The sequence below is a fragment of the Streptomyces sp. NPDC090741 genome (assembly GCF_044769045.1).
Classification (GTDB): domain Bacteria; phylum Actinomycetota; class Actinomycetes; order Streptomycetales; family Streptomycetaceae; genus Streptomyces.
Genome location: NZ_JBIVXF010000014.1, coordinates 173015 through 230267 on the forward strand (window position 1 = coordinate 173015; position 57253 = coordinate 230267).

Below are 57253 nucleotides of genomic sequence, written 5' to 3' on the forward strand. Positions count from 1 at the left end.
GTCGAGGGTGACGGTGGCCACGCCGTCCTGCCGGGTCACCCGCAGGTGGCGCCACCGTTCGGTCGCTGTTGTGGAACCGATGAAGGGGCTCACACGATCGACGGTATCACTGCATCGTGACTGCCGTCACAGAAACGCGACACATGGGTGAGGGGTGCCGTGCGGGATCGAAACGGCACTCCGTATCGTTGAAAGTGGAAGTTCCCCTTCCGCCGCTTGCCCCACCCCTCGCGCCCCTCGCCCCTCGCCCCCGCTCCCGGAACGGACGGTCCCGCATGCCCGACGTCTCCGCCTGGCGGATCCCGCTGCCCCGCACGACGGCCGCCGTGCCGCTCGCCCGCGCCCTCGTCCGTACGGCGCTCACCGACACCCCCGTCGTGCACGCAGACAGCGATACGGCGGAGCTGCTGACCGCGGAGCTGGTCGCCAATGCCGTGGAGCACACCGCCGGGGAGGCTCCGATCGAGCTGGTCGTGGAGCTGCGGGCGAACGGCTGCCAGGTCGAGGTCCACGACGGTGATCCGCGACCGCCCGGCACTCTCGGCACCCTCGGCGCGGCCGGCGCTCCGGCCGCCCGCCCGGACACCCTGTTCCCCGACCCGTGGCAGGAGCACGGCCGCGGGCTGCCGCTGATCCGCGCCCTCAGCTCGGCCTGCGGCCACCGCCCGACGGCGGACGGGAAGGCCGTCTGGTTCACCCTGGCGGCGCGGCCCGCATGACTATGCGGGACAAGAAACTTCCTAACCGGCGACCGGCCCGGCGAGGGTCGCGACGAGCACGGCCTTGATGGTGTGCAGCCGGTTCTCGGCCTCGTCGAAGACGACGGAGTGCGCGGATTCGAACACCTCCTCCGTCACCTCCAGCGAGTCCAGCCCGTGCCGCTCGTGGATCTCCCGGCCGACCTTGGTGCCCAGGTCGTGGAAGGCCGGCAGGCAGTGCAGGAACTTCACGTCCGGGTTCCCGCTCGCGCGCAGCACGTCCATCGTGACGGCGTACGGGGCCAGGGCGGCGATCCGCTCGTCCCAGACCTCCTTGGGCTCGCCCATGGAGACCCACACGTCGGTGGCGACGAAGTCCGCGTGGGCCACGCCCTCGGCGACCTCCTCCGTCAGCGTGATCCGGGCTCCGCTGGCGGCCGCGAGCTCGCGCGCCTGCGACACCACGGACTCGGCCGGCCAGTAGGCCTTCGGCGCGACGATGCGTACGTCCATGCCGAGCAGCGCGCCGGTGACCAGGTACGAGTTCCCCATGTTGAAGCGCGCGTCCCCGAGGTAGGCGAAGACGATGCGTTCCAGCGGCTTGGTGCAGTGCTCGGTCATGGTGAGTACGTCGGCCAGCATCTGGGTGGGGTGCCAGTCGTCGGTGAGGCCGTTGAACACCGGCACGCCGGAGTGGGCGGCCAGCGCCTCGACGGCCTCCTGGCTGTCGCCCCGGTACTCGATGCCGTCGAACATCCGGCCCAGCACCCGCGCCGTGTCCTTGACCGACTCCTTGTGGCCGATCTGGGAGCTGGCCGGGTCGAGGTAGGTGGTGTGCGCGCCCTGGTCGGCGGCGGCGACCTCGAAGGCACAGCGGGTGCGCGTCGAGGTCTTCTCGAAGATCAGCGCGATGTTCCTGCCCTGGAGGCGGCGCTGCTCGGCCCCGGCCTTCTTGGCCGCCTTGAGGTCGGCCGCGAGCTCGATCAGGCCGCGGAACTCGGCGGCGGAAAAGTCGAGCTCCTTGAGGAAACTGCGGCCGACGAGGTCGGTGGCCATGGGGACACTCCAAGGGTCGCGCTGACAGGGGATGCTGGAAGTCTATACGATCCCCTGTATTGATATACAGAGGGTCTCAGACCGGATCCCGCTCCACCGGGCAGCTCATGCACCGCGGCCCGCCCCGCCCCCGCCCCAGCTCGCTGCCGGGGATCTCGATGACCTCGATGCCCTCCTTGCGCAGGTGGGTGTTGGTCGTCACGTTCCGCTCGTACGCCACCACCACCCCCGGCTCCACGGCCAGCACGTTGCAGCCGTCGTCCCACTGCTCGCGCTCCGCCGCGTGCACGTCCTGCGTCGCGGTCAGCACCCGGATCGAGTCCAGCCCGAGCGCGGCGGCGATCGCCCGGTGCATGTGCTCCGGCGGGTGGTCGGTCACCTTCAGCTCCTGCAGGCCCTCCCCCGGCTCGATCGTGTAGGAGCGCAGCATGCCGAGGCCCGCGTACTGAGTGAACGTATCTCCGTCCACCATCGTCATCACGGTGTCCAGGTGCATGAAGGCCCGCCGCTTCGGCATGTCCAGCGCCACGATGGTGGTCGCCGACCCGGCCGCGAACAGCCCCCGCGCGAGCATCTCCACCGCCTGCGGAGTGGTCCGCTCGCTCATCCCGATCAGCACCGCGCCATTGCCGATGACGAGCACGTCCCCGCCCTCGATGGTCGAGGGGTAGTCCGCCTGTCCCTGCGACCAGTAGTGGAAGGCCCCGGAGGAGGTGAAGAGCGGGTGGTGCTTGTAGATCGCCTCGAAGTGCACCGTCTCCCGCTGCCGGGCCGGCCAGCGCATGGCGTTGATGGACACCCCGTCGTAGATCCAGGCGGAGGTGTCCCGGGTGAACAGGTGGTTGGGCAGCGGCCCCAGCAGGAAGTCGTCCAGCTCCATGGCGTGGAAGCGGACCGACACCGGCTCCGCGTGCCGCTCCAGGTACTCGCGCTTGGTCATCCCGCCGACCAGGGCCTCGGCCAGCCCGGTCACCGGCAGCTGGTCGAAGACCGCGCGCAGGTGGTCGGTGGCGAGCGGCCCGTACTCCTTCTCGTCGAACACCCGGTCCAGTACGAGGTGTCGGGCCTCCGGAATGTCCAGGGCCTCGCACAGCAGGTCGCCGAAGAGGTGCACCTCCACGCCGCGGTCGCGCAGGACGTCCGCGAAACCGTCGTGCTCCTGGCGGGCCCGGCGCACCCACAGCACGTCGTCGAAGAGCAGCGCGTCCTTGTTGCTCGGCGTGAGCCGCTTCAGCTCCAGATCGGGCCGGTGGAGGATGACGCGGCGAAGCCGCCCGGTCTCGGAGTCGACATGGAATCCCATGGCGTACACGTTCGCAGACCGGACGGCTTTTTGACGTGGCGTTCGCTCAGGAGACGCGGCGCAGCAGGCATCCCCCCGCGGTCCCGGCGGCGCCGGCGGCGCCGGCGGGGATCAGCGCAGACCGAGGAGCGCCGACGGGGCCCCGATCAGCTCCGGGGCGGTCAGGCCCAGCTTGGGGGTGGTCAGGTTCGGGATGCCGTAGTTGCTGCCGTCCGGCATCGTCAGCGGGGCGCCGACGACCGCACCGGGGGTGCGGGCGAGCAGATCGGTGGCCGGGGACTCCAGTGAGCCCTCGGCGTCGGTCTTCGGGTCGCCGAGCAGGTTCGGCACCGGCGCCCCGACCAGGGTGCTGCCGAGCTGGGTGGTGATCGGCATCGACGGGAGGATCGGGCTGGGGAGCAGATCACCGGTGTGGTGGCGGGGGGCCTCCGGTGCGCCGACGACGGGCACCGGCACCGCGGTGGCCACGCGCGGGGTGTCCACGCCCAGTGTGGTCTTCACGGCGTCCAGGGGGACACCCACCGGCACCGAGTCGGCCACGGCCGGGGTGGCCGCGCCGGCCGCGGCCATACAGGTCATGAGTGCCGCAATGCTTCCGCGCGCGGTCATCTTCATAGGTGACGTTCCGTCCTTCCAGGGTCGCGGACATTCCGCTGCCCTGGATGAACGATCCCGCCGGTGGTTTTCCCGGCGTTCTCCGGGAAAGTTCCCCCATACGACCTAATTCGGGGCCGTACAGGGGCCTCACCTTTACGGCTCCGCGTACCGTCCTCCACTCACAACCGGGGGTCGACCGGCTCCGATTCGAGGGCGAGCACCGCGAAGACCGCCTCGTGCACCCGCCACAGCGGCTCCTCGCCCGCCAGCCGGTCCAGGGCCTCCAGCCCGAGCGCGTACTCGCGCAGGGCCAGCGAGCGCTTGTGCCCCAGGAACCGCTGGCGCAGCTTCTCCAGCTGCTCCGGACGCGTGTACTCCGGACCGTAGATGATCCGCAGGTACTCGCGCCCGCGCACCTTGACCCCGGGCTGGACCAGCCTGCCCTTGCCGTCCCGAGCGTACGCCTGGAGCGGCTTGACGACCATGCCCTCCCCGCCCGCGGCCGTCAGCTCCAGCCACCAGTCGGTGCCCGCCCGTACGGAGTCCTCGTCGGCGGTGTCGACCAGGATCCGGCCGGTGCGGCGCAGCAGTCCGGTGCCGGCCGCCTCGTCCGCGGCGACCAGCCGGTCCAGCCAGAACAGCTGCTCGTCGTGCGGTACGGCGGCCAGCGAGCGCCCGGCTGCCGCCAGCAGCTGGAACGGCGCGAACCGTACGCCGTCCAGCCCGTCGGTGGTCCAGCAGTAGCGCCGGTAGGCGTCGGTGAACCGCTCGGCGTCGGCGGCCCGGTCCCGCTGGCGGGCGAGCAGGTCGCCGGTGCCGATGCCCCGCCCGGTGGCCGCGGCCAGGGCGGCGAGGGCGTCCGGGAAGACGGCGCGGGAGGCCGCGCCGACGGCGGCGTACTGGTTGCGCAGCAGGCCGGTGGACTTCAGCGACCAGGGCAGCAGCTCCCCGTCCAGCAGCAGCCAGTCGGTGGCCAGTTCCTCCCACAGGCCCGCGTCGGTGATGGCACCGCGGAGCCGGGTGAGGACCTCCTCGGTGACCTCGGGGTCCTGGAAGAAGGGCCGTCCGGTGCGGGTGTAGACGGAACCGGTCGGTCCTCCCTCACCGCCTTCGGCGCGGGAGGTGCCCCCGACGCCGAAGCGCGCGCGGGCCGCCTCGGCGTCCTTGCAGACGAGGACGGTGGCGCGGGAGCCCATGTGCTTCTCCTCGCAGACGACCTGGGCGATGCCGTCCTTGCGGTACTGGGCGAAGGCCTCGGCCGGGTGCTCCAGGTAGCCGCTCTCGTTCGAGGTGGCGGTGGGCGCCATGGTGGGCGGCAGGTACGGGACCAGCCGCGGGTCCACCGCGAAGCGGCTCATGACCTCCAGGGCCGCCGCCGCGTTCTCCTCGCGCACGGTGACGTTGCCCAGGTGCCGGGTCTCGACGATCCGGCGCCCGTGCACGTCGCCCAGGTCGAGCGGGCGCCCGTCGTGTCCGCCCGGCGCCTCGGTGGCGAGCGGCCTGACCGGCTCGTACCAGACCTTCTCGGCCGGTACGTCGACCAGTTCGCGCTCGGGCCAGCGCAGGGCGGTCATCTTCCCGCCGAAGACCGCGCCCGTGTCCAGGCAGATGGTGTTGTTGATCCAGGCCGTGTTCGGGACCGGGGTGTGGCCGTAGACCACGACCGCCTTGCCGCGGTACTCCTCGGCCCACGGATGGCGCACGGGCAGGCCGAACTCGTCGGTCTCGCCGGTGGTCTCCCCGTACAGGGCGTGCGAGCGGACCCGGCCGGAGGTGCGCCCGTGGTACTTCTCGGGCAGGCCGGCGTGGCAGACCACCAGCTGGCCGCCGTCGAGCACGTAGTGGCTGACGAGACCGCGGATGAACTCCCGTACCTCCTGGACGAACTCCTCCGGCTCGCGGCCGAGCTGCTCGATCGTCTCGGCGAGCCCGTGGGTCTGCTGGACCTTGGAGCCCTTGAGGTAACGGCCGAGCTTGTTCTCGTGGTTCCCGGGCACGCACAGGGCGTTGCCGGAGCCGACCATGCCCATCACCCGGCGCAGGACGCCGGGGCTGTCCGGGCCGCGGTCGACGAGGTCGCCGACGAACACGGCGGTGCGGCCCTCGGGGTGGACTCCGTCCTCGTACCCGAGCTTGCCGAGCAGGGTCTCCAGCTCGGAGGAACAGCCGTGGATGTCACCGATGATGTCGAAGGGGCCGGTGAGGTGGGTGAGGTCGTTGAACCTCTTCTCCCGCACCACCTCGGCGGCCTCTGCCTCCGCCGGGGTGCGCAGCACGTGCACCTTGCGGAAGCCCTCGCGCTCCAGTCCGCGCAGCGAGCGGCGCAGGTCGCGGCGGTGCCGCTGGATGACGGCACGGGGCAGCCCGGCCCGGTCGGGGCGGGTGGCGTTGCGTTGGGCGCAGACCTCCTCGGGCATGTCGAGGACGATGGCGATGGGCAGCACGTCGTGCTCGCGGGCGAGCTGGACCAGCCCTCGGCGGGCCTCGGCCTGCACGCTGGTGGCATCGACGACGGTCAGGCGGCCGGCCGCGAGGCGCTTGCCGGCGATGTAGTGGAGGACCTCGAAGGCGTCCCGGCTCGCGCTCTGGTCGTTCTCGTCGTCGGCGACGAGGCCCCGGCAGTAGTCGGAGGAGATGACCTCGGTGGGCTTGAAGTGCCTGCGGGCGAAAGTGGACTTCCCGGATCCGGTGGCCCCGATCAGGACGACGAGGGACAGATCGGTGACGGGAAGTACGCGGTTGCCGGTACTGGTCATGCGGCCTCTCCCTCCTTGGCGGTGTCGGTGTCGGTGTCGGTCTGGATCTGTGTGAAGACGGCCATCTGGGTGGGCGGCCCCACCTCGGGGTCGTCGTCGCCGACGGGTACGAAGGCGACCTCGTACCCGTGGCGGCCGGCCACGGAGGCGGCCCAGCCGCGGAACTCCGCGCGGTTCCACTCGAAGCGGTGGTCGCCGTGCCGAACGTGCCCGGCGGGCAGGGTCTCCCAGCGGACGTTGTATTCGACGTTGGGGGTGGTGACCAGGACCGTACGGGGGCGGGCCGCGCCGAACACCGCGTACTCCAGGGCGGGCAGCCGCGGCAGGTCCAGGTGCTCGATGACCTCGCTGAGCACGGCCGCGTCGTAACCGGCCAGCCGTTTGTCGGTGTACGCGAGCGAGCCCTGGAGCAGCTGGACGCGGCTGCTCTGCCGCTCGCCCATCCGCTCCAGGCGCAGCCGCTTGGCGGCCATGCCGAGGGCCCGCATGGACACGTCGACACCGACGATCTCGGTGAAGGCCGGCTCCTTGAGGAGGGCCTGCACCAGCTGGCCCTGTCCGCAGCCGAGGTCCAGGACCCGGGCCGCACCGGAGGCGCGCAGTGCGGCGAGGATCGCCTCGCGGCGCTGCACGGCGAGCGGCAGCGGCCTTTCGTCGGTCTCCTCCACGGCGTTGTCGAGCTCCTCGACCTCACTGCCGTCGGCCTCGGCCAGACGCAGCAGTTCCAACCGCTCCAGGGCGTCGCGGGTCAGCCGTTTGTGGCGGGCGAGGTAACGCGCGCTGATGAGTCCGTTCTCGGGGTGCGCGGCGAGCCAGCCGTCCCCGGCGCGCAGCAGCTTGTCGACCTCGTCGGGCGCGACCCAGTAGTGCTTGGCGTCGTCGAGCACGGGCAGCAGGACGTAGAGCTGCCGCAGGGCGTCGGCGAGCCGCAGCTCGCCCTCCAGGACGAGCCGTACGTACCGGGAGTCCCCCCATTCGGGGAACTGCTCGTCGAGCGGTACGGGTTCGGCCTGTACGAGGTCCCAGCCGAGCGGATCGAACAGCCGGTGGACGAGCTCCGCCCCGCCGCGCGCGGGCAGCGCCGGTATCTCGATCCGCAGCGGACGCACCTGCTCCGGCAGCTCGGGCCAGGCGGCGCACTTGGCGGCCAGGGCGCTGCGGAAGACGGAGCTGAGCGCGACGGCGAGCAGCGAGGAGGCCGCGTACGGGCGGTCGTTGACGTACTGCGCGAGCGCGGCGTCGGGCGCCCCGCCCCGCCCCTTGCCCTGCCCGCGGCGCACGAGCGCGACGGGATCCACCTCCAGCAACAGCGCAGCCGTACACCGCTCTTGCGCGGCCTCGGGATAGAACACGTGGGCCACGCCGTGGGAGGTGGAGAACGCCTGCACCTTCCCAGGGTGCTTGTGCAGCAAAAAGCCCAGGTCGGTAGCCGGGTGCTCGGCACCGCCAGTGGTGGAGATCGTCAGGAACATGCAGCTCAGCATGGACGCAGCCCGCTACCGGGGGCCACTGGATTTCCCCCCTCCGCCGCCCCTCGCCCATCCCGCGGATCCCGATCCGGGCAAGTGCCCGACACCCGTGCGGCGGGCGCTGTACGGTCCCCGGAACACGTCGTTCCCCGTGCCACAGCAGCCCCGTCGCCCAGGAGGGCTTCCCCTCGTGCACCCGCCGCAGCCTTACCCACCCATGCCCGCGCCCGTCCGCCGCTGGTGGCAGCATCCCGCCCTGATCATCGCTCTGCTGGTCGTGATCCCGCCCGCGGGTGTCGCGCTCGCGTGGACGAGCCGGTGGGGGCAGGCCAAGAAGATCGTCGCAACGGTTCTCGCAGGTCTGTGGTTCCTCACTCCTTTCCTGGGCGACCCGCCGAAGAAGGCCGAGGCCGACTCCAAGCCGGCCGCTCTCGCGTCCGCCCCGCCCGGCGCGAGCCCCGGCCGTGCCGAGCCGCCCGCCCTCGTCGGCCGGAACCTCAAGGAGGCTAGGGCCGCGGCGCTCACCGCGGGATTCGGCGTGCTCTCGCACGACGCCTCCGAGGGGAACGCCGCCCAAGTGGCCGAGGACAACTGGAAGGTGTGCTTCCAGAGCATGGTCGCCGAGAAGGCCGGTGCGATACCCACGCTCGACTTCGGCGTGGTCCGCACCGATGCCCCGTGCCCCGCGAAGGACGGGGATCCGATCCCCTATCCGAAGATGCCCAAGGTCGTCGGCCTGGCCTTCGCCAAGGCGTCCGAGACGCTCAGGCCGATCGGCTTCCAGAAGATCGAGCCGCAGAGCGCGTTCACGGACGTCACCCCGCCGGCCGCCGTGGACGACTGGGTCGTCTGCTTCCAGGAGCCCGAAGAGGGCAAGGAGATCAGCGCGCCCGGTACCACCTCCGCCTCCCTGAAGCTCGCGTCCCCCGGGACCGCCTGCCCGAGTGCGCCGAACACCCGGCTCCACCCCGAGCCGGTGCCGACGCATGAGGACGACGACTCCGGCAGCACGGCATCGGGCGGGTCCTCTTCCGGGGGATCCGCATCCGGGGGTTCGTCCTCGGGAGGGTCCTCCTCCGGGGGGTCTTCCTCCTCCGGTGGGTCCTCTTCCGGTGGGTCGTCCTCCTCCGGCGGCTCCGACAGCGGCGGCGGGGGCGCGGCCACCGTGACGCCCGGAGCGTTCTGCTCGCCGGCCGGGGCAACCGGCGTCAGCAAGAAGGGCGTCTCCTACACCTGCAAGGGTCCCGGTCAGCCCCGCTGGCGCCAATGACCGGTCCCGTCCCCCTCAATCCCCGCGGCCAGTTCGGCGATGTCGGGCGGGCCGATGCGGCAGCAGCCGCCGATCAGGCGGGCGCCCGCGGTGCGCCAGGCCTCGACGGGCCAGGGGGCGGGGTGGGCCGGAGCCTGCCAGGTGGCGGTGGGCGCGTCCCAGACGGAGCCGTCGTTGGGGTAGGCCAGGAGCGGTGCGGCGGTGACGGAGGCGGCCGCCTCCAGGGCGGGGAGCACGTCCGCCGGATCGCAGCAGTTGACGCCGACCGCGATGATCTCCGGTGCCTGGGCCGCGAGGGCGAAGGCCTCGGGGAGGGGCTGGCCGGCGCGGGTGCGGGCGCCGGCCACGGTGTAGCTCAGCCAGGCGGCCGCCCCCGTTCCGGCGAGGACGCCGAGGACGGCTTCGGCCTCCTCGGCGTCCGGGATGGTCTCCAGCGCCAGGACGTCGGCGCCCGCCGCGAGCAGCGCCTCGATACGGGGGCGGTGGAAGGCGGCGAGCTCGCGCACGCTCAGCCCGTACCGCCCGCGGTACTCGGAGCCGTCCGCGAGCACCGCTCCGTACGGGCCGACCGAGGCGGCGACCCAGACCTCGTGGTCGGCGGCCTCGGCCGCACGGGCGGCCAGCGCGACGCTGCGGTGCAGCAGGCCGGTGGTCTCGGCCCGGTCGTGGCCGTGCGCGGCGAAGGCCTGGTACCCGACCTGGTAGCTGGCGGTGATCAGCACCTCGGCCCCGGCCCGCGCGTAGGCCGCGTGGGCGGCCTCCACCTGGTCCGGCCGCTCGGCGAGCACCCGGCCCGACCAGAGCCCGCCGGACAGGTCGCAGCCCTGGTCGGCGAGCTGGTTGCTCAGCCCGCCGTCCAGGAGCACGACCCTGCGGGCCAGGGCTTCGGCGAGCGGGCCGGACGCACGGGGCACGGTTCCTGCGCCTCCCTCAGCCGAGCTGGGACAGCACCTGGGCCGAGATCAGCTCCAGGTGGTCCAGGTCGTCGAGGTCGAGCAGCTGGAGGTAGACGCGGGAGCTGCCGACGGCCGCGTAGGCGCCGATCTTCTCCACCACCTCCGCCGGGGAGCCGGCCAGGCCGTTGGCCTTGAGCTCGTCCACGTCCCGCCCGATGGCGGCGGCCCGGCGGGCGACCTCGGCGTCGTCCCTGCCGACGCACACCACCAGGGCGTTGGAGTAGACGAGGTCGTCGGCCCTGCGCCCGGCCTCCTCGGCGGCCCGGCGCACCCGGCCGAACTGCCGCTCGCTGTCCGCGATCGACGCGAACGGCATGTTGAACTCGTCCGCGTACCGGGCGGCGAGGCGCGGGGTGCGCTTCGCGCCGTGGCCTCCGATGAGCACGGGCACCTTGGCCTGGGCCGGCTTGGGCAGGGCCGGGGACTTCTCCACCTGGTAGTGGGTGCCGGCGTAGTCGAACGTGGCGCCGGGCTCGGTCGCCCACAGGCCGGTGACGATGGCCAGCTGTTCCTCCAGCCGGGCCATCCGCTCAGCCGGGAACGGGATGCCGTACGCCTTGTGCTCCTCCTCGAACCAGCCCGCGCCCAGGCCCAGTTCGACCCGTCCGCCGGACATCTGGTCGACCTGCGCCACCTGGATGGCAAGCACGCCGGGCAGCCGGAAGGTCCCGGCCGTCATCAGCGTGCCGAGCCGGATCCGCCGCGTCTCCCGGGCCAGGCCCGCGAGGGTGATCCAGGCGTCGGTGGGCCCCGGCAGGCCGTCCGCCGAACCCATCTTCAGATAGTGGTCCGACCGGAAGAACGCGTCGAAGCCCAGGTCCTCGGTGGCCTTGGCAACGGTCAGGAGGGTGTCGTAGCTCGCGCCCTGCTGGGGCTCGGTGAAAATGCGGAGATCCATGACTCCCATCCTGCCTCGCCCACCCCGGCAGGGTGAATCTGCGTCAACCGGACGGTCCACCCCCGGCCCGGCCAGTGACCAGCCCGGATGGGGATCGTTGGCTCGGACGGAGCCGGACCGCCCGGCCCGCGCGCCGGCGGCCTTTCGCCGACGCGTCCACCGCCCCCTTCCACCTTGGAAGGGCCAGGGCCGAGGAGGCCGCCATGTCCCACGAGTCCGTGCCCGAGCACACCGGACAGACCGGACAGGCTGCATACGACCATGCACGTCAGGAGCCCGCGGCGGCCGCCCAGGGCGGCGCGCCGAAGGGCCTGCTCCAGCAGATGGAAGAGCTGATGGCGGCGCTGAACGCCGACCTGTCGCAGCTCGACGCCGACCTCCAGTCCTCCACGGACCGCGCCCCCGGCACGCCGCTGACCCCGGGCAGCCGCACCCCCGAGAGCGAGCGCCCGCCCTACCGGTCGTACTGACCGTGCCGGTCGGATGAACGTGCGGGTCCCGTCGCGCGCGGCGGGACCCCCGATTCCGCTCGCACCGCTCTCCCGTCAGGCCACGCCGGAGGCGGACCCCCGTTCGCGGACCGTCAGCCTGCGCAGGACGGCCCGGACCCGGTCGCTCGATTCGTCGGCCGCGTCTATGGACTCTATGCACTGCCAGTACAGGCCTTCGTCGTCCGTCGCGCAGGCCACCCCGACCAGGGCTATCCCCACTTCGCCGAGCAGCGCCTGCAGTCCGAGCAGAGCCTGGCGGACATCCGCCACCCCGGTCAGCTGCGCGGCTCTCGGCGGATAGTCGGGCGCACTGCCCTCTCCGTGCAGGGCAGCTCTGTCGAGCACCCCGCAGCCTCTGCCCCCCGCTTCACCCAGTCCCCGTGCCTCCGATCTCAGCTCCGGCGGCCCCGTGACCGCCAGCCAGCTCCCGATCCCCTGTGCGAGCGCCTGGGCCTGCCAGGCCTCGCCCACGATGTCCATCGCCGCCCCGCTCTGTGCCAGCGCGTGCCGGCCGGCCGCGATGAGCCTTACCGCATCCATATGCCGTCCCCCGTCCGCACGACATCCGCCGTCCTCACCACTACCCAGAGTGAGGGCAATGGGCCAGTAAAGCCAGGGGTATTCGGAAATCTGTGGACACAAACATGGTTGTGGACGACGCCATCACTCCGAAGAGTGACAATTCGATGTCGGAGGCCCTGTCACCGGGAAGCGGAGCTCGTTCCTCTCGATCTTCGCGGCGAGCGCATCCAGCACATCCACCCCGAGAACCTCACAGAATTGCAGCAGGTACGCCAGTACGTCGGCCACCTCATCGGCCACGCGGTGCGCGGTTTCCGGCTTCTCCATGACCTTCGCCGACTGTTCGGGGGTCATCCACTGGAAGATTTCGACCAGTTCGGACGCTTCCACGCTCAGCGCCACGGCCAGGTTCTTGGGCGTGTGGTACGGCTCCCAGCCGCGCGCGGCGGCGAACTCGGCCAGCCGCCGCTGAAGTTGGTGCAGCCGCTCGTGCGGCTGCGGCTCGTCCCCGTGCTGTACGTCCTGCTCATCGCTCATGGCGTCAGGTCTACCACCGTCACCCCCGGGGTCACGCGGGCGGCCGCGGCCGCCCCCTCCCCCACCGCCGCGAGCAGCCGGACATGGCCGCGACCGCAGGACAGCAGGGCAAGCCGCAGCAGTTCGGCGCTCTGCCGCCGGTCCAGATCGCGGTCGAAGCCGTCGGCGATGACGGTCAGCGCCTGCCGGGCGGAGAGCAGCTCGGCGGCCGGGTCCATGGCGAGCACCCCCGGGCCGGTCAGCAGGACCAGCGCCAGCGCGAGGAAGCGGAGCTCGCCCGCGCCGAGCCGGCCCAGTTCCGTGGCGGGTCCGGCGCGGCCGCGGTCCAGCACCGCGGTGACCGGGCCGTGCGCGGGAGCCCGTACGTCCAGCCCCTCCACCGGGCCCGCGCAGCCGGTCCGCGCAGCCGCGGCGAGCAGCGCGTGGCGGGTGCCGCATTCGTGGCGGGTCCGGCGCAGCACATCGGCCAGGTTGGCGCAGTCGCCGAGCAGCCGGCCCTCCCCCGGCGGGACGGGTGCGCGCATCCGGTCGGGGCGCGGGTCGCAGGGGAACACCGAGCGCAGCGCCACCACCACCTGCTCGGCCGCCGCGAGCACCTGGCGCTGCCCGGCCGTGGAACCGGCGACGCGCAGCGGGAGGAGGGCCGTGCCGAGCCGGTCGTCGGGCAGTGGGGCCCGGGTGACGCCGACGGCTCCGCCGGTCAGCCAGGAGGCCTGCACGGAGCGCCGGCCGGGGTCGCGCAGGGCGGTGCCGAGCAGGATCTGCCCGTCCACCGCGAGCCGTTCGCCGACGATCCGGAGCGTGGGCTCGGCCTGTACGGCGAGGTCGAGGCGGACCGGCCCGGCGGGTCCGTCGACGGTGCAGCCGATGCGGAAGCCGCGCCGCCCCTGGCCGTCGGGCAGGGCCCCGTCGGGGATCCGGGCCCGCGGATCGGGGAACACCTCCTCCAGGGTGGCCCCGGCCCCGAGCCCGGCCAGGGCCTCGTAGGCGGCCAGGACCTGGGACTTGCCGCTGCCGCTGGGCCCGGCGAGGAAGGTCACGGGCTCCAGCGCGAAGACGGCGCCGCGGTGCCTCCCGAACGCGGAGAGCCGCAACTCGGTGACGACGGGCCGGTGGTGCACGACGGCGGGCGGGAGCGCACGGTCCACCGGCACGGCGGCGGGCGGGAGCGCATCGTCGGCAGGCGCAGCGGATAACGCGACGCGGGCGGGGGCCGTGGCCCCCGCCGCGTCCGGGTCCGGGTCCAAGGCTGGGGCGTTCATGGTGGCGTCCATGCGCCGGACGGTACGGGCCGCCGGGCCCCCGGTGGGCACGGCGAACCGTTCCGCCCTGGCGACCTTCCTACGATCGGGGGACGGCGGCGGCCGCGATCCCCTCGACCTCGGTACCGACGGGCGCCAGCAGGAAGACGTTCCGGTCGACCCGGTGCATCCCGCTGCCCAGCCCGAAGACAACACCACTGCTGAAGTCGAGGATCCGCTTGGCCACTTCACTGTCCGCGCCGGTGAGGTCGAGCAGCACCGGGATCTGTGCGATCAGGTACTCGGCCACCTCCCGCGCGTCGGCGAAGACCTGGACCCGGATCACGACGAAGCGCCGCTGCTCCGCCGCGGACGCCGCCGGCGCCGTGGGGATCGTGCGGTGGTCCACCCGGGAGGGCCACTCGTTGCGACTGCGCAGGGGGACCACCTGCGCGAGCCCCTCCCACTGTTCGTCCGTGACGTCGTACCTGCTCACCGGGCCGCCTCGGCCGTGCGCTTCATGTGCATCCCCCCATCCTCTCGCGTTTCACCCGTTCAGCCCAACAACGACACGAGCGACACCGGGGTACTCCCGTAGAGGCGAATGGGTTAGGTTAGGCATACCTAAGTCACTTGCCCAGGACGATGGAGAGATCCCGCATGCGCATGTCCGGTGCCGCCCCCGCCACCCCGGCCGCCGGCCGGCCCTCCGATGCCGAGCAGGTCCGGTCGATCCTGGCCGCCGCCCACTCCATGACCGTGGTCACCGACGGGCTGAGCAGCGAGATCCGCCACCTCGACGGGTCGGACCCGATGGGCCGGCTGCACCTGCACCCCGCCGAGCCCGGCGGCGAATGCGAGTACCGGCCCCCGATCCGGCTGGAGTTCACCGACATCGCCCCCACCCCCGTACGGGACCGGGTGCGCGCCCGCGTCACGATCACCGGCCGCCTGCTCACGCCTTACACGGACGAAGGCGCCGACTCCACCTGCATGGAATTCGGCCGGGCCGTCCTGGAGACCGCCGAGGGCCGCACGTACGTCGGCCTCGAAGAGCTCGACGCGGCCTGCCCCGACCCCCTCGCCGCGTTCGAGGCCGGCATGCTCACGCACCTCCTCGACGACCACGCCGAGCTCGTCACGCTCCTCCTGCGCCTGGTCCGGCCGCTGCCCGCCGCCGCGATCGTCCGCGTGCTGCCGCTCGCCATGGACCGGTACGGGATCACCCTTCGCCTCGAACTGCGGCGCGGCCACCACGACGTACGGCTGCCGTTCCCCTCTCCGCTGGACGACGTCGAGCAGTCCGGGGTGCAGATCCAGGCCCTGTTCAGCGCGGCCCGGCGGCGCTCGCACCGCAACAGCCTCCCCGCGTGAGGAACCCGTACGGGAATAGCTCCACCCGGGGTCCCGTTGGGGACGATCATGAAGGCAATCACGTACAACGCATACGGAACTACCCAGAACCTCAAGCTCGTTGACGTACCGCAGCCCAAGGTCGGCCCCGGCGAGGTGCTGGTCCGGGTCAAGGCCGCCGGCGTCAACCCGGTCGACTGGAAGCTCGCCGCCGGATACCTCGACCCGATCCTCGAAGTCCGGTACCCCGTCATACCCGGCTGGGACGTGGCCGGCGTCGTCGAGGCCGTCGGCCCCGACACCTTCGACTACGCCGTCGGCGACGAGGTGTACGGATACGTCCGCAAGGAATGGGTCGAGCTCGGCACCTACGCCGAACTCGTCGCGGCCCCCGTCCGGACGCTGGCCCGCAAGCCGCGCGAGCTGACCTTCGAGCAGGCCGCGGGCCTCCCGCTGGCCGGCCTCACCGCGTACCAGTCCCTCACCCGCGTGGGCCTCAAGGCCGGCGAGACCGTCGTCATCCACTCCGCGGCGGGCGGCACCGGCTCCTTCGGCGTGCAGATCGCCGTCGCGCTCGGCCTGCGCGTCATCGGCACGGCCGGCGCGCACAACCACGACTACCTGCGCTCGCTCGGCGCCGAACCGGTCCTGTACGGGGAGGGCCTGGCGGACCGGATCCGCGCGCTCGCCCCCGAAGGCATCGACGCCGGGCTGGACTTCTTCGGGGACGGCGCGGTCGACATCCTCCAGTCGCTCGTCAAGGAGCGCGGCCGGGTGGTCTCCATCGCCGATTACGAGGCCGCCGCCAAGGGCGCGCACCAGCTGTGGGTGCGCCCGGACACGACCGACCTGACGTTCCTGGCGGAACTCGCCGACGCGGGCAGGCTCACGGTCAACGTGGAGCACGCGCTGCCGCTCGCCGAGGCCGCGAAGGCCTGGGAGCTCAGCGCGGCGGGACGCACCCGCGGCAAGATCGTCCTCACCGTCTGACGACACGCGACGGCCGCCGGAGTACGAGGCTCCGGCGGCCCGCGGACTCAGCCGGCGGCAGCGGCGGTGGCGGCCTCCGCGTACCGGTTCGCCGGGCGCGCGAGCCCGTAGTTCTCGCGCAGGGTCGTGCCGGTGTATTCGGTGCGGAACAGGCCGCGCCGCTGGAGGATCGGCACGACGTGGTCGACGAAGTCGGTGAGGCCGGTCGGCAGCACGGGCGCCATGACGTTGAACCCGTCGGCGGCGCCCTGGGTGAACCACTCCTCCAGCTGGTCGGCGATCTGCTCGGGCGTACCGGCGAAGACGCGGTGGCCGCGGCCGGCGCCGAGGCGGGCGATCAGGTCGCGCAGACTGAGGCCGTCGCGGCGGGCCAGCTCGGCGACGAGGGTGAAGCGGCTCTTGTTTCCGTTGATGTCCCGCTCCTCGGGGAGCTCGGGCAGCGGGCCGTCGAGGGGCAGGCCGGTCAGGTCGGTGCCGAGCATGCCGGAGATCTGTGCGAGCCCGTACTCCGGCACCTGGAGGTCGGTGAGCTGCTGCTCCAGGGCCTTGGCCTCGGCCTCGGTGGAGCCGATGACGGGGGCGATGCCGGGCAGGACGAGCAGGTCGGACTCGGCCCGGCCGTACTTCGCGAGGCGCGACTTGAGGTCCTTGTAGAAGGTCTGCCCGTCGGCGAGGGTCTGCTGGGCGGTGAAGACGGCCTCGGCGTACTGCGCGGCGAACTCCTTGCCGTCCTCGGAGGAGCCGGCCTGCACGAGCAGCGGGTGGCCCTGCGGGGAGCGGGGCACGTTGAGCGGGCCGGCGACGCCGAAGTACGTACCGCGGTGGGCGGCGGGGTGGAGCTTGTCGGTGTCGGCGTAGATGCCGCGCTCCTTGTCGAGGACGATCGCGTCGTCCTCCCAGCTGTCCCAGAGCTTGGTGGCCACGTCGAGGAACTCGCGGGCGCGGTCGTAGCGGAGGCCGTGTTCGAGGTGCTCGTCCTGGCCGAAGTTGCGGGCCTCGTCGACGGTGCCGGAGGTGACGATGTTCCAGCCGGCACGGCCGTTGCTGATGTGGTCGAGGGAGGCGAACTTGCGGGCGAGGTGGAACGGCTCGTTGAAGGTGGTGGAGACGGTGGCGATGAGCCCGATGTGCTCGGTGACGGCGGCGATGGCGGAGAGCAGGGTGAGCGGCTCGAACCCGCCGAGGGCGTTGTAGCGGGCCTTGCCCCAGAGGGCGAGTCCGTCGGCGAAGAAGATCGAGTCGAGCCTCCCCCGCTCGGCGGTCCGCGCCAGGTCCTGGAAGTACCGCAGGTCGGTGACCCGCTCGGGACTGCTGTCGGGATGCCGCCAGGCGGCGTCGTGGTGCCCGGCGTTCATGAGGAACGCGTTGAGGTGGAGGGTCCGGCGTGCGGTCATGGTGGTGTTCCTCGGGGTGGGAGAGACGAGTGTCAGGCGGGGACGCGCCAGAGGCTGAGGCGGCGCTCGACGGTGATGAGGAGCTGGTTGAAGGCGACGCCGATGGCCGAGATGGTGACGATGCCCGCGTACATCTCCGGGATCGCGAAGTTGAACTGCGAGGCGTTGATCAGGTAGCCGAGACCCGCCTTGGCGCCGATCATCTCGGCGGCCACGAGGACCAGGATCGAGACGGCGCCGGCCAGCCGGATACCGGTGAAGACGGCCGGTACCGAGGCCGGCAGGATCACCTTCTGGAACAGCCTCGGCGTGGACAGGTCCATGGACCGGGCGAGTCTGACCAGGGTCGGATCGGCGTTGCCGACGGCGCTGATGGTGTTCAGCAGGATCGGCCAGACGCAGGCGTAGACGACGATGGAGACCTTCGAGGTCTCGCCGATGCCGAGCAGCAGGACGAACACCGGCAGCAGCGCGAGGGCCGCGGTGTTGCGGAACACCTCCAGCAGCGGGCCCAGCAGCACCGCGACGGGGCGGTACCAGCCGATCAGCAGGCCGAGCGGGACCGCGACGACGACGGCGATGGCGAAGCCGCCGAAGGAGCGGACCAGACTCGCCTGCGTGTGCTCGGCGAGCTGGCCGTTGCCGGCCAGTTCCCACCAGGCCGTGGCGACCTCGCTGACCGGCGGGAGGAAGGTGGAGTCCACCAGTCCGAGCCGGGGCGCCGCCTCCCAGACCGCGAGCAGGGCGAGGATCGCCGCCGAGCGGAGGGCCGCCGCGCGCAGCCACCGGGCGACGGCGCGCAGGGCGGCCGGAGCGGCCGGAGCCGGGGCGGGGGCCGCCGGCGCGGGCGGGGCCGGCGCGGGTTCGCGTACCGCCTCCGGTTCGCGTACCGGCGCGGGTTCGCGTACGAGCGCGGGCTCGTCCGTGCGCACCCCGCTCTCGGGACCCGCCTCGGCCGCGGTGCTCTTCGTATCGGTTCCGGTGCTCATACGGTGGCCTCCTCCTTCTCCAGTTGCTGGGCGCGGGCCACCTCGTCGTGGAGCAGGGTCCAGATCTCGTGGCGGTAGCGGGCGAATTCCGGGCTGGAGCGCAGTTCCTCCCCGCCGGCGCCGGTGGCCCGGTCGCCGAAGGAGACGGGGACGGCCTCCTTGATCCGGCCGGGGCGGGAGGTCATCACGGCCACCCGCTGCCCGAGGTACACGGCCTCCTCGATCCCGTGCGTGATGAACACGACGGTCTTGCCGGTCCGCTGCCAGATGCGGCGCAGCTCGTCCTGGAGGGATTCACGGGTCTGCGCGTCGAGCGCGGCGAACGGCTCGTCCATCAGCAGGACGTCCGGGTCGTAGGCGAGGGACCGGGCGATGGCCACGCGCTGGCGCATCCCTCCGGACAGCTCGTGCGGGTGGCGGTCCTCGAAGCCGGTGAGGCCGACGAGGTCCAGGAACTCCCGGGCCCGCGCCGCGCGTTCACGGCGGGGGACGCCGGTCGCCTCCAGCCCGAACTCGATGTTGCCGAGCGCGGTGCGCCAGGGCAGCAGGGCGTACTGCTGGAAGACGATGCCCCGGTCCAGGCCGGGTCCGGTGACCGGCTCGCCGTCGAGCAGGATCCGGCCGGAGGTGGGCCGGGTCAGGCCTCCCAGCAGGTCGAGGAGGGTGGACTTGCCGCAGCCGCTGGGGCCGACGACCACCACGAACTCCCCGGCCCCGATCTCCAGGTCCACGCCGTCGAGAGCGGTGAAGCTGCCGCCCTCGCCGAGGGCCCCGGCCCTCCTGCCCCCGGTCCGCCTGCCCTTGCTCTGCTTCCTCGGGAACGTCTTCGTCACGGACTCGAACACGATCTTCGCCATGGTGCTCAGCCCTTCCCCTGGTCGTTGAACTCGTTCGTGTACAGGTCGGCGGGGGTCAGCTGGCCCTTCTTGACCTCGCCGCGCTCACCGAGCCAGTCGATCCACAGCCGGAACTCCTTGTCGGCGATCCGGCCGCCGGTCTCGGCCACCCCGAACGAGCGCCAGTACTGGAGGGTGGAGGTGTCCTCGTTGCGGCCGCGCTTCTTGACGATCTCGGTCATCCGGGCGATGACCTCCTCGCGCGGGGTGGTCCGGGACCACTCGATGGCCTTGGCCACACCGGTCGTGAAGGTCCGTACGGTGTCGGGGTTCTCCTTGATGAACCGCCGGGTCATCACGTACGACCCGGCGCTGAAGGCGCCCAGCAGCTCGAAGTCCTTGAACAGCGGGCGGATGCCACCGGTGGCGAGGGCCTTGTCCCGAAGGACGCCGCTGAGCACCCCGACCTCGATCTGCTTCTGGCGCAGCGCCTGTTCGGTGTTGACGGGCGGGACCACGAGGGACTCGACCTTCGCGGCCTCGGCCTTGGAGACGCCGTTGCGCTCCAGGTAGATGTCCAGCAGGGCCTGGGCATGGGCGCCCAGGGTGTTCATGCCGACCTTCTTGCCGATCAGGTCGCGGGGCGAGCGGATCGGGCTGTCCTCCAGGACGTAGTAGCCGAGGTAGGTGTCCTTGTCGGAGCCGTAGTAGGAGATGACCGACTGGATCTGGGCCTTGCTCGCGGCGAGTTTGACGATCGCGCCGTTGAAGGCTCCGCCGAAGTGGGTCTGGCCGGTGGCAGCGGACTGGATGTCCTGGGGGCCGCTGATGGTGTTGCCGACCCAGTCGAGGGTCAGTCCGCCCAGGTAGCCGAGGTCCGCGGCCAGCTCGGGGAGCAGGACGGCGCCGACGGCGCCCTGGTACTTGAGGGACGTGACCTGCTTGGCGGATCCGCCGGTGGCGGTGGCCGTACCGCAGCTCACCGCGGCCGCCGAGATGCCGAGCAGGGTGAGGAACTGGCGTCGGGTGGTGGAGGTGGGAGCGAGGGCTGCGGGCATGGAGGGGGTCCTTGTTCGGGAATCGGTGGTTTCGGGGCAGCTACGGGGCGGTCGTCGCGAAGGGGGCGGCGGAGGCTCGGGCGTTCAGCGCCCCGGCGAACTCGTCGACGGCCTGGAAGAGGTCCAGCTCCGCCTCGGGCCGCAGCCGGCCGGGGCCGGCCCCGCGCTCCACGGAGGAGTCCAGGACGAACCGGCCGGCGGTGACGTGCCGGGCTCCGAGCGCGGCGAGCACCGGGCGCAGGGCGTAGTCGAGGGTCAGTACGTGGGCGAGGCTGCCGCCGGTGGCGATCGGCAGGACCGTCTTCCCGGCCAGCCCGTCCTGTGGGAGCAGATCGAGGAAGGCCTTGAGCAGGCCGGTGTACGAGGCCTTGTAGACCGGGGTCGCGACGATGATCCCGTCGGCCTCCGCGACGGCTTCGAGGGCCCGGCGGATCTCGGGCTCCCCGCGGCGGGCGGAGAGGAGGTCGGCGGCGGGCAGCTCCCGTACGGCGAGGTGGGCGGTGTCGAACCCGGCGTGGGCGAGCCGGCGCAGCACGTGGTCGGCGACGACGGCGGTACGGGAGTGCGGGGAGGGGCTGCCGGTGAGGGCGAGCAGGGTGGGCACGGTGCCTCCTGGGGCGTCGTACGGGCGGGTCGGGCGGGGCCGGTCGGGCCGGGCCGGTCGGGTCAGGCGGTGGCGGACGCGCCCGACGGGATGCCGAAGGACGGGTCGGGGACGGTCTCCGGGCTGATCAGGCGGGACGGGACCCCGTCCGGCCCGACGGGTACGTCGCCGTCGACCGTCACCCGGCGCAGGGTGCGCTCGTGGTCGTCGGAGTCGTCGACGCCGTAGTGCTGGGTGGCCCGGTTGTCCCAGATCGCGACGTCGCCGGCCCGCCACTGCCAGCGGACGGTGTTCTCGGGGCGCTCGATGTGCGACTGGAAGAGGTCGACCAGCGCACGGGAGTCCTGACCGGTCAGGCCGTCGATCCGCTGGACGAAGTTGCCGAGGAGCAGCGTGCGTTCGCCGGTCTCGGGGTGGACGCGGACGACGGGGTGCTCGGTGCGGAACTTCGTGGACGTGAACACCTCGCGGTACTGGGCGAGGGCCTCGGGGAGCGCGTCGGGCTTGAGGGCGGCGTAGTCGTATTCGTTGGTGTGAACGGCGCGCAGGCTGTCGGCGAGGACGCGGAGCGGCTCGGGGAGGTGGGCGTACGCGGCGGCGGTGTTGGCCCAGAGGGTGTTGCCGCCGTACGGGGGGAGGGTGACGGCGCGGAGGATGGAGAAGGCGGGGTAGGCGGGGACGAAGGTGACGTCGGTGTGCCACTGGTTGGCGCGGGCGCCGTGGTGGGAGTCGATGCCGAGCGCGTAACGGCCGTCGGCGGAGGGCACGGTGGGGTGGGCGACGGGCGTGCCGAGCAGTTGGGCGAAGGCTTCGTGGCCGGCCTCGTCGAGGTGGTCCTGGTCGCGGAAGAAGACGACCTTGTGGGCGAGGAGGGCGGCCCGGACCTCGGCGACGACCTCGTCCGGAAGCCCACCCCCGAGTCGCACACCCCCGATCTCGGCGCCGATCCGGCCACCGATCCGGGTGACGGTGGGCAGGGTGCGGGTGGCGGTGGTCATGGGAACTCCCTCGGGTTGGTTTCGACAGGGGACGGCCGCAAGGCCGCGACCGGACGCGGAACGGGTACGGGTACGGGGCCGGCCGGAGGCGGGGGCCGGACGGGGACGGATCCGGCCTGCGGGCAGGGCCGGTCGGCGGCCCACAGGACAGGGGGGTGCCGGGCATTCGACGGGAGAGGGCCGCCGTGGGCCGCCGATCGGGTCGACCTGGGGCCGGGTCAGCCTCGGGTCAGGCGGCCGGAGGCTGGTTGGCCGGAGGCCGAGCGGGGTTCGGGCCGGTTGGCCAGGCCGAACCGGCTGAAGGCCGGAAGGCGAACGGCAGGGGCCTGACCGGCCGACGGCGGACGAGCCGGCCGGGAGCCGGGCCATCCCGGGTCGGGATGGGACCGAAGGCCGGTTCGGCGGAAGGCCGAGCGGTCAGCGGGCAGGAGCCGGGGCGGCGCTCAGGCGCGGCACAGGGCCTGACAGCGGCCCGGACACGCACCCGGCGCGGTACAGGAGCCGGGGGTGTGGAACCGCGGGGCGGGAAGCTCGAACGCGGACATGGCTCGGAGCCTGGCAGCGACTCCGGGACGGGTCAAGCCCCGCCCGGCACGCCGAAACAAACCCTGCGCGGATCCCCCGCCCACCTCGGCACACCACCTCTGACCTGGCACTTCGACCATGCCGTCAGAGGCCACCCATCGCTCTAGAACGGCCGAAAACAGTGGCCGGATTTCACGCCCCCGCAACGCGACCGCCACGCACCCGCCGAGCCGGATGCCCTCGGGGCCGAAGCCGCCCGCCGGACTCCCCCTCCTGCGCGCCGCGCCGCCGCTCGGGACGCTCTTTCGTGACCCGTCCCCTCTCACATGAGAGGGGGAGATCACATCCGGTGGTTATAGTCGTTCACAAGGCCACCCCCCTAGCATTCGAGCCATGACGGTCCTGCCTGATGACGGGCTCTCCTTGGCCGCCGAGTTCCCTGACGCGACGCATGAGCAGTGGCAGCGCCTTGTAGAGGGCGTTCTACGCAAGTCCGGCAAGGACGTATCCGGCGAAGCCGCAGAAGACGCGTTGTCCACGAAGCTCGAAGACGGGCTCATCACCCGCCCGCTGTACACCGCGCCCGAAACGGCCGACGAGACCGGGTTTCCCGGGTTCGCTCCGTTCATACGGGGCGGCAGCCCCGCCGGCGGTGCCGCCGCTGGCTGGGACGTACGTCAGCGGTACGTCGGAAATGACCCCGTACGGGTGAACGAGGCCGTTCTCACCGACCTCGAGAACGGGGTCACCTCACTCTGGCTGTCCCTGGACGGCGGCCTCGGCGGGCTCCCCGTCGACGCGCTCCCCCGCGCCCTCGACGGCGTCTACCTCGACCTGGCCCCCGTCTCCCTCGACGCCGGAGCCGAATACGCCGACGCCGGCCGCGCCTTGCTGCGCCTGTACGCCGAGCGGCAGGTGGCCCCCGGGGCCGCCCGCGCGAACCTCGGCGCCGACCCGCTCGGCCATGAGGCCCGTACGGGTGAAGTCCTGGACCTCGCCGGCGCCGTCGGCCTCGCCCGGGAGGCTGCCGCGCACTGGCCCGGCGTCCGCTCCCTCCTCGTCGACGCGCTGCCGTACCACGAGGCCGGCGGCTCGGCCGCCGAGGAGCTCGGCCTGTCGCTGGCCACCGGCGTCGCGTACCTGCGCGCCCTCACGGAGGGTGCTCCCGCCGCCGAAGGCCTCGGCGCCGACGCCGCCCTCGGCCAGCTCGAGTTCCGCTACGCCGCGACCGCCGACCAGTTCCTCACCATCGCGAAGTTCCGTGCCGCGCGCCGTCTGTGGGCCCGGATCGCCGAGGCCTGCGGGGCCCCCGACGCGGGTGCCCAGCGCCAGCACGCCGTCACCTCGCCCGTGATGATGACCCGCCGCGACCCGTGGGTGAACATGCTGCGCACCACCGTCGCCTGCATGGCGGCGGGCGTCGGCGGGGCCGACTCGGTCACCGTGCTCCCCTTCGACCACGAGCTGGGCCTGCCGGACGCCTTCGCGCGCCGCATCGCCCGCAACACCTCCACCATCCTGCTGGAGGAGTCGCACCTGGCCCGCGTCATCGACCCGGCCGGCGGCTCGTACTACGTGGAGCAGCTCACCGACGAACTCGCGCACGCCGCCTGGGAGTTCTTCCAGACGATCGAGAAGGCCGGCGGCCTGGCCGCCGCCCTGCGCTCCGGACTGGTCGCCGACCGGCTGGCCGCCACCTGGGCCGAGCGCTCCAAGAGGCTCGCCAAGCGCCGTGAACCCATCACGGGCGTCAGCGAGTTCCCGCTGCTCTCGGAGAAGCCCGTCGAGCGCGAGCCCGCCCCGGCGGGCCCCACGGGCGGGCTGCCGCGCGTACGGCGCGACGAGGCGTACGAGGCGCTGCGCGCCCGCAGCGACGCGCACCTGGCCGCGACGGGGAACCGTCCGCGCATCTTCCTCGCCGCGCTCGGCCCGGCGGCGGCGCACACCGCGCGCGCCACCTTCGCCGCGAACCTGTTCCAGGCGGGCGGCGTCGAACCGGTCCACGACCCGGTGTCGGTGGACCCGGCGACGGCCGCCGAGGCCTACGCCGCGAGCGGCGCGGACGGCATGGCCGTGCTGTGCTCCAGCGACCCGCTGTACGAGGAGCAGGCCGAGGCGGTGGCCGCCGCCCTGCGCGCGGCCGGCGCGACGACCGTGTTCCTCGCGGGCAAGCCCGGCACCTCGGCCGGCGCCGTGGACGAGTACGTCTTCGCGGGCTGCGACGCGGTCGCCGTACTGTCCTCCGTACTCGACCGGATGGGAGTCTCCCTGTGAGCATCCCCGATTTCTCCGAACTCGCGCTGAACGGCGCGGGCACCGCGGCCGGGTCCGAGGACCAGTGGCGCGCCGCGGTGAAGGAGTCCACCGGGACCGCCGCCGGCGACCTGCTGTGGGAGACCCCCGAGGGCATCGGCGTGAAGCCGCTGTACACGGGCCGGGACCTGGAGGGGCTGGACTTCCTCCGGACCTACCCGGGCGTGGCCCCGTACCTGCGCGGCCCGTACCCGACCATGTACGTCAACCAGCCCTGGACGATCCGGCAGTACGCGGGCTTCTCCACGGCCGAGGAGTCGAACGCCTTCTACCGCCGCAACCTCGCGGCCGGCCAGAAGGGCCTGTCGATCGCCTTCGACCTGCCCACGCACCGCGGCTACGACAGCGACCACCCGCGCGTCACGGGTGACGTCGGCATGGCGGGCGTGGCGATCGACTCGATCTACGACATGCGGCAGCTGTTCGACGGCATTCCGCTGGACAAGATGACGGTGTCGATGACGATGAACGGCGCGGTGCTGCCGGTCCTCGCCCTCTACATCGTGGCGGCGGAGGAGCAGGGCGTCTCCCCCGACAAGCTCGGCGGGACCATCCAGAACGACATCCTCAAAGAGTTCATGGTCCGCAACACCTACATCTATCCGCCCAAGCCCTCGATGCGGATCATCTCCGACATCTTCTCGTTCACCTCGCAGAAGATGCCGCGGTACAACTCCATCTCGATCTCCGGCTACCACATCCAGGAGGCCGGGGCCACGGCCGACCTGGAGCTCGCGTACACGCTCGCCGACGGCGTGGAGTACCTGCGCGCCGGTCAGGGCGCCGGGCTGGACGTGGACGCGTTCGCGCCGCGCCTGTCGTTCTTCTGGGCGATCGGCATGAACTTCTTCATGGAGGTCGCGAAGCTGCGCGCCGCCCGGCTGCTGTGGGCTCGGCTCGTCAAGCAGTTCGACCCGAAGAACGCGAAGTCGCTCTCGCTGCGCACGCATTCGCAGACATCGGGCTGGTCGCTGACGGCGCAGGACGTGTTCAACAACGTCACGCGTACGTGCATCGAGGCGATGGCCGCGACCCAGGGGCACACCCAGTCGCTGCACACCAACGCCCTCGACGAGGCTCTCGCGCTGCCGACGGACTTCTCGGCGCGCATCGCCCGCAACACCCAGCTGCTGCTCCAGCAGGAGTCGGGGACCTGCCGGTCGATCGACCCGTGGGGCGGCAGCGCGTACGTCGAGAAGCTGACGTACGACCTGGCGCGCCGGGCCTGGAAGCACATCCAGGAGGTCGAGGCGGCCGGCGGCATGGCGCAGGCCATCGACGCGGGCATCCCGAAGCTGCGCGTGGAGGAGGCCGCGGCCCGTACGCAGGCGCGGATCGACTCGGGGCGCCAGCCGGTGATCGGCGTGAACAAGTACCGGGTGGAGAACGACGAGCAGATCGACGTGCTCAAGGTCGACAACTCCTCGGTGCGCACGCAGCAGATCGAGAAGCTGCGGCGGCTGCGCGAGGAGCGCAACGAGGCGATCACGCAGGACGCGCTGCGGGCACTGACGAACGCCGCTGACCGTGCGGACGGGAACCTGCTCGCGCTGGCGGTGGACGCGGCGCGCGCCAAGGCCACGGTGGGTGAGATCTCGGACGCACTGGAGAAGGTGTACGGGCGGCACGCGAGCCAGATCCGTACGATCTCGGGTGTGTACCGCACCGAGGCAGGCGAGTCCCCGAACGTGGAGCGCACGCGTGCGCTGGTCGACCGGTTCGAGGAGGCGGAGGGACGCCGTCCGCGTGTCCTGGTCGCCAAGATGGGCCAGGACGGGCACGACCGCGGCCAGAAGGTGATCGCGACCGCCTTCGCCGACCTGGGCTTCGACGTGGACGTCGGCCCGCTGTTCCAGACCCCGGCGGAGGTGGCCCGCCAGGCCGTCGAGGCGGACGTCCACGTGGTGGGCGTGTCGTCGCTGGCGGCCGGTCACCTGACCCTCGTACCGGCGCTGCGCGAGCAGTTGGCGGAGGAGGGGCGCGAGGACATCATGATCGTGGTGGGCGGGGTGATCCCGCCGGCCGACGTGCCGACGCTGCTGGAGATGGGCGCGGCGGCGGTGTTCCCGCCCGGCACGGTGATCACGGACGCGGCCCACGACCTGGTGACGCGGCTGGCCGCGGATCTGGGCCACGAGCTGTAGGGCGCGGCCGATGCCTCCGAAGATCGAGATCGAGGCCTACGCGAAGGGAGTCCTCGACGGGAAGCGCGCGTTCATCGCGCGCGCCATCACCCTCGTCGAGTCCACCCTGCCCGCTCACCGTGCCCTGGCGCAGCAGCTGTTGACGGAACTGCTCCCCCACACGGGGCGGGCGCGCCGGATCGGGATCAGTGGGGTGCCGGGGGTCGGCAAGTCCACGTTCATCGACGCGTTCGGCACGATGCTGACGGGGCTGGGCCACCGCGTGGCGGTGCTGGCGGTGGATCCTTCCTCCACCCGCACGGGCGGCTCGATCCTGGGCGACAAGACGAGGATGGAACGGCTGGCGGTGGACCCGGCGGCGTTCGTCCGCCCGTCGCCCTCGGCGGGGACGCTGGGCGGGGTCGCGAAGGCCACCCGGGAATCCATGATCGTCATGGAGGCGGCGGGCTACGACGTGGTCTTGGTGGAGACGGTGGGCGTGGGCCAGTCGGAGACGACGGTCGCCGGAATGGTGGACTCCTTCCTCCTGCTCTCCCTGGCCCGCACGGGGGATCAGCTGCAGGGCATCAAGAAGGGCGTCCTGGAGCTGGCGGACGTCCTCGCGGTGAACAAGGCGGACGGCCCGCACGAGCGCGACGCGAAGGCGGCGGCGCGGGAGCTGTCGGGCGCCCTGCGCCTGATGCACCCGGCCGACGCGGCCTGGACCCCGCCCGTACTCACGTGCAGCGCGCGGGAGTCGGCGGGCCTGGACGAGGTGTGGAACCGCCTGGAGCAGCACCGCCGACTGCTGGACGCGGGCGGCCGGCTGGCGGCCAAGCGGGCCGATCAGCAGGTGGAGTGGACCTGGGCGATGGTCCGCGAGGAGCTCCTGGAACGCCTGCGCGGAAACCCGGCGGTCCGCGACGTGGCCCCTGGGCTGGAAGCAGCGGTCCGGGCGGGCACGGTCACCCCCACCTCGGCGGCGGACCGCATCCTGTCGGCGTTCGCCAACTGACCTCACGCGTCCGGGGTCGGCCGGAGCGGGTCAGGCTTCGATCAGGGCCGTGTCCTGGGTGCCCAGCGCGCGGGCCAGGAGGCGGGTCTGCTCCGCCGGGTCCGTGGTGGCCAGCAGGGCCGAGAGGACCGCGATGCGGGCCTGGCCGGCGCGGAGGGTGCCCGTCGGGACGGCGCCCGCGGCGACCAGGTCCACGGCGCCGCCGTGCGTGTAGATCTCGGTGACCGGGCCGGCCGGGACCCGCGTGGTCAGCGCCACCACCACGCCCCGTGCGATGGCAACCTTCACCGCGTCCACGATCTCCGGCGTCGCGTTCCCCGCGCCGGTGCCGATCAGGACGATTCCCCGGGCCCCCGCCGCGAGCGCGGCGTTCAGCAGCACCGGGTCCCCGTCCGCGTGGTGCATCACGACGTCCACCCGCGGCGGCACCTCCGGCATGGCCGGCAGCGGCAGCGGCTCCGGGCGCTGCGGGGTCCGCAGCACCGTGACCTTGCCGAAGCCGATCTTCCCGAGCAGTTCCTTCGAGGGGTCGGCGAAGGCGTCCAGCGCCACGGCCTGGGTCTTCACCGTGCCGCGGGCCGCGTGCACCCGCCCGCCGAAGGCGATCAGCACGCCGAGCCCCCGGGTGTTCGCCGCGGTGAGCAGGGCGTCGTAGAGGTTGCCCGGGCCGTCCCCGTCGGCCGTGCCCATCGGGCGCTGCGCCCCGGTGAACACCACGGTGCGCGGGTCGTGGTGGTGCAGGTCGACGAGGAACGCCGACTCCTCCAGGGTGTCGGTGCCGTGCGTGACGACAATGCCGTCCACGCCCGGATCGGCGAGCACCTCGTGCACGGTGCGCAGCAGGGTGAGCTGGTGGGCGGTGGTCAGCCGGGGGCTGTTCACGCTGAACAGGTCCACCACCTCGACGGTGATGTCCTCGGGCAGCGGCGCGGTGGCCATGACCTCGCGCCCGTCGGCGTCGGCCGCGAAACCGGAACCCTGCCAGCGGCTGGCTATCGTGCCGCCGGTGCTGATGACGACGATCCGTCCCATGGCCACCCTTCCTCGCGTACGGGTGATACCTCGTACAGATGTGCTGAGCTGGCAATGATAGTGAGATTTACGCGCAACGCGATTGCCAGTTTCACCCCACCCGCGCACATCCACTGGGTGATGATTGCTCCATGGATGCTATTGACCGTGAAATCTTGCGCGAGCTCCAGGCCGACGGCCGCCTCAGCAACCAGGAGCTGGCCCAGCGTGTCGGCTTGACCCCCTCCCCCTGCATGCGTCGCGTACGCCAGCTCGAACAGGACGGGGTGATCCAGGGCTACCGTGCGGTGATCGCCCCCGAGGCGGTCGACCGCGGCTTCGAGGTGCTGGTCTCCGTCGAGGTACGCCGGGACCGCGCCGCCGTCGAGGCCTTCGAGGCCGCCCTCCAGGACATCCCCGACGTCATCGAGGCGTACCGCCTCTTCGGCAGCCCCGGCTGCCTGCTGCGCATCGCCGTGGCGGACCTGCGCGCGTACGAACGCCTCTGGATCGAGAAGCTGACCGCCCTCTCCGGCGTCACCGAGGTCAACTCCCAGATCATCATGAAGCGCATCAAGGAACCGACGGGCCTGCCGGTATAGCGGCCCCTCCGACCCGAACACGAGAGGAAGCCTCAAGGCGGGCCTTCTCCTCGTCGGAGGCCACCACGATGTCCCACTCCAGCAGGACCGGCTCACCGTCCTCCCGCAAGATGCGGTCGTCCGCATCTTCACCGGCGGGGCGAGGCCGGGACAACGCAACGGAGCTCCCGGCGGGGCAGAAGGCCTGGCAAGATCCGACTGCCCGCGAGGGAACTCCGTTGGGTGCCCAGTGCGCCATCGCCGGCCTGCCGTCCGCCACCACCGGGGGTGGCCATGTACCGCGAGACGGGCTGGTGGCGCCACAAGGGCGGCGCCGTCAGGCGAGGGTGAAGAAGACCATCGGATTGTGCCGGCTGTCGCGGACCGGCACGTCGAGCCCCAGTCCGCTCTTCACCTGCCGGAGCTGCTCGATGACCTCCGGAGCATGTGCAGCCGACGGGGTGAAGTACGGGATTCGCCGCTCGGTGAGCCACTTCATGAGGACCGATCCCTCGCTCAGCGGCTTCGGGCGGCGCCCGTGGAAGACGTCGTGCACGCTGGTCGGAATCCCCTTGGGAACCTTCGGGAATACGTTGTCGATATACCAGTGGGCAAACCGGGCACCGTGGTCGGCGTCAATGAACAGGTAATCGGTCCGGGCGGGAATCTCTCCGAGCTGCTCACGGACGTCTCCCTTGGTGAACGTCCAGCGGTCCGCCGAAAGCTCTGCCGGCACATTGCTCACCACGTGGTCGACCATGTCGAACGAATACAGGTGGCCCACGCCGTTGTCCCGCAGCGCGCTCAGGATCCACATCGTGGACCAGCCGTAGAACGTTCCTATCTCGACCACGGTCTCGGGGCGGTGTTCGCGAAGCAGCAGATAGGTGATCTCGGCCTCGTAGTCGTCGAGCTGCGCCTTCATCGACTTCCCGCGCTGCTGCAGGAAATTGCGCTGCTGGTCCCTGACGGCGCGCAGATCGTCCTGGTACTTCGTGTAGAGCGCTCCCACGGATTCCACGGAGAGACTCCGCAGCGCATTTTCGGCACCCTTCGAGGTCGAATTCCCGGCGCCGTTCGGCACCGAATTCTCAACACCCTTTGAAACAGTCACGAAACTTCTCCTTTGTTTTCTCGAGTCCGAGGGAAGGGTAAATAGCGGACACCGTACACCGGTGCGATATCGGTCTGAAATCGTCCGGATATGTTCTTTTATCGGCGAGGCCGCCGGGAGGCCCACTCCAGATCGCGGAACGCCACCCAGCAGACGGCGAGTACACCCGCGAACACGGGAAGCCAGGCGAGGCGGCACCACACCCAGAGCGGGTTGTCCGGCGCGGTGTGGAGGGCGAAGAAGTGCTGTCCGAAGCCGGCTGAGACGACGGTGGTGGCGAGCAAGGCCGTCTGATGCCAGAGGAAGACCGTCATGGCCGAGAGGTTCAGCAGCGCCGCGGCCGCCCAGCAGAACTGTCCGGCAGTGGCTCGGGCCGACGCCCCGGGCCGGCTGTGTGGCAGAACCGGAATCGGCTCCGTCGGCTGCCCGGCGAGCCGGCGGATCGGACCGCACAGCAGCAGTCCCAGTCCGCACTGGGCCACGCCGAAGCAGACGGCCGCCAGACTCGGCGGGCTGAGATTGGACAGAGCGGCCCCGGGAACGCCGACCATGCTCGCCGGGTAGTCGCACCACAGCACCAGGACCGCCACCGCGGCCGTGCCGCCGACCAGCATGCCGACGGCATACCTGCGACGAGTGAGACCGTCCGCCGCCCAGAGCACACCCAGCGCGTACGGCACCAGCCAGCCTGCGGGGACGTTCAGCGACCGGGTCATGCCGACCCATCCCGTGTCACCCGCCAGTCCGCGGACCAGATCCAGGGCCGCGACCACCATGAAGGCCGCAACCGCCAGCCGGCCCGCGTACCGTCGAATCAGCGGGGTGGCCGCTGTGATCACCGCGTACACGCAGAGGAACCAGAGCGGGGACACGGCGAGCTGGACAAGGGTGCGGATCGTCTCGTACGCGACACCCGCAGCGGCCAGCCCGAGCAATACCAGCGACCACACAGCCAACAGGGCCGCCACCGGCCGGAACAACTGCCGCAACCGCTGGGCCAGCCAGGCGCGGTAGCCGATGTGACGCACCATCGCGGAGGCGTAGCTCTGGGATCCGACGCGGCCGCCGACGAAGAAGAAGACCGCAAGTGGCTGGAGCAGCCAGGTCACCGGAGCGAGGCCCGGCATGTGGCGCAACGGGCTGTCACCCCCCAAGTGGCCACCCGCTCTCAGCACGACAGCGCTCACGAGCCAGTGGCCGAGCACCACCCCGAGGATGGAAAGGGCACGAAGGGTGTCAACCGCGCGGTCCCGGGAGTATGGGGTCGCCGCGTCGATGCGCAACACCGCCTGGTGCAGCCGGTCCAATGCGGTCCGCTCTGCAGGCTGTTCGCGGGAGGGGCCGACCCCGGATGAAGAGGTTGCCGGCGTGCTTTCCGGCCGGGCTCGCAGATCAGACACGGGCCACCTCCGAGCCCCGCCCCAGGCTGATCAGGGCGATGTTCCGCAGGGAGAGGCCACCGGGACTCAGATAGTCGCCGTGCCGGCTGTCGCCGGTGGGGAGCGTCCGGGCGCCGAAGTCCGTGGAGGCCGGGTCGGCACCGAAGCCCACGCTCTCGCTGAACAGGGAGACCTGGGTGTGCGGCACGTTCGCAATCCAGTCCCTGCTGCCCCGGCCCGCCCAGAACGGGACGCGGATCCCCAGTTCGGAGGCCGACTCGGCGCCCATGCCCGGGCTGCCGAAGACGGCGACCCCGGTCAGTTCGGACTGCACCTCCTGGTCCGTCCCGCGCAGCGCTTCAGCGCACACCACGCTGCCGTACGAATGGCACAACAGGGCTGTGGAGGCGTAGGGGTTGAGCTCCCGCAGCTGACGGAGCTGGTCGCGGAGCCGGCTGCCGCCCAGGACCGCGCGGGAGTGGGTCAAGGTGTCACGGCTCTTCGTACGGGGCGCCTGGTAGCCGTACCAGGCGATGACGGCGACCCGTGAACCGGGGGCGAGCGAGCGCATCTCGTCGTACAGCGCACGGGCGCCGCCGCCCACGGAGCTGTGGGCGGAGCCGAGGTGGTCGAAGGTGTCGACGGTGGTGTCCGCGCCCGGCACCAGCAGCGCGATCCGCTGCGCGTGCGCCAGGTCTCCGAGCACCTCCACGGCCTGGCCGTCACCCTCGGCGCTGACGTCCAGGAAGGTCCTGTCGGCGGCGGCGAGTTGGCCGAGTACCTGGGCGCGACCGCTGTCACCCATCGTCTGCGCCGCCTGCGCTGCCTCAGAGATGTACCGCCGGTTCGCCGCGTAGCGGCCGGACAGGTTCTCCGCGGTGGCCGGGGCATGTCGAGGGGTTTCCGGCAGGCCGGGCACAGCCGACGCTGCGGCGGCCGTGACGGACGCAACGATGCATCCGGCAGCCGCGGCTATCAGTAATCCGTGTCTGATCCGCGCAGCGCGCATGGAGAGCTTTCCTTCCACTGGTGGGGGGAGAATTCAAGGGATGTCCGGGCCGTGAGGATCACGGCATACGCATCCGCGACAACTTCCGCAGGCGGAGACGGCCGGGCCCTGCCGGGCCGTGTTCCGTCAGATCTGGACGGGCAGTTCGATCACGGCGGTGGTCGATCCTGATGCCGGGCTGTCGAGGCTGAGGGTGCCGTCGACCGCGGCCAGCCGTTCACGGAGGCCCAGCAGACCGCTTCCCGCCCCGAGCCGGGCACCACCCACGCCGTTGTCGTGGATCCGGATCCGCAGCAGGTCCCCGACGAGATTCGCGTCCACCGACGCCTGCGTCGCCCCGCTGTGCTTGGCGACGTTCGTCAGCAGTTCGGCGACGCAGAAGTACGCCACTCTCTCGATCACCGCGTCGGGTCGCTCGTCCACGTTCACCTTCAGCGTGACCGGCACGCCGGCCTGCGCCGTCAATTTCGGCAGCGCGTCGACGAGTCCCAGGTCGAGCGCGGCGGGGCTGATCCCGTCGATGAGGCGCCGCAGCTCCGCGATGGCCGCGTCGGTCTGGGTACGGGCCCGTGCGACGAGCATGCGGGTCCGGTCGGCGGGCGGGGCGTCGCCGTCCAGGGCGTCCGCCGTCAACGACAGCGTGATGGCGATCGCGACGAGCTGTGCCTGCGTCCCGTCGTGCAGGTCCCGCTCGACCTGGCGCAGGCTGCGCGCGCCCTCGGCGAGGGCCGAGCTGCGAGCCCATTCGAGAGTGCGGACCCGCTGCTGCGCGACGCTGGGGCCGAGCAGGGTCCGGGCGAGCAGCCGATGCAGATTCATCATCGCGCGGACCGCCGCCGGGACGACCGCCAGTGCGGCCAGGCCGCCCACCACCGCGACGGCACCCGGCAACAGTCCCGGCCGGCTGATCAGCGCCCACACGGCGGACCACACACCGAGCGCCGGCAGGCCGATCGTCGCCACGAAGGAGACGACGTCGACCGGGAGCCGAAGCGTCAGGTACAGCATGCTGCGCCAGGCGGTCGCGTCGGACAGGCTGCTCCGAATCCAGCGCATCATCCCGGGGGCCGCCGGCGGGGGCGCGGGGGCGTCGACCGGCTCGTCGAGCAGCGCCCGGATCATCCGGGCGTGCACCCGCCCGAGGGACCGGGCACCCCTCAGGCCGGCAGCGAGCACCGGCAGTCCGAGCAGGGTCAGCGACAGCAGACCACCGATGTAGAGGACGGCCATGACGTAGACGATGCCGATCAGCGAGAGCGGCAGCCCGGCGAAGGCATAGCCGATCGCCGCCGGCTGTACCCTCAGTCCCCTCTGTCGGGGCCCGTCCTCGACGGCCGTGGTCGCCGTCATGCCGTGGCCGCAGCCGAGACGGCCGGCTCCGACGTCGCCTTCACACCGGTGACGAGGATCGTCGTGACGGTGAGCACCACCACGCCCAACACCAGGGAGCCGTACGTCTCCAGCGGGAGCGAGGGAAGCAGGCCGTCCGTGGCGGCCACCGCGAACGACACGCTCACGGGCGCCGCGACCAGGATCCCGAGCAGTACTCCCGCCATGGCGGTCAGCGCCGCCTCGGCGCCCAGCATCCGGAACATCTGGCGCCGGGTCGCACCGGTCAGGGTGAGCAGCGCGTACTCCCGCCGCCTGGCCGCCGTCAGCGACACGAGCGTGTTCACCGTGGCCACCGCGCCGAAGCCGGCCAGCATCGCGAGTTCCACCCCGCGCAGCCAGACGTCGCTCTCGGCGTACGTGCCGGGCGGGGCGACCTTCTGGAGCGTCCCCGTGACCGCGGCGAACGTCGTCGAGAGCCCGACCAGCAGCGCGATCGGCACCACCGCGGAAGCCAGCCGGTGGGCGTGCCCCCTCAGGTTGTCGGCGGCGAGCCAGCCACCGGCGTCCCCCAAGTGCCGGCTGCCCGCCAGACGGAACGGCAGACCGAGCAGCACCATCGCCAGACGCGCCAGCAAGGGTCCGAGCAATCCCACCACGATCACGAGGAGCAGCGACCCGAGGAGGGCCGCCTGAGCGGCCTTGTCCGCCGGCTGCCGCGCCGTGAATGCGCACAGGAAGCCGGCGCCCGCGAGGACGAGCACCCCTGCGATGCCTCGCACCCAGCCCAGCCGGCCGTGCTCGGCCGCCGTCTCCGCCATCGCCGCGGACGGCCTGCCGCGGACCGTGCGACGCGCGGCGAGCTTCGTTGCGCCGACGCCGACGAGTGAAGTCGCCGCCGTTGAGATCAGCATGGGCCACGGCGACCACGGCACGCCGGCTGCGGCCGGGGCCAGGCCGCGCGCGACGAGCTCGGTCAGGAAAACCCGCGCACCCCAGGAGCCGAGCACCCATGCCGGCGGTGAGACGAGCAGGATCACCAGCAGTACCTGGCATCTGATGAGCCGCTTGACCTGGACCGGCGTCGCCCCGCTCGTCCGCAGCAGAGCCATGTCGCGGGCTTGCTGACGCACGGAGAAGCCGAGCGTGTTCGAGACCACGAACAGAGCCATCAGCATCGCGATCTCGCCGAACGCTCCACCGATCATCGCGAGCCGAGAGTCGCCGCCGCCGGCGATCGCCGTTGCGATGAGAGAGCCGAACAGCGTGATCACGGCAACGGCCAGCAAGAGCGCCGTGGCAAGCCCTGCGAAGGCCGCGGGCCGGGCCCGCAGGGCCCCCAGCGCGAGCCTCAGCATGCCAGCCCACTCAGCTTCTCGGCGATCTGCGCCGCCGACGGGCGTACGAGGTCGTCGACCAGAAAGCCGTCGGCGAGGACGACGACCCGGTCCGCAAAACTCGCCGCGACCGGATCGTGCGTCACCATCACGCAGGTACTGCCCCCGATCTCCACCCGCTCGCGCAGCAGCCAGAGGACTTCCCTGCTGGTGGAGCGGTCGAGCGCGCCGGTCGGTTCGTCGGCGAAGAGGACCCGCGGCCGGCTGAACAACGCACGGGCCACGGCCACCCTTTGCTGCTGACCACCGGAGAGGCGTCCGGGCCGTTCCTTCCTCCGGTCCGCCAGGCCTACCTGCGCGAGGGACTCGGTCACCGCGTCCCAGTCCACCCGGGTGCCCGCCAGCCGCGCCGGAAGGGCGACGTTCTGTTCGACCGTCATGGCCGGCATCAGGTTGTACGACTGGAAGATGAACCCCGCCTCGGCACGCCTCAGCTGCGCCAGGCGCCGCTCAGGCAGAGCGGTGATGTCCGTCCGACCCCAGTGGACCGTGCCGGACGTCTGCAGGTCCATTCCGGCGACACACTGCAGCAACGTCGACTTTCCCGACCCGGACGGGCCCATCACCGCGGTGAACGTGCCGGCCGCGAAGGTGACGTCCACGCCACGCAGGGCATTGACCGCGTCGCGGCCACGGCCGTATGTGCGCTGCAGGTTCTCGGCGCGGATTTCCAGACCCGCTCCCACGATGGGTCGGACAGTGGCTTCGGTGCTCAGTGACATGTCTTCATTCTCGGCAGCACGGCCTGTGCGGAACACCGTGCTACCTCCCGTCTTCGGGGTTCGGATATCCGCCCCCCCGGGTGACCTGCACGCGTCGTACTAGGGCCTGACTTCCTGCAGGTACGCGACGACGGCCTTGACGCGTCGGTTGTCGGCGTTGGTCGAGGGCAGGTCGAACTTTGCGAACACGGACGCCGCGTGCTTCTCCACCGCCCGCTCGGAGATGACGAGCTGTGCGGCGATGGAGCGGTTCGAGTGGCCCTGGGCCATCAGGTCCAGGACGTCTCGTTCCCTGGCGGTCAGCCGGTCGAGGCGGCGCGCGCCGCTGTTCAGCATGCGGCTGACGATCTCCGGATCGAGGGCTACGCCACCGGCCGCAACCCGGCGCAGGGCTTCGATGAAGTCGGCCGTGGCGGAGACCCGTTCCTTGAGCAGGTAACCGATGCCGGACGCCTCGTCGGCCAGCAGGCGGGCCGCCCAGGACGGCTCGGCGTGCTGGGAGAAGACCAGGATGCCCACGTCCGGGTGGTCGGCGCGGAGTTGGACGGCGGCACGGATGCCCTCATCGGTGTGGGTCGGCGGCATCCGGATGTCGACCACGGCGACGTCGGGGGCGTGCTCGGCCACCGCGGCGAGCAGTTCGTCCGCGTCGCCCGCGGTGGCGAGGACCTCACAGCCGCGGGCGGTCAGCAGCTCGACCATGCCTTCACGAAGAATCACCGAGTCCTCGGCGATGACCACTCGCACAGCACGCTCCCCTGGTAGCCGTCAACTGGCACTTCATTCAACCAGAACGTAGCCGTCGTCCGGACGCCAGCCCCGGGAGCGGCGCAGGGCGGTGAGCGCGAAGGTGCGCTGCAGCCAGCGGTCCCTGCCGTCGTAGCGCGGGGTGAACGCGGTGCGGCCGTGCACGGTGACGTGGTTGTCGACGATGACCAGGTCACCCGGCAGCAGTTGGGACGTCGCCGAAACCTGCTCGAACAGCGCGCCCAGCTCGGCGAGGGCGGCAGCGCCACCCGTCGTGGTCGCCCTGGTCGCAGAGAAGTCCACCCGCAAGTCGGGGTCCTCCCACGGGCCGCCCAGCACCGGATGCCGGGGAGCGTCGGCGCAGCCGGGACCGAACGAGGGCGGCGCCTCGGTGACGAACTCAGGACGGGCCAGCGCCTCGCGGGAGGCCGGGCTGACCAGGTCCAGGACCTCGCGGACACAGGCGGTACGGGTGCCCGCGACACCTTCGTGGTCGGCACGCAGGCAGAGCAGCATGACGTAGTCCGGGCGGTACTCGTGGAACGCGTTCTCGTTGTGGAAGGAGAGGAGCACGGAGCCGGCATTGCCCTGGAATTCCTCGCGGCCCGGTACCGGTACGACGTCCTGCACCAGGGCGCCGGACTTCTCCCGCCGGAACGCGGCGGGATCGCCCAGTCCGCAGGCCACCATGAGGAGGACCGCAGCGGCGACGGAGGCGTCCCGCTGGACCGAGTCGGCGACCGACGGGGTGTCCCGTGAGACGTCGCCCAGCGGGAGTCCCCGTATCAGCAGCCGTCCACGGGGTCCGGAGTGCCGGCGGAACCGGCGGATCGCCTGCCGTAGCGGGGCGGGCAGGTTCTCCCAGGCATCACGGGCCGCCGCCACGAACTCGGGCGAGTCCACCCGGCCGTCGGCGACGTCGAGTATCCCGTGCGCGACGGCTTCCACCAGGGCGGCTTCACCGCCGAGCGCGAAGACCGTCTCTTCGGCAGCGTGCGTCTGCAGCAACTCGGTCATCGCGCAACACCTGTACTGGACATCATCGGTACTTCCTCAGCTTTCTCGGGTTCATCGGCGAGGGCTGAGCTGCCGTATATCTCCTCGACCCAGCCGCGGTGGTAGACCGAGTCCAAGTAGCGGTCGCCCATGTCGGGCGCGATCGCCACAGCGGTGAGGTCTTCGCCCGGAGCGTGCTCGTCGAGCCAGCGCATGGCTCCGCTGATCACGGTCCCGGTGGAGCCGCCGAGCAGAAAACCGCGCCCAGCCAGCCGGTGGCAGGCACGAACGGTCTCCACCTCGCTGACGTGGACCACGTCGTCCACGTAGGACCGGTCCAGCAGCGGCGGTCGCACTCCGGTGCCGAGGCCGGGGATCATCCGCGGCAGGGACGGGCCGCCGAACGTGACCGAGCCGACGGCATCGACGGCGACGACGGTGACCTCGGGCCGGTTCTCCTTGAAGTAGCGGGCGCAGCCCATGAGCGTGCCGGTCGTACCGGCACCGACGAAGGCCACCTTCAGATCGGGGAATCGCCTGGCGATCGCGGGGGCCGTCGACCTGTAGTGCGCCAGCGCGTTGTTCGGGTTCGCGTACTGGTTGAGCCAGACGTAGCGGTCGTCCGACTCGCACAGTTCCTGCACCAGGCGCAGCCGCGCGCCGAGGAAGCCGCCCTCGGTCGCGGGTTCCGTAACGGTGTAGACCGTGCCGCCCATGGACTCGATGAGTTGCTTCGTGGCCAGGTTGCACCTGTTGTCGGTGACGCAGACGAAGTCGTAGCCCTTGCTGGCGGCAAGGATGCTCAGCGCGACGCCGAGGTTGCCCGACGACGACTCCACCAGGATGGAGCCGGGCCGCAGCACCCCGCCGGACTCCGCGGCCTCGACCATCGCCCGTGCGGCCTTGAGCTTGATCGAACCGGCGAAATTGAATCCTTCGCACTTCAGGTAGAGCCTGCGCCCGAAGGTCCGACGGAGGTCGACGTACAAGTCCTCCTCGTGGTACTCCTGCGCCTCTGAGATGATCGGCACAGCTACCTCCCGTTCTGGGGCAGTTGCCCCTAGCCGCCGTACCGGTTCATCTCGTGGAAGAAGTCCTCGACCACGTGCAGGTCGCCGCTGCGCGACACCTGGTCGTAGACATGGGCGCTGACGGCCAGGTCGAGCACACCGAGGCCGAACGGGGAGAACACCACCGTGCGGTCGGACGGCACCGTGGTGCGTCCCGTCATGACGTCGTACAGGGTTCCGTCGATGAAGTCCCGGTTGCCGGTGACCTGTTCGGCCAGGTGCGGCGAGGTGTTGGCCTTGAGGCAGTGCTCGACGTCGTCGACGTAGTTGACGGAATCGAGGATGATCTCCGGCGCCAGGTCACGCAGCGAGACGTGGAGCACCAGCGGGTGGTGGGCGAACAGCTCCGGGTCGGTGACGTGTGGAGCGCCCGCCACGGTGGCGAAGACCACCAGGTCACTGCTGCGGATCAGGTCGTCCACGGAGTCGTGCACGGTCACCCGGCCGCTCTCACCGGAGCGGTCCAGGTAGTCGGCGAAGCCGGCCGCGTGCTCGCCGGACAGGTCGTGCACTGCGACCTCGTCGAAGGACCAGCCCGTGCCCGCCAGGTAGGTGTGCAGGTAGCGGGCGATCAGACCGGTGCCGACGAAGCCCACCCTGGCGGGGCGGACTCGTCCGCGGGTGAGCCGGTCGGCGGCGAGCGCGGCGGACGCGGCCGTCCTGCTCGCGCTGATGATCGAGCTCTCCAGGCAGGCGTACGGGTAGCCGGTGCGCGGATCGTTGAGGATCAGGACCGCGGACGCACGCGGCAGCCCGGAACTCACGTTCTCCGGGAAGCTGGAGATCCACTTGAGTCCGTCGACGCCGTTGTCCCCGCCGAGCGACGCGGGCAGGGCGATGATGCGGGCGGTGGGCCGGTCGGGGAACTGGAGGAAGTACGACGGCGGGTTGACCGTCTTCCCCGTGCCGTGCGCGATGTAGGCCGCCTCGACGATCTCCGTGACCAGCTTCTCCTGCCCGCTCAGGGCACGCTGCACCTGCTGGCCGGAGATCACTGCGAAAGTTGGGCTGTGCTTCGTCATCTGGCTTCTCGAACCTCTAGACCGATCGGGTGGTGGGGTTCGCCATCGCGACGAGCACCTCGCGGGCCCCGTCGTACGGCAACCGGCTGTGAGCCGTGCGCAGGTTGTCGACAAGCATCAGGTCGCCCGGGCGCCACGGCTCGGCGACAGTGACGGAGTCGTACACCTTGTTGATCAGCGTGACGATGTCCTCGGTGATCTCACCGCCGTCGCCGAAGCTCGTGTTGAACGGCAGGCCCTGCGGGCCGTAGAAGTCGACCAGGTACTCGCGGACCTCGGGCGCCATCGTCCACTCGTTGAGGAAGGCGATCTGGTTGAACCAGAGCCGCTCGCCGTCGGCGGGGTGGCGCAGCACCGCCGGGCGGCGCTGGCTGGTGCGCAGCCCGTCGCCGGTCCATTCGAAGGTGACGTCGTTGGCCGTGCAGTACCGCTCGACCTCGGCACGGTCCGTGGTGCCGAACGCCTCCGTCCACGGGACGCCGATGTCCTCGGTGTAGCTGCGGGTGAGCAGCCATCCCTCGCGCTCGAAGCGCTCGACGAGATCGGCGGGAAGACCCTGCAGGACGCGGCCGGCGTCGGCCAGGGCGGTGGCCCCGCCGCTGGTGGGCGCGCTCAGGCAGGCGAAGGCCATGGTCGCCGGGAACTCCAGCGCGTAGCTCAGCTCGTGGTGCATGCACATCGGCTGGTTCGGCGGCCACTTGGAGGACGAGTAGATGCGGTCCTCGTAGGTCCAGCGGGTCGCGAACGCCTCGCGCTCGGACATCAGGTCGTGCCCGAGGATCTTGAGGACCGCGGCCGCTCCGGCGGCCTCGTGCAGCCCCAGACCGCGTACCAGTACGGCGCCCTGCGAGGCGACGATCCGGTACAGCGCCTCGCGGTGCTCGGTGGCCCAGGCCGCCGGGTCCGACGCGTCGGCAACGGTGACGATGGCCGGACGGCCCTCGTCGCGCCGCCCGTCGAGTCCGGCAAAGGGGTCCATGTCATTCGGCGGCATTTTCACACTCGCTCTCTTTCGTGCATGTCGTGGACAGCCAGCACCACGGCGGCGGTCTGCGCCGGCCTGGTGCGGAAGAAGTGGTGACCACCGTCGGGCAGCTCGCGGACCTGGACGGACCGGGCGATGCGGCGCCAGGCTTCGATGCCGCCCTCGTGGCCCTGGGTGGCGGGGTCGTCGGCGGCGACCACGAGGGTCAGCGGAGCCGCGACGAGGGTGGCCGGCGCATGTTCCACCGCGTCCGCGAAGAACGTGTTCGCTTCCAGGACGTCGTGCCGGTACGCCGCACCGACCAGCGCCGCTCGGCTCGTGTCCGTCCCGGAGAGCTCGGTGTAGCCACTGTCCCCGCTGAGCCGCGCGGCGATCTCCAGGGGGGCCATGGTCTTGATCTCGGCGCTGAACCTGCGCCGGTCCTCGGGGGTGCCGACCAGCTGGCCGCCGATCAGGACGGCCCTCAGTTCGTGACCCCGCTCTTCGAGCAGGCGCGCGGTCAGCACCGCCAGGGCGGCCCCGGAGGAATGCCCCAGGAGAAGGACCGGTCCGACGGCGCGCCGGCCGATCTCACTCGCCACGGCCTTGGCGACCTGTTCCAGGGAGGCGAACGGCTCGCTCTCGACCGTGAGGTCGTGGCCGGGCAGCTCCACTCCGTGGACGGCCAGCCCACTGTCCGCCAACTCGGCAGCGAGGGGCTGGAAGTTGACGGCGTTGCCGCCCGCGTACGGGAAGCAGACGAGGGTGGCGGCCGGGGAGGGGGGCGTGAGGAGGGGGTTCAGGAGGCCCGTTCCGGTGTCCGCCCCTTCAAGGTCGCCGGTTCCGTCGACGAACGCGGCCAGGTCGCTCAGCCGCGGGTGCCGGGTGAGGTCCTTCAGCGATACGGCCCGGTCGAGCTTCACGACGAGGCGTACGGCGGACAGGGAGGTGCCGCCCGAGTCGAAGAAGTGGCTCCTGCGGCCGACCCGTTCGGGCGCCACACCGAGCACGGCTGCCCAGGCGGCGGCGATCCGCTGTTCCGTCGGGGTGACCGGCGGCTGCGGGCCGTCGTCGTCCGCCTCCGCGAACCCCGCCAGCTGTTTCTTGTCGATCTTGCTGTTGGCGGTGAGCGGCAGGGCGTCGAGGCGATGGAAGCGGCTCGGCACCATGTACTCCGGCAGCGCGGCTGCCAGCCACGACCGCAGCGCGTCGACGGGTACGTCGGTGGCGGCGGCGTAGAACGCCACCAAGGTCTCGCCCACGACGACCACGGCGGTGTCACGGATCCCGGTGACGCCGAGCAGCCGGTTCTCGATCTCGCCGAGCTCGATGCGGAAGCCGCGCAGCTTCACCTGTGCGTCGCGGCGGCCCAGGAACTCCAGCTTGCCGTCGGGGCACCAGCGGCCGAAGTCGCCGGAGCGGTAGAGCCGTTCGCCCGGCCGGTGCGGGTCGGTGCCGTATGCGGCGGCCGTGCGCTCCGGGTCGTTGATGTAGCCGCGGCCGACGCAGATCCCGGCGAACACGATCTCGCCGGGCGAGCCGAGCGGCACCGGTTCGAGGCCGGGGTCGACGACGTAGACCCGCACGTTGGCGACGGCCGGTCCGAGGGGGACCCGGTCACCGCGCGGCGGCTCGGTCATCACCTCGTGGTTCGTGTCGTCGGAGGTTTCGGTGAGCCCGTACGCGTTGACGAGCGCGGTCCCGGGGAAGGCCGCGAACCAGCGTTCGACGAGCTCTTTCTTGAGCGCTTCGCCGGTGGCCGAGAGGCAGCGGACCCGGCCGAGGCCGCCGCCGTGCTCCTCCAGGTGCGACAGCACCACTTCGAGGTAGGAGGGGACCAGTTGGGCCACGTCCGCGCCGCGGACGACCTCCACGAACCTCTCCACGTCAAGGATCGCCTCCTGCGGCACGATGAGCGTCGTGCCGCCGACCAGCAGGGCCGCGACGAGCTGCCAGAGGGAGATGTCGAAGCACTGCGGAGCGACCTGCGCGACGACGTCGTCCTCGCCCACCCGCAGGTCGTCGGTCTTCGCGTAGAGGTGGTTGAGCATGCCCGCGTGCTCGCACATCACCCCCTTGGGCGTACCGGTGGAGCCGGAGGTGAAGTAGATGTAGGCCAGCCGGTCGGGTCCGATGTCGAGCCCGAGGTCCGCCGGGTCGGCCCCGTCGCTCTCGTCGATGCGCAGTACGGTGACGGACGGGCGCTCGCGCAGGGCCTCGTCGAGGGTGGCCGTGCTCCCCGGCTCCGTGAGGACGAGGGTGCATCCGGCGCGGTCGAGGGTGGTGCCGATGCGGTCCGCCGGGAAGTGCGGCTCGATCGGCACGTACACGCCGCCGGCCTTCAACACGGCGAGGACGGAGGCCATCCAGTCCAGGTTGCGCTCGGTCACCACGGCGACGGAGTCCTCGGCGGTCAGGCCGCGGTCGAGGAGGGTCCGGCCGATCCGGTTCGCGTGGGCGTTCAGCTCGGCGTACGTGATCCGGCGCTCGCCCATGATCGCGGCGGTCTTCTCGGGGTGCAGGCGCACCCGGTCCTCGAAGAGCTCGTGGAAGCGGCGCTCCGGCAGCTCCCGTGCCGGACCGGCCATGCCGACGAGCTGGTGGTGCCGTTCCTCGGCCGAGAGCAGGCTGCGGCCCTCGTGCGGAGCGTCCGGGTCGGTGGCGATGCGGTCGAGAGCCGTGCGGTGATAGCCGGCGACCCGGGTCGCGTGGTCGGCGTCGAAGTCCTCGGTCCGGTACGTCAGCGCCAGCGCGCCGTCGGTGACGCACACCCCGAACACGACGCCGTCGGGCAGTGCGCCCGGCGTCCCGCCGGCCACGGTCTCGAAGCCGTGACCGGGTGCGGCGGCCGCGTCGCGGACGCGGTCCACCAGACCGGCCCAGGTGGTGCCGGCCACCGACACGAGGTGGGGCGCGGGGCCGAAGGCCACCTCGTCCTCACCGCTGAGGATCGCGACGACCTTGGCATGGGCGGCGGACAGCTCTGTCGGCGTCGGTTCGAATTCCAGCGGAATACGAACGGTCGCCGTGCCCGGTGCCGTACCGATTGTCGTCTGCCACCGCGGAACGGCGGTATGACCGGACCTCATGAGAGGGCTCCTCCACTCGGGGAGTTGGAATGAGGAAAACGTATTCGGGAGGGTTTCCCTCCCGTTATCGATCACATTTCAGCGACGTCGATAGCGGGATATCGCCAGCGGAACCGCGAAGCACATGAGGCCCACGCTCCACAGCACGGTGCCGAGGACGGGACCGGCGACCGGCCCCCCTGCGAGCAGGTTGCGGCACGCGTCCGTCACCAGGGTCGTGGGGTTGGCCTCGGCGAAGGTCTGCAGCCAGCCGGGCATCGTGCTGGTCGGCACCAGGATGGAACTGCCGAACTGGAGCGGGATCATCCACAGGAAGCCCACCGACTGCACGGTGTTGGGACTGCGGATCGTCAGGCCGATGAAGGCCGACACCCAGGCCAGAGCGGTGCCGTAGAGCAGCGTGAGCAGCACGGCGGCCACCGCGAACAGCAGGTTGGTCTCCACCCGGAAGCCGATGACGACCGCGAACAGCAGCATCACGACCTGGCCCAGCAGGAGCCGGCTCATGTCCGCCACGATCCGGCCGGTCAGGACCGCCGAGCGGGCGATGGGCAGCGACCGGAACCGGTCCATCACACCGTTGTCGAAGTCGACAGCGAGCAGGTAACCGGTCGAACGCGACGCGAACATCAGCGTCTGCACCATGATTCCCGGCAGGAGGTACTGCCGGTAGTCGCCGGGGCGGTCTCCCCAGATGGCACCGCCGAAGACGTACAGGAAGATCAGGGTGAAGACCATGGGCATGACCACGGCGTCGAGGAGCTGTCCGGGGTCGCCGCGCAGCTGGAGCATGTTGCGCCGGGCGATGGCGAGCGACTGCCTGACGGTGTCCCGTGGCCCGTTGCGGGCGGAACCGGCGAGAGCGGGTACCCGGACGGTCGGCGCGATGTCGGTGGTCGGGGTCACGCGGTGCTCCTGGTCAGTTCGATGAAGGCCTCGTCGAGGCTGGCGACCCGGGTGTCCACGGCCAGTACGTCCACCGCCGAGGCGGTGACAGCCCGCACCGCACGGGTCAGTTCGTCCGGTTCCACGAGCGGCAGCCGGACCAGGCAGGCCTCCTCGTCGATCCGGCCGTCGAGCCCTTCCAGAGCCAGGCTGCCCACGAGGACCGGCAGGTCCCGGAGGTGCGCGGGCCGTATCTCCAGGGTCCGGCCGCCCACCCGGGCCCGGAGCTCCGAGGCCGTGCCGGCGGCGACCACCCTTCCCTTGTCCACGACGACCACCGAGTCGGCGAGCGCCTCTGCCTCCTCCATGTACTGGGTGGTGAGCAGTACGGTCGAGCCGGCGAGGGCGCGTTCCTTCACGGTGGCCCACAGCTCGTTGCGGCTGTGCGGGTCCAGACCGGTGGTCGGCTCGTCGAGGTAGATGAGCCTCGGCTCGCCCATGAGCGACGCGGCGAGGTCGAGACGCCGGCGCATGCCGCCGGAGTACTCGCGGGCGAGCTTGCCCGCCACCTCGTCGAGCCGGAACCGCTCCAGCATCCCGTTCGCCTGCGCCCGAGCCCGCCGGGCGGGCACGCCCAGGAGGCGGGCGATGAGGTACAGGTTCTCCCTGCCGGAGATGTCTCCGTCGACCGAGGCGAACTGACCGGTCAGCGCGATGCAGCGGCGGACCTCATGGGGCTCCTTCACCACGTCGTACCCGAAGATCCGGGCCCGCCCGGCGTCGGGCCGCAGCAGGGTCGCCAGGACGCGCACGGTCGTGGTCTTCCCCGCCCCGTTCGGGCCGAGCAGTCCCAGGACCTGCCCGGCGGGCACCGCGAGGTCGACTCCGTCGAGGGCCCGGTGGGCGCCGTAGCGCTTCACCAGTCCCTCGACTTCGATGGCCAGGGTCATGGCGTTATTGCGCGTCCATCGCGGTGGCCAGACTGCGCGGGCGCATGTCGGTCCAGTTGGCTTCGATGTAGGCGAGGCAGGCGTCGCGCGTGTCGGCAGGGTGGGCGGTCAGCCAGCCGGCGGGCACGTCGACGAACGTCGGCCAGAGGGAGTGCTGTCCCTCGTCGTTGACGAGCACCATGTAGGTGCCGTCCGCGTCCTCGAACGGATTGGTCATTCTCGTTCTCCTTACAATTGCGGGGAAAGCACTGCGGCGAGTGAGCCGACAGTGGGGTGTTCGTAAAGCTGGTGCACCGACAGCCGCACGGTCAGCGCGCTGTTGATGCGGTTCACGAGCTGCGCGGCGCGCAGCGAACTGCCGCCGAGGTCGAAGAAGCGGTCGTCGCGGCCGACCCCGGTACCGAGCACGTCGCTCCAGAGGGCGGCCAGGGCCTGCTCCAGCTCGGTGCCCGGTGCGACGAACGGCCGTCCGCCTCGTTCCAGCGCCGCGACCGCAAGGGCGAGCAGCTGGTCCCGGTCGGCCGGCAGCCGCTCCAGGCGCAGACAGCGCAGGGGGTGGTCGAGTTCCCTCGCCACCGGCGCGACGGCCGCCCGGACGTCGGCCTCGGAGGCCGGCCCGGTGTAGACGACGATCGCCTCCGCGGTGTGCAGACTGTCCGGGGCGAGGGCGCGCGCGATGTGCTCGTTGCGGCCGTCGAGTCCGACCAGCACGGTGGTCCGGTCGCCGCGCAGCACGGCGAGCAGCGACGCGAGGCCCTCGTCGGGGTCCAGGGTGCGGAAGCCGCGGGCCGCGGCGGCGCCCTCGGGCGCGCCCCGGTTCATGCCCAGACCGCTCCAGGTGCTCCAGGCCACGCAGTGCACGGGCCGGCCGCGCTCGCGGCCCCAGTGGTCGGCAAATCCGTGCAGGAAGCTGTTGGCCGACGAGTACGCCGCGAAGGAGCTGCCGCCGAACTCGCCGTTGACCGACGAGAAGAGCACGAGGGGCGTGTCGGGCCGGTCCTCCAGCAGCTCGGCGAGCGCGAGGGTGCCGCTCACCTTGGCGCGGTAGGCGTCGTGAAAGGCCCGGGGGGACTCGCGGACGACCTGGTGGAGTTCCAGTTGCGCCCACTGGTGGGAGACGTCGGCTCCGGCCAGGTGCAGCACGCCGTCGAGCGGCGCGCCCCAGCGCGCCTCCGCCTCGCCGACCGCGGCCCCGAGCGCGACCGGATCGGCCACGTCGAGGGCGCGGTAGGCCACGTCACCCAGGACGCCCAGGTCGTCGAGGCGCTCGGCGCGCTCGCCCCCGTCGGCCGGGCTCCGTCCGACCAGCAGCAGTTTCGCGCCGTGGGCGGCCAGCAGGTATTCGGCGATCGGATGGGCGACGCCGCCGAGGCCACCGGTGACGAGGTAGCGGCCGCCGGTGACGAACGCGTCGCTCCCCCGGTCGTCGAGGACGACCGGCCGCAGCCGGGGCACCATGCGTCGCGCGCCGCGGTGGGCCACGAGGTCGGCCCCGTCGTGGCAGGCGAGTTCCGTGACGATCGCGGCGGCCCGGTCGGCGGGGTCCGACACGTCGAGCTGCCGGACGGCCGGCAGTACCCGCTCCGCCGCGGCCGTCCGTACGAGACCGGGCAGGCTTGCGGTGGCGAGGTCGAGGGTGTCCCCCGCGGCCGTCCACAGACCACCGCCGGTGACCACCAGAAGCGGGGGCGCGGGATCGTACGCGGCCAGGTCCTGTACCAGTCGCAGCAGGTCGAGGGCCACGCTCTGGGCGTCAGGTCCCTGGGCCAGGTGGACGACGGCGCCGAGGTGTCCGGCCGGGGAGGCGCCGCCGGCCGGGGCGACGACGAGCTCGGGGACGCCGGGTACGGCGGAGAGCTCTTCCCGGAGCGCCCCGGAGACCAGCCACGGGCCGGACGGCAGCTCGCCGCGCTCGGCGGGACCGTCGGTCCAGGTGCGCTCGAAGTACCACGAGTCGTCCGCCTCGTCGCACCATTCGGCGTACGTGCCCGCGTCGAGGTCGGCGAGGAGCTGGGCGCGCTGGATCTTGCCGCTGCCCGTCTTGGGGAAGTCGTCCCGGTCGACCGGGATCACCAGGTCGGGCTGCAGACCGAGGGCCTCGGCCACCCGCGCCTTGATCGCGGCGATGGTGTCGTGGACCGCGGTCCGGTCGTCGGAGGCCGGTACGAAGAAGATCACCAGCTTGTCGGTGCTGTCGCCCGCGCCGGACCAGCCGCAGGCGGCGACGTAGGTGACCTCGGTGCCCTCGACCTGCTCCGCGATGGACTCCACGTCGTAGCTCAGGATGTTGGCACCCTGGACGATGATGAGGTCCTTCTCCCGGCCGGTGATGGTGAGCCGGCCCTCGTGCAGGAAGGCGAGGTCGCCCGTGCTGAACCAGCCGTCGGCGGTGAACGCCTCCGCGTTCGCCTCCTCGTTGCGGAAGTAGCCCTCCATGATCGTCGGCCCCGTGATCTGGAGCCGCCCCACATGGTCCTCGGGCAGCACGGCGTCGTTCGCGTCGACGATGCGCAGCCGCACGCCCGGGATCGGCGGGCCGACCTCCGTGAACGTGACGGCGTCGGCGGCGGTGGACCAGCGCAGGGCCCCGCCGAGCGAGCCCTTGTCCACCCGCAGCCGGCCCTCGTCCGGCTTCCCGGCGCGCAGCGTCGAGTACGTCACCCCGGAGCTGGTCTCCGACATGCCCCAGCACGGGCGCATCGCGTCGGCCGGCATCCCGTGCGCCGTGAGCAGCTCGATGAACCGGTCCGCGGTGCGGCTGACGACGGCCTCTCCCGCGTTGCACAGGTGCCGCAGCGTCGACAGGTCCCAGGACCGATCGGTCATGGCGGCGGCGCGCTCGTTGACGAGCGAGAAGGCGAAGTTGGGGGCCCAGGTGTTGGTGACGCCGTACCGGTCGATCCAGTCGAGCCAGCGCAGCGGGTCGGCGAGGAAGGCGTCGATGGTGGCGTTGACGTGCCGGCAGCGCAGCACGACGTCCCGCACGTTGTACATGACGATGCCGCCGACGTGGTCGAGCGGCATCCAGTTCAGCGCGACCTCGGCGGAGTCGAATCCGTTCGCCGCCGCGGTGGCCCGGGTGCGGGCCAGGACGCTGCGGCTGGCATGCCGGACCACCTTCGGCACACCGGTGCTGCCGGAGGTGAGCAGGTGCACGACCGGGCTGTCCGGGGTCGCCGGGAACCAGTCCGTGCTCTGCGGGCCGTCGTTCAGTTCCTCGAAGACGGCCACGCGCAGGTCGTCGACGCCCCACAGGCCGGAAAGCTTGGCCACGGCCGGCGCGAGGGAGGCGTCGGTGAGGACGAGCGGCCGGTCCAGCAGCTCCCAGGCGTTGCGGAGCTTGGTCGTGACGGCGTTCTCCCGGTCGTAGCCGGGTGCGGCACCGACCGGGGTGGGCAGGTACCCGCCCAGGACGCACGCCCAGAACGCCGTGACGAAGGCGCGGTTGTCGCCGAACTGGAACAGCACGGCCTCGCCGGGGGCGATGCCGGTGGCGCGCAGTCCGGTGAGCAGTCGCTGTGCGTCGGCGAGCAGCTGGGAGTAGCTCTGGAAGTGCTCGTCGCCGCCCGTCAGGTAGACGGTGCCCCGGTCCGGGGCGAGTTCGGCGGCGAGCCTGAGGGCTTCCTGCAGGGTGGTCGGGAAGCCGGGGTCGGGCGGCAGCTCGCCGCCGTACGCGAGAGCCGGGGTTCCCGCCGCCGCGGGCGGCGCGTCCGCGGCGCGGGGTGCGACCGGGCGCACCCGGTCCCGCCGGGCTTCCCGGCGGAGCAGAGGCACGGCCTCCTGAACCCCTGTGACGGATTCGGCGGCCGCCCGCAGCAGCGCCACGGCATCGTGTCCGGGCATGGTCATCGGTTCCGCTCCCCCTGGCCCGCGTACACGGGCTCACGGCCCAGCAGCGTGCTGCCGAGGACCGAAGTGAGCTCCGCCTCGGAGTCGTTGAGATAGAAGTGGCCGCCGGGGAAGACCTCGACGGAGAACGCCCCGCTGGTCTGCTCCTCCCAGGCCCGGAGGCCGCTGACGGGTGCGCGCGGGTCGGTGTCCCCGCCGAGCGCGGTGATCGGTACGGCGAGCGGCTCGCCAGGGCGGTGGCGGTGGTTCTCCCAGAGGGTGAAGTCGGCACGCAGCGTGGGCAGCAGCAGCTTCATCAGCTCGGGGTCGGTGAACACCCCGTCGGAGGTGCCGTCCAGGTCCCGCAGTGCGGCGCTGAAGTCCTCGTCGGACAGCCCGTGCAGCTCCGGCCCGGCCATGTCCGTACCCGGGGCCGGCTGCCCGGACAGGAACAGGTGGCCGGGCTGGGTGCCGCGCTTGCGCAGCGCCCTGGCCAGTTCGAACGCGAGCAGCGCACCGCCGCTGTGGCCGAAGAACGCGTACGGCCCCTGGAGGTAGGGCCGCAGCGCCACGGCGACCATGCGGACGGCGACGTCGACGGACGCGGGATGCGGTTCGCCGACGCGGTCCTCGCGGCCGGGCAGTTGCACGGCCACGATTTCCACCTCCGGCGGGAAGAGGGCCGGCCACGCGGCGAACGCACTCGCCCCCGCTCCCGCATGCGGAAAGCAGAAGAGACGGATCCTCCGGTTCGTCCGCCGGGCACGACGGACGAATGGAGTTTCTGCTATGAGCCTGTCAGGCATGACCGAGCCGCCTCAAAATCTGCAGGACAACAGGAATACACCGCACGGTATTGAGGAGCCTTATCGGTCCTCTATTACGACCCTTTCCGGACCGCATTCGAAGATCCCCGCGACCCCTGTGGCCACGTCGCGCAGCAGGGCCGGCTCCAGCAGGTCGTCGTGCGAGCAGTCGACCGGGGTGACCTTCAGCTCCCCGTCCACGTAGGGGGCCCAGGCGGAGGCCAGCTTCGCCGCCCCCTGCTCCCCGCCCGAAGTGATCAGGGAGACTTCGCCCTTGTACGCGGCGGGCCGGTGCGCGGTGACCACCATGATCGTGTTGATCATGACGTCGAAGAGCCGCTCGTCGGCCTCGCCGCCGAGGACGTCTTCCACCAGGCCGAGTCCCCGCTCCCGCTGCTGCGCCTCGTCACCGCGGTCGTCCGGGTCGCCGCCCGCGTCGTCGCTCACCCGGGCAAGCACGTCAGCGGCGGTGAGCAGCCGGTGTCCCTCCACCGGGCCTTCCTGGGCGGGGTCGCCCGGCCTCGCGTCCATGATGGCCAGCAGGGCCACCTGCTCACCCTGCTCCTGCAGGGTGGTGGCGATGGCGTGCGCGACGTTACCGCCGGTCGAGTACCCCAGCAGGTGGTACGGGCCCTGCGGCTGCACGGCGCGGATCTGCTCGACGGCGTCGAGCGCCCAGTCGGCCAGCGACTGCGGGAGCGGTCCCAGGCCGTCGAGTCCCCGCGCCTGCAGGCCGTACAGGCCCACGTCCTCGGGCAGCCCGCGCAGGAGTCCGGCGTAGCACCAGCTCAGTCCGAGCGACGGAGGGGCGCAGAACAGCGAGGGGCGGTCGCCGCCGCGGCGCAGCACCACCATGGGCCCGGTGTCGTCGGGGGTGTCGAGCCGCGTGGCGAGCAGGGCCGGGGTGGGTGCCTCGAAGAGGGTCCGCACATCCGTCACGACGTCGAGCGCGGTGCTGATCCGGGTGGCGAGCCGCATCGCGAGCAGCGAGTGGCCGCCAAGCTCGAAGAAGTTCGCGTCGACGCCGACCCGGGGCAGTTCGAGGGCTTCCGCGAAGAGGCCGCAGAGCAGTTCCTCACGCAGGCTGCGCGGATCGCGCCCGGCCGTCGCCCCGGTCACCTCGGGTACGGGCAGGGCCTTGCGGTCGAGCTTGTTGCTGGGACTCAGCGGCAGGCCTTCCAGCACCACGATCACGCCGGGCACCATGTGCGCCGGCAGCGCCGCGGCGAGCCGGGTGCGCAGTTCCCGGGGATCCAGCTGCGCCCCGGTGGCCGGGACCGCGTAGCCGACGAGCCGGTCGCCGTGGACGGCCGCGGCGGCGTGGGTGACGCCAGGCTGCTCGGCGATCGCGGACTCGATCTCGCCGAGCTCGATGCGCAGGCCGCGGAGCTTGACCTGCGTGTCGGCCCGGCCGACGAACACCAGCAGACCTTCGCGGTCCCACCGGACGAGGTCTCCGGTGCGGTACATCCGGCCGCCGGGGACGAACGGGTTCGCGACGAACCGTTCGGCGGTCAGGCCGGGACGGTCGAGGTAGCCGCGGGCCAGTCCGGGGCCGGCCGTGTACAGCTCTCCCGCCACACCGGGCGGGACCGGCCGCAGGTACGGGTCGAGCACGTACGCGGCCGCGTTGGCGATGGGCCGGCCGATCGGGATGGGTTGCCGGCCGGGGGCGTCGTGGACCCAGGACGCGACGTCCACGGTGGCCTCGGTCGGGCCGTACGCGTTGACGAGCCTGCGGCCTTCGGACCAGTGCGCGATCAAGTCCGCCGGGGGGACGTCGCCGCCGGTGACGATCATCCGCAGGGCGGGCAGTTCGATCCGCGGCAGGCCCGACATCACGGCCGGGGTGAGGTGCGCGTGCGTGATGCGCCGGTCGGCGAGGAAGGCGGCGAGTTCCTCGCCGGCCAGGACGCCCGGGGGGATCACGAGGCAGGAGCCGGTGAGCAGGGCGAGGCACAGTTCGGAGACGCTCGCGTCGAAGCTCGGGGAGATGAGCTGTGCGACGCGGTGGCCCGTACCGGCCTCGTAGCGCTCGGCCTGGTTGACGACCAGGCTCGCGATGCCGCGGTGCGACACGACGACGCCCTTGGGCCGGCCCGTCGAACCGGAGGTGTAGATGACGTACGCGGCGTCGTCGAGGCGCCGCGGAACGACCGGCTCCGTACCGGGGAGCCCGTCCGGGACCGGGAAGGAGGCGGGCGAGAGCTCGCACACCGGGCGGGCGTCGTCGAGCATGAACGCGATCCGCTCGGCCGGGTAGTCGGGGTCGACCGGCAGGTACGCGGCCCCCGCCTTCAGCGTCGCCAGCACGGCGACCACCAGATCGGCCGACCGGGGCAGCCGCAGTGCGACGATCTCCCCCGGTCCCGCGCCCCGCTCGCGCAGCAGATGTGCGAGCCGGTTGGCGCGCAGGTCCAGCTCCGCGTAGCTGAGCGTCTCGGCGCCCTCCTGCACGGCGGGGTGGTCCGGGGTCCGGGCCACCTGTCGGGCGAAGAGCTCCGGCCAGGTGAGCGGGGGCATCTCGCGAGCCGTGTCGTTCCACCCGTCGAGGACCAGCCGGCCCAGCTCGGGACCGAGGACGTCGAGCCGGTCGAGGGGCTCGTCGGGGGCGGCCACGGCGGCGGCGAGCAGTCGGACCAGTGCGTCGGCCAGGCTGCGGGCGGTTTCGTGGTCGAACAGATCGGTGGCGTACCGCACGATCCCGTTCAGCCCCGAGGTCTCGTCCTCCTCCAGGACGAACGCCAGATCCACCTTGGCGGACTCCGTGTCGACCTGCTCACCGCGGACCACCAGGCCCGCGAGTTCCGGCTCCGAGACGTCGAGGTTCTGCAGCGTGAGCATCACCTGAAAGAGGGGGTGGTGGGCCAGCGAGCGGGCGGGGTTGAGCACCTCCACGAGCCGCTCGAACGGCACGTCCTGGTGGGCGAAGGCGGCCAGGTCGGTCTCCCGTACCCGGTCGACGAGCTCGTGCAGCGAGGGGCTGCCGGAGACGTCGGTGCGCAGCACGACCGTGTTGACGAAGAAGCCGACCAGGTCGCGGGCCGCCTCCTCGTCGCGTCCGGCGACCGCGCAGCCGAGCGGGATGTCCGTACCGCTGCCGTACCGGGTGAGCAGGGCGGCGAGCGCGGCCTGCAGCACCATGAACACGCTCGCGTGCCGGCGGCGGGCCAGGTCCGTGACGGCGCGGTACAGATCGGGACCGACCGTCAGCGGCGCCGAGCCACCGCGGTGGCTGAGGGCGGCCGGCCGGGGCCGGTCGACGGGCAGGTCCAGCAGCTCGGGCGCGCCCGCGAGGGTGTCGCGCCAGAATGCGGTCTGGCGGGCCAGCACGCTGTCCGGGTCGCTCTCCTCGCCGAGGACCTCCTGCTGCCAGATGGCGTGGTCGGCGTACTGCACCGGAAGCGGCGTCCACTGCGGGGCGCGTCCGGCGCGGCGGGCCTCGTACGCAGTGCCCAGGTCGCGCAGGAGCGGTCCCATCGACCAGCCGTCGCTGACGATGTGGTGCACGAGCACGAGCAGGACGTGCTCATCGCCGTCCTGGGTGAAGAGCCAGGATCGGATGGGGAGTTCGCGGTCGAGTTCGAACGCGTACCCGGCCGCGGCAACGACGTCGCCGCCGGTGACCTCCTCGAGAACCGGTTCCTCGGTCACGACCCGCTGATGGGGCACGCCCCCCTCGTCACCGAAGACGGTGCGCAGGCTCTCGTGCCGTCCCACCACGTCGGCGAGGGCGGCCCGCAGCGCGGTCCGGTCGACCCGGCCGGTGAGCCGCAGCGCCAGCGGGACGTTGTACGTGGGCGACGGACCCTCGAAGCGGTACATGAACCACAGACGGCGCTGGGCTGCCGACAGGGGCACCCGCTCGGGCCGCGGGCGCGGGGCGAGTGCGGGGCGGGTCGGCCCCGCGGCCGGTTGCAGCTCGGCGATCCGCGCGGCGAGCCCGGCGACGGTGGGGGCCTCGAAGAGGTTCCGGATACCGACCTCGACGCCGAGCTCGTCGCGGACCCGGGCGACGACCCGGGCGGCCAGCAGCGAGTGCCCGCCGAGGTCGAAGAAGACGTCGTCGACGCCGACCTCGGGCACGCCCAGGCTCTCGGCGAAGATCGCGCACAGGACTTCCTCGCGGGCGTCCCTGGGAGCCCGGGCGGAGGTGACCACCGCTTCGGGTGCGGGCAGCGCGTCCCGGTCCAGCTTTCCGTTGCCGGTGAAGGGCAGCCGGTCCATCGCCACGTACGCGGACGGCGCCATGTACTCGGGCAGCTGCCCGGCGGCGTACGCCCGCACGGCCTCCAGGTCGAGCCCGGCGGGTGTCACGTACGCCACCAGGCGCTTGTCCCCCGGCCGGTCCTCGCGCAGCACGGCGGCGGCGTGCGCCACGTCCGGGTGCTTGGCGACGGCCGACTCGACCTCGCCCAGCTCGATCCGGAAGCCCCGCAGCTTCACCTGGTGGTCGACGCGGGCAACGAACTCCAGTTCGCCGTTGCGGTTCCACCGGCCCAGGTCGCCGGAGCGGTACATCCGCGATCCCGCGGGGCCGTACGGGTCCGCGACGAACTTGGTCGCGGTCAGGCCGAGCCGGTTGAGGTAGCCGCGGGTGACCAGGTCGCCCGCGATGTAGAGCTCACCGGTCACTCCGACGGGCAGCGGCCGCAGCTTCGCGTCGAGCACGTACATCCGGGTGTTCCAGACCGGCCGGCCGATGGTGATGACACCGCTGGGGACGGCCTCGCCGGGGGCGATGCGGAATTCGGTGCAGCCCACGGTCGTCTCCGTGGGGCCGTACTCGTTGACCACGGTCACGCCGGGGTGGCGGCGGCGCCACTCGTCGAGCAGTTCGCCCATCAGCGACTCGCCGCCGAGGACGAGCTGCTCGGTCGGGGAGAACGCGTCCGGCAGGTTCAGCAGCAGCGAGAGGTGGCTCGGCGTGGCCTTGACGAAGGCGGGCCGGGTGACGGGGGCGTCGCCCTTCAGGTCGACGAGGTCCACGGCGCCGCCGGCCGTCAGGGGCGCGAAGATGCCGGTCACGGTGAGGTCGAAGGAGATCGGCGAGTGCACGAGCGCACCGCGCTCGACGGAGTCGTAGGCGTTCCGGGCCCATGCCAGGTACGAGTTGAGCGAGCGGTGCTCGACCACGACGCCCTTCGGCCTGCCGGTGGAACCGGAGGTGAAGATCACGTACGCGGCGGCGCTGTCCGGTACGAACTCCGGCAGCCGTGCCGTCCGCGCCGCGTCCGTGCCGGTGTCCGCGTCCGCGTCCGCGTCGGGCGAGAGGTCCGCGTCCAGGTGGAGGCGCGGCCGCGTTCCGGGGAGTTCGGTCGTCGTGGTGGTCAGCACCAGCACCGGACCGACGTCGTCGAGGACGAAGCCGAGCCGGTCGGCCGGGTGCTCGGGATCCAGCGGCAGGTAGGCCGCCCCGGCCCGGAACACGGCGAGCACCGCCACCACCAGGTCGACGGACTTCGGCAGGGCGATCGCCACGAACGTCTCGGGGCGGGCCCCCCGCGCGACCAGGACCCGCGCCAGCCGTTCGACCCGGTCGGCCAGTTCGGCGTAGGTGATGCGGTCGTCCCCGCACACCACGGCGACGGCTCCGGGGGTCCTGGCCGCCTGCGCGGCGAACAGCTCCGGCACGGTCGTCCGGGGCACGTCGTGCCCCGGGTCGTTCCAGCCGACCAGGACGCCGTGGCGTTCCTCCTCGGACAGGATCGGAAGATCGCCGACCGGGAGGTCCGGGTCGGCCGCGGCCGCGGTGAGCAGCCGGACCAGACGGTCGGCCATCGCCTGCACGGTCTCGGCCTCGAACAGGTCGGTGGCGTACTGGATCGCGCCGTGCAGCCCGTCCGGACGGCCGTCCTCGGTGTGCTCCTCGGCGAGGAAGAACGACAGGTCGAGCTTGGCGCTGTCCGCGCCGAGCTGCTCCCGGACGACCTCCAGGCCGGCCATGCCGAAGTCGCCGTCCGCGGTGTTCGCGAACGTCAGCATCACCTGGAAGAGCGGGTGGTGGGCCAGCGACCTGGCCGGATTGAGCACCTCCACCAGCCGCTCGAACGGCACGTCCTGGTGGGAGTAGGCGGCCAGGTCGGCCGTGCGGACGCGGCGCAGCAGCTCGGCGAAGGACGGATCGCCCGAGACGTCGGTACGCAGCACCAGCGTGTTGACGAAGAATCCGACGAGGTCGTCGAGCGCCTCGTCCGTACGGCCGGCGATCGCCGTGCCCAGGGGGATGTCGGCGCCCGCGCCCATCCGGGTCAGCAGGGCCGCGATACCGGCCTGGACCACCATGAACACGCTCGCCTGCTGGGCCCTGGCCAGCGCCACGAGCGCACCGTGGGCAGCGGCGGGCACGGCCAGCTCCACGA

General features: G+C 71.9%; 46 protein-coding genes (2 of these 46 cut by a window edge). 9 read left to right on the forward strand and 37 right to left on the reverse strand.

The window, feature by feature from the left end; genetic code table 11:
* Positions 1–93, reverse strand: partial view of an enoyl-CoA hydratase family protein gene (locus ACIQU4_RS31725; RefSeq protein WP_385582162.1) — the start only. The gene continues 735 nt to the left of window position 1, outside the view; the window shows 93 of its 828 coding nt (coding positions 1–93); its start codon is at positions 91–93; its stop codon lies beyond the left edge, outside the window.
* A gap of 182 nt (positions 94–275) precedes the next feature.
* On the opposite strand from ACIQU4_RS31725, the gene ACIQU4_RS31730 reads away from it, so the two are divergent.
* Positions 276–719, forward strand: a complete 444-nt coding sequence (locus ACIQU4_RS31730) for an ATP-binding protein (protein ID WP_403737988.1) — start codon at positions 276–278, stop codon at positions 717–719.
* 21 nt (positions 720–740) lie between these two features.
* Here ACIQU4_RS31730 and argF read toward each other — a convergent pair whose 3' ends face one another.
* From argF to ACIQU4_RS31755, 5 genes are all read right to left on the reverse strand, one after another.
* Positions 741–1754, reverse strand: coding sequence for an ornithine carbamoyltransferase (gene argF / locus ACIQU4_RS31735; protein ID WP_403737990.1), 1014 nt, complete (start codon positions 1752–1754; stop codon positions 741–743).
* Between the two features lie 76 nt (positions 1755–1830).
* Positions 1831–3057, reverse strand: a complete 1227-nt coding sequence (locus ACIQU4_RS31740) for an arginine deiminase (RefSeq protein ID WP_403737992.1) — start codon at positions 3055–3057, stop codon at positions 1831–1833.
* Positions 3058–3168: 111 nt separating this feature from the next.
* The gene (locus tag ACIQU4_RS31745) at positions 3169–3636 is read right to left on the reverse strand and encodes a hypothetical protein (protein ID WP_403737994.1); all 468 of its coding nucleotides are present in this window, start codon (positions 3634–3636) and stop codon (positions 3169–3171) included.
* Positions 3637–3833: 197 nt separating this feature from the next.
* On the reverse strand, positions 3834–6410 hold the full coding sequence (locus ACIQU4_RS31750) for a polynucleotide kinase-phosphatase (protein ID WP_403737996.1): 2577 nt from the start codon (positions 6408–6410) through the stop codon (positions 3834–3836).
* On the reverse strand, positions 6407–7882 hold the full coding sequence (locus ACIQU4_RS31755) for a 3' terminal RNA ribose 2'-O-methyltransferase Hen1 (RefSeq protein ID WP_403737999.1): 1476 nt from the start codon (positions 7880–7882) through the stop codon (positions 6407–6409). The genes ACIQU4_RS31750 and ACIQU4_RS31755 overlap by 4 nt, the downstream gene beginning before the upstream one ends.
* Positions 7883–8096: 214 nt before the next feature.
* On the opposite strand from ACIQU4_RS31755, the gene ACIQU4_RS31760 reads away from it, so the two are divergent.
* A complete protein-coding gene (locus ACIQU4_RS31760) occupies positions 8097–9149 on the forward strand; it encodes a hypothetical protein (protein WP_403738002.1) in 1053 nt (350 codons plus the stop codon).
* On the opposite strand, the gene mmuM is transcribed toward ACIQU4_RS31760, so the two are convergent.
* Both mmuM and ACIQU4_RS31770 read right to left on the reverse strand, forming a co-directional pair.
* A complete protein-coding gene (gene mmuM, locus ACIQU4_RS31765) occupies positions 9128–10063 on the reverse strand; it encodes a homocysteine S-methyltransferase (protein WP_403738004.1) in 936 nt (311 codons plus the stop codon). The genes ACIQU4_RS31760 and mmuM overlap by 22 nt on opposite strands.
* Positions 10064–10079: 16 nt before the next feature.
* Entirely contained in the window at positions 10080–11003 is a 924-nt protein-coding gene (locus tag ACIQU4_RS31770) for an LLM class F420-dependent oxidoreductase (RefSeq protein ID WP_403738007.1), read from the reverse strand.
* A 203-nt stretch (positions 11004–11206) separates the two neighbouring features.
* Here ACIQU4_RS31770 and ACIQU4_RS31775 point away from each other — a divergent pair, with 203 nt between their 5' ends.
* A complete protein-coding gene (locus ACIQU4_RS31775; RefSeq protein ID WP_403738010.1) occupies positions 11207–11473 on the forward strand; it encodes a hypothetical protein in 267 nt (88 codons plus the stop codon).
* A gap of 75 nt (positions 11474–11548) precedes the next feature.
* On the opposite strand, the gene ACIQU4_RS31780 is transcribed toward ACIQU4_RS31775, so the two are convergent.
* The 4 genes from ACIQU4_RS31780 to ACIQU4_RS31795 all read right to left on the reverse strand — a co-directional run bounded on the left by ACIQU4_RS31780 (position 11549) and on the right by ACIQU4_RS31795 (position 14290).
* A complete protein-coding gene (locus ACIQU4_RS31780; protein ID WP_403738012.1) occupies positions 11549–12034 on the reverse strand; it encodes a DUF6099 family protein in 486 nt (161 codons plus the stop codon).
* 123 nt (positions 12035–12157) lie between these two features.
* On the reverse strand, positions 12158–12553 hold the full coding sequence (locus tag ACIQU4_RS31785) for a nucleotide pyrophosphohydrolase (RefSeq protein WP_403738015.1): 396 nt from the start codon (positions 12551–12553) through the stop codon (positions 12158–12160).
* Positions 12550–13827 (reverse strand): ATP-binding protein, encoded by a 1278-nt coding sequence (locus tag ACIQU4_RS31790; protein WP_403738017.1) that lies wholly within the window; start codon positions 13825–13827, stop codon positions 12550–12552. Before ACIQU4_RS31790 ends, ACIQU4_RS31785 begins: the two co-directional genes overlap by 4 nt.
* 67 nt (positions 13828–13894) lie before the next feature.
* Positions 13895–14290: a cell division protein SepF gene (locus ACIQU4_RS31795; RefSeq protein ID WP_403738019.1), complete on the reverse strand. Its 396-nt coding sequence runs from the start codon at positions 14288–14290 to the stop codon at positions 13895–13897.
* 164 nt (positions 14291–14454) lie between these two features.
* Between ACIQU4_RS31795 and ACIQU4_RS31800 the strand changes: the two genes are divergently transcribed.
* Positions 14455–15168 carry a DUF2470 domain-containing protein gene (locus tag ACIQU4_RS31800; RefSeq protein WP_403738022.1) on the forward strand — a complete coding sequence of 238 codons (714 nt, stop codon included), beginning with the start codon at positions 14455–14457 and terminating at the stop codon, positions 15166–15168.
* A gap of 48 nt (positions 15169–15216) precedes the next feature.
* The gene (locus tag ACIQU4_RS31805) at positions 15217–16137 is read left to right on the forward strand and encodes an NADP-dependent oxidoreductase (protein WP_403738026.1); all 921 of its coding nucleotides are present in this window, start codon (positions 15217–15219) and stop codon (positions 16135–16137) included.
* A gap of 47 nt (positions 16138–16184) precedes the next feature.
* Here the strand turns inward: ACIQU4_RS31805 and ACIQU4_RS31810 are convergent, their stop codons facing one another.
* The 6 genes from ACIQU4_RS31810 to ACIQU4_RS31835 form a co-directional block, all read right to left on the reverse strand.
* Positions 16185–17531: an LLM class flavin-dependent oxidoreductase gene (locus ACIQU4_RS31810; protein ID WP_403738029.1), complete on the reverse strand. Its 1347-nt coding sequence runs from the start codon at positions 17529–17531 to the stop codon at positions 16185–16187.
* 32 nt (positions 17532–17563) lie between these two features.
* Positions 17564–18520: an ABC transporter permease gene (locus tag ACIQU4_RS31815; protein WP_403738032.1), complete on the reverse strand. Its 957-nt coding sequence runs from the start codon at positions 18518–18520 to the stop codon at positions 17564–17566.
* Positions 18517–19377: an ABC transporter ATP-binding protein gene (locus ACIQU4_RS31820; protein ID WP_403738035.1), complete on the reverse strand. Its 861-nt coding sequence runs from the start codon at positions 19375–19377 to the stop codon at positions 18517–18519. The genes ACIQU4_RS31815 and ACIQU4_RS31820 overlap by 4 nt, the downstream gene beginning before the upstream one ends.
* 5 nt (positions 19378–19382) lie before the next feature.
* A complete protein-coding gene (locus tag ACIQU4_RS31825) occupies positions 19383–20414 on the reverse strand; it encodes an ABC transporter substrate-binding protein (RefSeq protein ID WP_403738038.1) in 1032 nt (343 codons plus the stop codon).
* A 40-nt stretch (positions 20415–20454) separates the two neighbouring features.
* On the reverse strand, positions 20455–21018 hold the full coding sequence (gene ssuE / locus ACIQU4_RS31830) for an NADPH-dependent FMN reductase (protein WP_403738040.1): 564 nt from the start codon (positions 21016–21018) through the stop codon (positions 20455–20457).
* A 62-nt stretch (positions 21019–21080) separates the two neighbouring features.
* Entirely contained in the window at positions 21081–22016 is a 936-nt protein-coding gene (locus tag ACIQU4_RS31835; RefSeq protein WP_403738043.1) for a TauD/TfdA dioxygenase family protein, read from the reverse strand.
* A gap of 918 nt (positions 22017–22934) precedes the next feature.
* Between ACIQU4_RS31835 and ACIQU4_RS31840 the strand changes: the two genes are divergently transcribed.
* Genes ACIQU4_RS31840 through meaB form a run of 3 tightly spaced genes read left to right on the forward strand, consistent with a single transcriptional unit; the run spans position 22935 to position 27992 of the window.
* Positions 22935–24815, forward strand: coding sequence for a methylmalonyl-CoA mutase family protein (locus tag ACIQU4_RS31840; RefSeq protein ID WP_403738044.1), 1881 nt, complete (start codon positions 22935–22937; stop codon positions 24813–24815).
* Positions 24812–26998: a methylmalonyl-CoA mutase gene (gene scpA / locus ACIQU4_RS31845; protein ID WP_403738047.1), complete on the forward strand. Its 2187-nt coding sequence runs from the start codon at positions 24812–24814 to the stop codon at positions 26996–26998. The genes ACIQU4_RS31840 and scpA overlap by 4 nt, the downstream gene beginning before the upstream one ends.
* A 10-nt stretch (positions 26999–27008) precedes the next feature.
* On the forward strand, positions 27009–27992 hold the full coding sequence (gene meaB / locus ACIQU4_RS31850) for a methylmalonyl Co-A mutase-associated GTPase MeaB (protein WP_403738051.1): 984 nt from the start codon (positions 27009–27011) through the stop codon (positions 27990–27992).
* Between the two features lie 30 nt (positions 27993–28022).
* Here the strand turns inward: meaB and ACIQU4_RS31855 are convergent, their stop codons facing one another.
* On the reverse strand, positions 28023–29024 hold the full coding sequence (locus tag ACIQU4_RS31855; RefSeq protein WP_403738053.1) for an asparaginase: 1002 nt from the start codon (positions 29022–29024) through the stop codon (positions 28023–28025).
* Positions 29025–29155: 131 nt separating this feature from the next.
* Here ACIQU4_RS31855 and ACIQU4_RS31860 point away from each other — a divergent pair, with 131 nt between their 5' ends.
* Entirely contained in the window at positions 29156–29605 is a 450-nt protein-coding gene (locus ACIQU4_RS31860; RefSeq protein ID WP_403738055.1) for an Lrp/AsnC family transcriptional regulator, read from the forward strand.
* Positions 29606–29921: 316 nt separating this feature from the next.
* On the opposite strand, the gene ACIQU4_RS31865 is transcribed toward ACIQU4_RS31860, so the two are convergent.
* The 18 genes from ACIQU4_RS31865 to ACIQU4_RS31950 form a co-directional block, all read right to left on the reverse strand.
* Positions 29922–30698 (reverse strand): class I SAM-dependent methyltransferase, encoded by a 777-nt coding sequence (locus tag ACIQU4_RS31865; protein WP_403738056.1) that lies wholly within the window; start codon positions 30696–30698, stop codon positions 29922–29924.
* Between the two features lie 98 nt (positions 30699–30796).
* Positions 30797–31984 carry an acyltransferase gene (locus ACIQU4_RS31870; protein WP_403738115.1) on the reverse strand — a complete coding sequence of 396 codons (1188 nt, stop codon included), beginning with the start codon at positions 31982–31984 and terminating at the stop codon, positions 30797–30799.
* 106 nt (positions 31985–32090) lie between these two features.
* Positions 32091–32882 carry an alpha/beta hydrolase gene (locus ACIQU4_RS31875; protein ID WP_403738057.1) on the reverse strand — a complete coding sequence of 264 codons (792 nt, stop codon included), beginning with the start codon at positions 32880–32882 and terminating at the stop codon, positions 32091–32093.
* Positions 32883–33212: 330 nt separating this feature from the next.
* Positions 33213–34436, reverse strand: coding sequence for a sensor histidine kinase (locus ACIQU4_RS31880; RefSeq protein ID WP_403738059.1), 1224 nt, complete (start codon positions 34434–34436; stop codon positions 33213–33215).
* The gene (locus ACIQU4_RS31885; RefSeq protein WP_403738062.1) at positions 34433–35773 is read right to left on the reverse strand and encodes an FtsX-like permease family protein; all 1341 of its coding nucleotides are present in this window, start codon (positions 35771–35773) and stop codon (positions 34433–34435) included. Before ACIQU4_RS31885 ends, ACIQU4_RS31880 begins: the two co-directional genes overlap by 4 nt.
* Complete coding sequence (locus ACIQU4_RS31890; protein ID WP_403738064.1) at positions 35767–36534, reverse strand: ABC transporter ATP-binding protein; 768 nt, start codon at positions 36532–36534, stop codon at positions 35767–35769. Before ACIQU4_RS31890 ends, ACIQU4_RS31885 begins: the two co-directional genes overlap by 7 nt.
* Before the next feature lie 99 nt (positions 36535–36633).
* Positions 36634–37275, reverse strand: a complete 642-nt coding sequence (locus ACIQU4_RS31895; protein ID WP_403738118.1) for a response regulator — start codon at positions 37273–37275, stop codon at positions 36634–36636.
* 39 nt (positions 37276–37314) lie between these two features.
* Positions 37315–38298 carry a TauD/TfdA family dioxygenase gene (locus tag ACIQU4_RS31900; RefSeq protein ID WP_403738067.1) on the reverse strand — a complete coding sequence of 328 codons (984 nt, stop codon included), beginning with the start codon at positions 38296–38298 and terminating at the stop codon, positions 37315–37317.
* On the reverse strand, positions 38295–39308 hold the full coding sequence (gene sbnA, locus ACIQU4_RS31905; protein ID WP_403738068.1) for a 2,3-diaminopropionate biosynthesis protein SbnA: 1014 nt from the start codon (positions 39306–39308) through the stop codon (positions 38295–38297). The genes ACIQU4_RS31900 and sbnA overlap by 4 nt, the downstream gene beginning before the upstream one ends.
* 29 nt (positions 39309–39337) lie before the next feature.
* A complete protein-coding gene (gene sbnB, locus ACIQU4_RS31910; RefSeq protein WP_403738071.1) occupies positions 39338–40369 on the reverse strand; it encodes a 2,3-diaminopropionate biosynthesis protein SbnB in 1032 nt (343 codons plus the stop codon).
* Between the two features lie 16 nt (positions 40370–40385).
* A complete protein-coding gene (locus ACIQU4_RS31915) occupies positions 40386–41348 on the reverse strand; it encodes a TauD/TfdA family dioxygenase (RefSeq protein ID WP_403738073.1) in 963 nt (320 codons plus the stop codon).
* A 17-nt stretch (positions 41349–41365) separates the two neighbouring features.
* Positions 41366–44422, reverse strand: a complete 3057-nt coding sequence (locus ACIQU4_RS31920; protein ID WP_403738076.1) for an amino acid adenylation domain-containing protein — start codon at positions 44420–44422, stop codon at positions 41366–41368.
* Between the two features lie 78 nt (positions 44423–44500).
* Positions 44501–45328 carry an ABC transporter permease gene (locus tag ACIQU4_RS31925; protein WP_403738078.1) on the reverse strand — a complete coding sequence of 276 codons (828 nt, stop codon included), beginning with the start codon at positions 45326–45328 and terminating at the stop codon, positions 44501–44503.
* Complete coding sequence (locus ACIQU4_RS31930; protein ID WP_403738081.1) at positions 45325–46257, reverse strand: ATP-binding cassette domain-containing protein; 933 nt, start codon at positions 46255–46257, stop codon at positions 45325–45327. Before ACIQU4_RS31930 ends, ACIQU4_RS31925 begins: the two co-directional genes overlap by 4 nt.
* A gap of 4 nt (positions 46258–46261) precedes the next feature.
* Complete coding sequence (locus tag ACIQU4_RS31935) at positions 46262–46474, reverse strand: MbtH family protein (RefSeq protein WP_403738084.1); 213 nt, start codon at positions 46472–46474, stop codon at positions 46262–46264.
* A gap of 11 nt (positions 46475–46485) precedes the next feature.
* Positions 46486–50106, reverse strand: coding sequence for an SDR family NAD(P)-dependent oxidoreductase (locus tag ACIQU4_RS31940; RefSeq protein WP_403738086.1), 3621 nt, complete (start codon positions 50104–50106; stop codon positions 46486–46488).
* Positions 50103–50891 (reverse strand): thioesterase II family protein, encoded by a 789-nt coding sequence (locus ACIQU4_RS31945; RefSeq protein ID WP_403738088.1) that lies wholly within the window; start codon positions 50889–50891, stop codon positions 50103–50105. Before ACIQU4_RS31945 ends, ACIQU4_RS31940 begins: the two co-directional genes overlap by 4 nt.
* A 60-nt stretch (positions 50892–50951) precedes the next feature.
* Positions 50952–57253, reverse strand: the 3' portion of a protein-coding gene (locus ACIQU4_RS31950) for an amino acid adenylation domain-containing protein (protein WP_403738091.1). It continues 3763 nt past the right edge of the window; the window shows 6302 of its 10065 coding nt (coding positions 3764–10065); the start codon falls outside the window, past its right edge — the gene reads right to left on this strand; the stop codon is at positions 50952–50954.

What these genes read in the sequence shown, in the direction of transcription:
- meaB (WP_403738051.1), top strand. Translation starts at nt 27,009, where the DNA reads ATGCCTCCGAAGATCGAGATCGAGGCCTACGCGAAGGGAGTCCTCGAC.
- ACIQU4_RS31790 (WP_403738017.1), bottom strand. Translation starts at nt 13,827, where the DNA reads ATGGACGCCACCATGAACGCCCCAGCCTTGGACCCGGACCCGGACGCG.
- ACIQU4_RS31755 (WP_403737999.1), bottom strand. Translation starts at nt 7,882, where the DNA reads ATGTTCCTGACGATCTCCACCACTGGCGGTGCCGAGCACCCGGCTACC.
- ACIQU4_RS31875 (WP_403738057.1), bottom strand. Translation starts at nt 32,882, where the DNA reads ATGGGTGACAGCGGTCGCGCCCAGGTACTCGGCCAACTCGCCGCCGCC.
- ACIQU4_RS31745 (WP_403737994.1), bottom strand. Translation starts at nt 3,636, where the DNA reads ATGACCTGTATGGCCGCGGCCGGCGCGGCCACCCCGGCCGTGGCCGAC.
- ACIQU4_RS31940 (WP_403738086.1), bottom strand. Translation starts at nt 50,106, where the DNA reads ATGACCATGCCCGGACACGATGCCGTGGCGCTGCTGCGGGCGGCCGCC.
- ACIQU4_RS31815 (WP_403738032.1), bottom strand. Translation starts at nt 18,520, where the DNA reads ATGAGCACCGGAACCGATACGAAGAGCACCGCGGCCGAGGCGGGTCCC.
- ACIQU4_RS31920 (WP_403738076.1), bottom strand. Translation starts at nt 44,422, where the DNA reads ATGAGGTCCGGTCATACCGCCGTTCCGCGGTGGCAGACGACAATCGGT.
- ACIQU4_RS31810 (WP_403738029.1), bottom strand. Translation starts at nt 17,531, where the DNA reads ATGACCGCACGCCGGACCCTCCACCTCAACGCGTTCCTCATGAACGCC.
- ACIQU4_RS31750 (WP_403737996.1), bottom strand. Translation starts at nt 6,410, where the DNA reads ATGACCAGTACCGGCAACCGCGTACTTCCCGTCACCGATCTGTCCCTC.
- ACIQU4_RS31820 (WP_403738035.1), bottom strand. Translation starts at nt 19,377, where the DNA reads ATGGCGAAGATCGTGTTCGAGTCCGTGACGAAGACGTTCCCGAGGAAG.
- ACIQU4_RS31760 (WP_403738002.1), top strand. Translation starts at nt 8,097, where the DNA reads ATGCCCGCGCCCGTCCGCCGCTGGTGGCAGCATCCCGCCCTGATCATC.
- ACIQU4_RS31840 (WP_403738044.1), top strand. Translation starts at nt 22,935, where the DNA reads ATGACGGTCCTGCCTGATGACGGGCTCTCCTTGGCCGCCGAGTTCCCT.
- sbnB (WP_403738071.1), bottom strand. Translation starts at nt 40,369, where the DNA reads ATGACGAAGCACAGCCCAACTTTCGCAGTGATCTCCGGCCAGCAGGTG.
- ACIQU4_RS31825 (WP_403738038.1), bottom strand. Translation starts at nt 20,414, where the DNA reads ATGCCCGCAGCCCTCGCTCCCACCTCCACCACCCGACGCCAGTTCCTC.
- ACIQU4_RS31730 (WP_403737988.1), top strand. Translation starts at nt 276, where the DNA reads ATGCCCGACGTCTCCGCCTGGCGGATCCCGCTGCCCCGCACGACGGCC.
- ACIQU4_RS31855 (WP_403738053.1), bottom strand. Translation starts at nt 29,024, where the DNA reads ATGGGACGGATCGTCGTCATCAGCACCGGCGGCACGATAGCCAGCCGC.
- ACIQU4_RS31885 (WP_403738062.1), bottom strand. Translation starts at nt 35,773, where the DNA reads ATGCTGAGGCTCGCGCTGGGGGCCCTGCGGGCCCGGCCCGCGGCCTTC.
- ACIQU4_RS31785 (WP_403738015.1), bottom strand. Translation starts at nt 12,553, where the DNA reads ATGAGCGATGAGCAGGACGTACAGCACGGGGACGAGCCGCAGCCGCAC.
- ACIQU4_RS31770 (WP_403738007.1), bottom strand. Translation starts at nt 11,003, where the DNA reads ATGGATCTCCGCATTTTCACCGAGCCCCAGCAGGGCGCGAGCTACGAC.
- ACIQU4_RS31935 (WP_403738084.1), bottom strand. Translation starts at nt 46,474, where the DNA reads ATGACCAATCCGTTCGAGGACGCGGACGGCACCTACATGGTGCTCGTC.
- argF (WP_403737990.1), bottom strand. Translation starts at nt 1,754, where the DNA reads ATGGCCACCGACCTCGTCGGCCGCAGTTTCCTCAAGGAGCTCGACTTT.
- ACIQU4_RS31880 (WP_403738059.1), bottom strand. Translation starts at nt 34,436, where the DNA reads ATGACGGCGACCACGGCCGTCGAGGACGGGCCCCGACAGAGGGGACTG.
- ACIQU4_RS31775 (WP_403738010.1), top strand. Translation starts at nt 11,207, where the DNA reads ATGTCCCACGAGTCCGTGCCCGAGCACACCGGACAGACCGGACAGGCT.
- ACIQU4_RS31835 (WP_403738043.1), bottom strand. Translation starts at nt 22,016, where the DNA reads ATGACCACCGCCACCCGCACCCTGCCCACCGTCACCCGGATCGGTGGC.
- ACIQU4_RS31780 (WP_403738012.1), bottom strand. Translation starts at nt 12,034, where the DNA reads ATGGATGCGGTAAGGCTCATCGCGGCCGGCCGGCACGCGCTGGCACAG.
- ACIQU4_RS31930 (WP_403738081.1), bottom strand. Translation starts at nt 46,257, where the DNA reads ATGACCCTGGCCATCGAAGTCGAGGGACTGGTGAAGCGCTACGGCGCC.
- ACIQU4_RS31860 (WP_403738055.1), top strand. Translation starts at nt 29,156, where the DNA reads ATGGATGCTATTGACCGTGAAATCTTGCGCGAGCTCCAGGCCGACGGC.
- ACIQU4_RS31805 (WP_403738026.1), top strand. Translation starts at nt 15,217, where the DNA reads ATGAAGGCAATCACGTACAACGCATACGGAACTACCCAGAACCTCAAG.
- ACIQU4_RS31740 (WP_403737992.1), bottom strand. Translation starts at nt 3,057, where the DNA reads ATGGGATTCCATGTCGACTCCGAGACCGGGCGGCTTCGCCGCGTCATC.
- ACIQU4_RS31915 (WP_403738073.1), bottom strand. Translation starts at nt 41,348, where the DNA reads ATGGACCCCTTTGCCGGACTCGACGGGCGGCGCGACGAGGGCCGTCCG.
- ACIQU4_RS31945 (WP_403738088.1), bottom strand. Translation starts at nt 50,891, where the DNA reads ATGCCTGACAGGCTCATAGCAGAAACTCCATTCGTCCGTCGTGCCCGG.
- ACIQU4_RS31890 (WP_403738064.1), bottom strand. Translation starts at nt 36,534, where the DNA reads ATGTCACTGAGCACCGAAGCCACTGTCCGACCCATCGTGGGAGCGGGT.
- ACIQU4_RS31900 (WP_403738067.1), bottom strand. Translation starts at nt 38,298, where the DNA reads ATGACCGAGTTGCTGCAGACGCACGCTGCCGAAGAGACGGTCTTCGCG.
- ACIQU4_RS31800 (WP_403738022.1), top strand. Translation starts at nt 14,455, where the DNA reads ATGCGCATGTCCGGTGCCGCCCCCGCCACCCCGGCCGCCGGCCGGCCC.